Origin of the sequence: Exiguobacterium sp. s183 (genome assembly GCF_018617655.1) — a bacterium.
Classification (GTDB): domain Bacteria; phylum Bacillota; class Bacilli; order Exiguobacteriales; family Exiguobacteriaceae; genus Exiguobacterium; species Exiguobacterium aestuarii_A.
The window spans coordinates 1-56,966 of record NZ_JACSKN010000001.1 but is presented as its reverse complement, the minus strand read 5'-3'; the positions used below and the strand labels follow the sequence as shown (position 1 = coordinate 56,966).

Annotated in this window: 56 protein-coding genes, 2 pseudogenes and 2 riboswitches (1 of these 60 running past the window's edge); of the genes and pseudogenes, 17 read left to right on the top strand and 41 right to left on the bottom strand. The window is 47.9% G+C overall.

Features of this window, described 5'->3' with window-relative positions:
• Together mnmL and mnmM are read left to right on the top strand one after the other, a co-directional pair.
• A protein-coding gene (gene mnmL, locus KNP62_RS00285) for a tRNA modification radical SAM protein MnmL/YtqA (protein ID WP_214782106.1) crosses the window boundary here: on the top strand, positions 1–730 show its 3' portion. Its footprint begins 245 nt before the window's first position; 730 of the gene's 975 nt are visible here — the last part of the coding sequence; the start codon falls outside the window, past its left edge; its stop codon occupies positions 728–730.
• On the top strand, positions 684–1,256 hold the full coding sequence (mnmM, locus tag KNP62_RS00280; protein WP_214782104.1) for a tRNA 5-(aminomethyl)-2-thiouridylate-methyltransferase MnmM: 573 nt from the start codon (positions 684–686) through the stop codon (positions 1,254–1,256). The genes mnmL and mnmM overlap by 47 nt, the downstream gene beginning before the upstream one ends.
• 31 nt (positions 1,257–1,287) lie before the next feature.
• Here mnmM and KNP62_RS00275 read toward each other — a convergent pair whose 3' ends face one another.
• Together KNP62_RS00275 and KNP62_RS00270 are read right to left on the bottom strand one after the other, a co-directional pair.
• Entirely contained in the window at positions 1,288–2,001 is a 714-nt protein-coding gene (locus KNP62_RS00275; protein ID WP_074033486.1) for an alpha/beta hydrolase, read from the bottom strand.
• An 88-nt stretch (positions 2,002–2,089) separates the two neighbouring features.
• On the bottom strand, positions 2,090–2,560 hold the full coding sequence (locus KNP62_RS00270) for a GNAT family N-acetyltransferase (protein WP_214782102.1): 471 nt from the start codon (positions 2,558–2,560) through the stop codon (positions 2,090–2,092).
• 164 nt (positions 2,561–2,724) lie between these two features.
• Between KNP62_RS00270 and KNP62_RS00265 the strand changes: the two genes are divergently transcribed.
• Complete coding sequence (locus KNP62_RS00265; protein ID WP_214782100.1) at positions 2,725–3,246, top strand: hypothetical protein; 522 nt, start codon at positions 2,725–2,727, stop codon at positions 3,244–3,246.
• A 42-nt stretch (positions 3,247–3,288) separates the two neighbouring features.
• Here the strand turns inward: KNP62_RS00265 and metK are convergent, their stop codons facing one another.
• On the bottom strand, positions 3,289–4,497 hold the full coding sequence (gene metK / locus KNP62_RS00260; RefSeq protein ID WP_214782098.1) for a methionine adenosyltransferase: 1,209 nt from the start codon (positions 4,495–4,497) through the stop codon (positions 3,289–3,291).
• A 132-nt stretch (positions 4,498–4,629) separates the two neighbouring features.
• Positions 4,630–4,749, bottom strand: a riboswitch (SAM riboswitch).
• A 322-nt stretch (positions 4,750–5,071) separates the two neighbouring features.
• Between metK and pckA the strand changes: the two genes are divergently transcribed.
• Entirely contained in the window at positions 5,072–6,643 is a 1,572-nt protein-coding gene (gene pckA, locus KNP62_RS00255) for a phosphoenolpyruvate carboxykinase (ATP) (protein WP_214782095.1), read from the top strand.
• A gap of 16 nt (positions 6,644–6,659) precedes the next feature.
• Here the strand turns inward: pckA and KNP62_RS00250 are convergent, their stop codons facing one another.
• The 12 genes from KNP62_RS00250 to KNP62_RS00195 all read right to left on the bottom strand — a co-directional run bounded on the left by KNP62_RS00250 (position 6,660) and on the right by KNP62_RS00195 (position 16,629).
• The gene (locus KNP62_RS00250) at positions 6,660–7,424 is read right to left on the bottom strand and encodes an alpha/beta hydrolase family protein (RefSeq protein ID WP_214782093.1); all 765 of its coding nucleotides are present in this window, start codon (positions 7,422–7,424) and stop codon (positions 6,660–6,662) included.
• Positions 7,405–7,878 (bottom strand): RNA deprotection pyrophosphohydrolase, encoded by a 474-nt coding sequence (ytkD, locus tag KNP62_RS00245; RefSeq protein WP_214782090.1) that lies wholly within the window; start codon positions 7,876–7,878, stop codon positions 7,405–7,407. Before ytkD ends, KNP62_RS00250 begins: the two co-directional genes overlap by 20 nt.
• Before the next feature lie 99 nt (positions 7,879–7,977).
• Positions 7,978–9,330, bottom strand: a complete 1,353-nt coding sequence (locus KNP62_RS00240) for a glucose-6-phosphate isomerase (RefSeq protein WP_214782088.1) — start codon at positions 9,328–9,330, stop codon at positions 7,978–7,980.
• A 106-nt stretch (positions 9,331–9,436) separates the two neighbouring features.
• Complete coding sequence (locus tag KNP62_RS00235) at positions 9,437–10,600, bottom strand: iron-containing alcohol dehydrogenase (protein ID WP_214782085.1); 1,164 nt, start codon at positions 10,598–10,600, stop codon at positions 9,437–9,439.
• A 74-nt stretch (positions 10,601–10,674) separates the two neighbouring features.
• Positions 10,675–11,667 carry a Gfo/Idh/MocA family protein gene (locus KNP62_RS00230; RefSeq protein WP_214782083.1) on the bottom strand — a complete coding sequence of 331 codons (993 nt, stop codon included), beginning with the start codon at positions 11,665–11,667 and terminating at the stop codon, positions 10,675–10,677.
• 101 nt (positions 11,668–11,768) lie between these two features.
• Entirely contained in the window at positions 11,769–12,161 is a 393-nt protein-coding gene (yugI, locus tag KNP62_RS00225) for a S1 domain-containing post-transcriptional regulator GSP13 (RefSeq protein ID WP_074033496.1), read from the bottom strand.
• A gap of 197 nt (positions 12,162–12,358) precedes the next feature.
• Positions 12,359–13,603: a lysine N(6)-hydroxylase/L-ornithine N(5)-oxygenase family protein gene (locus KNP62_RS00220; protein WP_214782080.1), complete on the bottom strand. Its 1,245-nt coding sequence runs from the start codon at positions 13,601–13,603 to the stop codon at positions 12,359–12,361.
• 58 nt (positions 13,604–13,661) lie between these two features.
• On the bottom strand, positions 13,662–14,846 hold the full coding sequence (locus tag KNP62_RS00215; RefSeq protein WP_214782077.1) for an aminotransferase: 1,185 nt from the start codon (positions 14,844–14,846) through the stop codon (positions 13,662–13,664).
• A complete protein-coding gene (locus KNP62_RS00210) occupies positions 14,843–15,337 on the bottom strand; it encodes an Lrp/AsnC family transcriptional regulator (RefSeq protein ID WP_074033499.1) in 495 nt (164 codons plus the stop codon). The genes KNP62_RS00215 and KNP62_RS00210 overlap by 4 nt, the downstream gene beginning before the upstream one ends.
• A gap of 2 nt (positions 15,338–15,339) precedes the next feature.
• The gene (locus KNP62_RS00205) at positions 15,340–16,140 is read right to left on the bottom strand and encodes a glycosyltransferase family 2 protein (RefSeq protein ID WP_214782074.1); all 801 of its coding nucleotides are present in this window, start codon (positions 16,138–16,140) and stop codon (positions 15,340–15,342) included.
• Positions 16,137–16,385 (bottom strand): NifU N-terminal domain-containing protein, encoded by a 249-nt coding sequence (locus KNP62_RS00200; protein ID WP_012726804.1) that lies wholly within the window; start codon positions 16,383–16,385, stop codon positions 16,137–16,139. The genes KNP62_RS00205 and KNP62_RS00200 overlap by 4 nt, the downstream gene beginning before the upstream one ends.
• A 13-nt stretch (positions 16,386–16,398) precedes the next feature.
• Positions 16,399–16,629: a DUF1871 family protein gene (locus KNP62_RS00195; RefSeq protein ID WP_214782071.1), complete on the bottom strand. Its 231-nt coding sequence runs from the start codon at positions 16,627–16,629 to the stop codon at positions 16,399–16,401.
• A 545-nt stretch (positions 16,630–17,174) separates the two neighbouring features.
• Between KNP62_RS00195 and KNP62_RS00190 the strand changes: the two genes are divergently transcribed.
• The 3 genes from KNP62_RS00190 to KNP62_RS00180 are packed head-to-tail and all read left to right on the top strand — an operon-like array spanning position 17,175 to position 20,967.
• Positions 17,175–19,415 (top strand): ribonucleoside-diphosphate reductase subunit alpha, encoded by a 2,241-nt coding sequence (locus KNP62_RS00190; RefSeq protein ID WP_214783991.1) that lies wholly within the window; start codon positions 17,175–17,177, stop codon positions 19,413–19,415.
• A 48-nt stretch (positions 19,416–19,463) separates the two neighbouring features.
• Complete coding sequence (locus tag KNP62_RS00185) at positions 19,464–19,970, top strand: flavodoxin domain-containing protein (protein ID WP_214693399.1); 507 nt, start codon at positions 19,464–19,466, stop codon at positions 19,968–19,970.
• Entirely contained in the window at positions 19,927–20,967 is a 1,041-nt protein-coding gene (locus KNP62_RS00180; RefSeq protein ID WP_074033504.1) for a ribonucleotide-diphosphate reductase subunit beta, read from the top strand. The genes KNP62_RS00185 and KNP62_RS00180 overlap by 44 nt, the downstream gene beginning before the upstream one ends.
• Positions 20,968–21,054: 87 nt before the next feature.
• Here KNP62_RS00180 and KNP62_RS00175 read toward each other — a convergent pair whose 3' ends face one another.
• Complete coding sequence (locus tag KNP62_RS00175) at positions 21,055–22,968, bottom strand: N-acetylmuramoyl-L-alanine amidase family protein (protein ID WP_214782068.1); 1,914 nt, start codon at positions 22,966–22,968, stop codon at positions 21,055–21,057.
• Positions 22,969–23,094: 126 nt separating this feature from the next.
• Positions 23,095–23,877, bottom strand: a complete 783-nt coding sequence (locus KNP62_RS00170) for a MazG nucleotide pyrophosphohydrolase domain-containing protein (protein ID WP_251125538.1) — start codon at positions 23,875–23,877, stop codon at positions 23,095–23,097.
• 85 nt (positions 23,878–23,962) lie between these two features.
• Here KNP62_RS00170 and ytvI point away from each other — a divergent pair, with 85 nt between their 5' ends.
• The gene (ytvI, locus tag KNP62_RS00165) at positions 23,963–25,096 is read left to right on the top strand and encodes a sporulation integral membrane protein YtvI (protein WP_214693404.1); all 1,134 of its coding nucleotides are present in this window, start codon (positions 23,963–23,965) and stop codon (positions 25,094–25,096) included.
• Between the two features lie 10 nt (positions 25,097–25,106).
• Here the strand turns inward: ytvI and KNP62_RS00160 are convergent, their stop codons facing one another.
• Entirely contained in the window at positions 25,107–25,766 is a 660-nt protein-coding gene (locus tag KNP62_RS00160) for a DUF429 domain-containing protein (protein WP_214782062.1), read from the bottom strand.
• A gap of 132 nt (positions 25,767–25,898) precedes the next feature.
• The gene (locus tag KNP62_RS00155; protein ID WP_214782059.1) at positions 25,899–27,341 is read right to left on the bottom strand and encodes a leucyl aminopeptidase; all 1,443 of its coding nucleotides are present in this window, start codon (positions 27,339–27,341) and stop codon (positions 25,899–25,901) included.
• Positions 27,342–27,666: 325 nt separating this feature from the next.
• Here KNP62_RS00155 and ptsP point away from each other — a divergent pair, with 325 nt between their 5' ends.
• Positions 27,667–29,385: a phosphoenolpyruvate--protein phosphotransferase gene (gene ptsP, locus KNP62_RS00150; protein ID WP_214746293.1), complete on the top strand. Its 1,719-nt coding sequence runs from the start codon at positions 27,667–27,669 to the stop codon at positions 29,383–29,385.
• 50 nt (positions 29,386–29,435) lie between these two features.
• On the opposite strand, the gene KNP62_RS00145 is transcribed toward ptsP, so the two are convergent.
• From KNP62_RS00145 to KNP62_RS00120, 6 genes and pseudogenes are all read right to left on the bottom strand, one after another.
• On the bottom strand, positions 29,436–30,269 hold the full coding sequence (locus tag KNP62_RS00145) for an aldo/keto reductase (protein WP_214782056.1): 834 nt from the start codon (positions 30,267–30,269) through the stop codon (positions 29,436–29,438).
• 127 nt (positions 30,270–30,396) lie between these two features.
• Positions 30,397–32,436, bottom strand: a complete 2,040-nt coding sequence (gene ptsG / locus KNP62_RS00140) for a glucose-specific PTS transporter subunit IIBC (RefSeq protein WP_214782053.1) — start codon at positions 32,434–32,436, stop codon at positions 30,397–30,399.
• A 136-nt stretch (positions 32,437–32,572) separates the two neighbouring features.
• A pseudogene (ptsG, locus tag KNP62_RS00135) lies at positions 32,573–34,072 on the bottom strand (glucose-specific PTS transporter subunit IIBC); the annotation flags it as partial.
• A gap of 221 nt (positions 34,073–34,293) precedes the next feature.
• Positions 34,294–35,139 (bottom strand): glucose PTS transporter transcription antiterminator GlcT, encoded by an 846-nt coding sequence (glcT, locus tag KNP62_RS00130; RefSeq protein WP_214746281.1) that lies wholly within the window; start codon positions 35,137–35,139, stop codon positions 34,294–34,296.
• A 104-nt stretch (positions 35,140–35,243) separates the two neighbouring features.
• A complete protein-coding gene (locus KNP62_RS00125) occupies positions 35,244–35,561 on the bottom strand; it encodes a YuiB family protein (RefSeq protein WP_012726819.1) in 318 nt (105 codons plus the stop codon).
• A 127-nt stretch (positions 35,562–35,688) separates the two neighbouring features.
• Positions 35,689–36,900 (bottom strand): NAD(P)/FAD-dependent oxidoreductase, encoded by a 1,212-nt coding sequence (locus KNP62_RS00120; protein WP_214746276.1) that lies wholly within the window; start codon positions 36,898–36,900, stop codon positions 35,689–35,691.
• A 263-nt stretch (positions 36,901–37,163) separates the two neighbouring features.
• Between KNP62_RS00120 and KNP62_RS00115 the strand changes: the two genes are divergently transcribed.
• On the top strand, positions 37,164–38,141 hold the full coding sequence (locus KNP62_RS00115; protein ID WP_074033516.1) for an NAD(P)/FAD-dependent oxidoreductase: 978 nt from the start codon (positions 37,164–37,166) through the stop codon (positions 38,139–38,141).
• 39 nt (positions 38,142–38,180) lie between these two features.
• On the opposite strand, the gene KNP62_RS00110 is transcribed toward KNP62_RS00115, so the two are convergent.
• Positions 38,181–39,035, bottom strand: coding sequence for an NAD-dependent epimerase/dehydratase family protein (locus tag KNP62_RS00110; RefSeq protein ID WP_214782046.1), 855 nt, complete (start codon positions 39,033–39,035; stop codon positions 38,181–38,183).
• Positions 39,036–39,147: 112 nt separating this feature from the next.
• Complete coding sequence (locus KNP62_RS00105; RefSeq protein ID WP_074033519.1) at positions 39,148–39,504, bottom strand: HesB/IscA family protein; 357 nt, start codon at positions 39,502–39,504, stop codon at positions 39,148–39,150.
• 98 nt (positions 39,505–39,602) lie between these two features.
• A riboswitch (FMN riboswitch) is annotated at positions 39,603–39,745 on the top strand.
• Between the two features lie 163 nt (positions 39,746–39,908).
• On the opposite strand from KNP62_RS00105, the gene KNP62_RS00100 reads away from it, so the two are divergent.
• Together KNP62_RS00100 and KNP62_RS00095 are read left to right on the top strand one after the other, a co-directional pair.
• Positions 39,909–40,496 carry an ECF transporter S component gene (locus tag KNP62_RS00100; protein WP_214693438.1) on the top strand — a complete coding sequence of 196 codons (588 nt, stop codon included), beginning with the start codon at positions 39,909–39,911 and terminating at the stop codon, positions 40,494–40,496.
• 71 nt (positions 40,497–40,567) lie between these two features.
• The gene (locus tag KNP62_RS00095; RefSeq protein WP_214782043.1) at positions 40,568–41,140 is read left to right on the top strand and encodes a nucleotidyltransferase family protein; all 573 of its coding nucleotides are present in this window, start codon (positions 40,568–40,570) and stop codon (positions 41,138–41,140) included.
• A gap of 40 nt (positions 41,141–41,180) precedes the next feature.
• Here KNP62_RS00095 and KNP62_RS00090 read toward each other — a convergent pair whose 3' ends face one another.
• Both KNP62_RS00090 and KNP62_RS00085 read right to left on the bottom strand, forming a co-directional pair.
• On the bottom strand, positions 41,181–42,392 hold the full coding sequence (locus KNP62_RS00090; RefSeq protein WP_214782040.1) for a NupC/NupG family nucleoside CNT transporter: 1,212 nt from the start codon (positions 42,390–42,392) through the stop codon (positions 41,181–41,183).
• A gap of 202 nt (positions 42,393–42,594) precedes the next feature.
• Positions 42,595–42,831 carry a YuzB family protein gene (locus KNP62_RS00085; protein ID WP_074033523.1) on the bottom strand — a complete coding sequence of 79 codons (237 nt, stop codon included), beginning with the start codon at positions 42,829–42,831 and terminating at the stop codon, positions 42,595–42,597.
• Between the two features lie 98 nt (positions 42,832–42,929).
• Between KNP62_RS00085 and KNP62_RS00080 the strand changes: the two genes are divergently transcribed.
• Both KNP62_RS00080 and KNP62_RS00075 read left to right on the top strand, forming a co-directional pair.
• The gene (locus KNP62_RS00080; RefSeq protein WP_214746262.1) at positions 42,930–43,985 is read left to right on the top strand and encodes an NAD(P)/FAD-dependent oxidoreductase; all 1,056 of its coding nucleotides are present in this window, start codon (positions 42,930–42,932) and stop codon (positions 43,983–43,985) included.
• A 242-nt stretch (positions 43,986–44,227) separates the two neighbouring features.
• Positions 44,228–45,658 carry a S8 family serine peptidase gene (locus KNP62_RS00075; protein ID WP_214782037.1) on the top strand — a complete coding sequence of 477 codons (1,431 nt, stop codon included), beginning with the start codon at positions 44,228–44,230 and terminating at the stop codon, positions 45,656–45,658.
• A 226-nt stretch (positions 45,659–45,884) separates the two neighbouring features.
• Here the strand turns inward: KNP62_RS00075 and KNP62_RS00070 are convergent, their stop codons facing one another.
• Positions 45,885–46,172, bottom strand: coding sequence for a YuzD family protein (locus KNP62_RS00070; RefSeq protein WP_224861643.1), 288 nt, complete (start codon positions 46,170–46,172; stop codon positions 45,885–45,887).
• A 128-nt stretch (positions 46,173–46,300) separates the two neighbouring features.
• Between KNP62_RS00070 and KNP62_RS00065 the strand changes: the two genes are divergently transcribed.
• Positions 46,301–46,528, top strand: coding sequence for a NifU family protein (locus KNP62_RS00065; protein WP_012726833.1), 228 nt, complete (start codon positions 46,301–46,303; stop codon positions 46,526–46,528).
• A 19-nt stretch (positions 46,529–46,547) separates the two neighbouring features.
• On the opposite strand, the gene KNP62_RS00060 is transcribed toward KNP62_RS00065, so the two are convergent.
• Positions 46,548–47,327 carry a TIGR01457 family HAD-type hydrolase gene (locus KNP62_RS00060; protein WP_214693457.1) on the bottom strand — a complete coding sequence of 260 codons (780 nt, stop codon included), beginning with the start codon at positions 47,325–47,327 and terminating at the stop codon, positions 46,548–46,550.
• Between the two features lie 4 nt (positions 47,328–47,331).
• Entirely contained in the window at positions 47,332–47,775 is a 444-nt protein-coding gene (locus KNP62_RS00055) for a DUF86 domain-containing protein (protein ID WP_074033528.1), read from the bottom strand.
• A gap of 158 nt (positions 47,776–47,933) precedes the next feature.
• Here KNP62_RS00055 and glpX point away from each other — a divergent pair, with 158 nt between their 5' ends.
• Positions 47,934–48,914, top strand: a complete 981-nt coding sequence (gene glpX / locus KNP62_RS00050; RefSeq protein WP_047795127.1) for a class II fructose-bisphosphatase — start codon at positions 47,934–47,936, stop codon at positions 48,912–48,914.
• Positions 48,915–48,957: 43 nt separating this feature from the next.
• On the opposite strand, the gene KNP62_RS00045 is transcribed toward glpX, so the two are convergent.
• The 8 genes from KNP62_RS00045 to KNP62_RS00010 all read right to left on the bottom strand — a co-directional run bounded on the left by KNP62_RS00045 (position 48,958) and on the right by KNP62_RS00010 (position 55,914).
• Positions 48,958–49,629: a DUF975 family protein gene (locus KNP62_RS00045; RefSeq protein ID WP_074033529.1), complete on the bottom strand. Its 672-nt coding sequence runs from the start codon at positions 49,627–49,629 to the stop codon at positions 48,958–48,960.
• A gap of 102 nt (positions 49,630–49,731) precedes the next feature.
• Entirely contained in the window at positions 49,732–50,037 is a 306-nt protein-coding gene (locus KNP62_RS00040; RefSeq protein WP_074033530.1) for a hypothetical protein, read from the bottom strand.
• Positions 50,038–50,200: 163 nt separating this feature from the next.
• Positions 50,201–50,569 (bottom strand): YutD family protein, encoded by a 369-nt coding sequence (locus tag KNP62_RS00035; RefSeq protein ID WP_074033531.1) that lies wholly within the window; start codon positions 50,567–50,569, stop codon positions 50,201–50,203.
• Positions 50,570–50,617: 48 nt separating this feature from the next.
• Positions 50,618–51,964 carry a bifunctional metallophosphatase/5'-nucleotidase gene (locus tag KNP62_RS00030; protein ID WP_214782032.1) on the bottom strand — a complete coding sequence of 449 codons (1,347 nt, stop codon included), beginning with the start codon at positions 51,962–51,964 and terminating at the stop codon, positions 50,618–50,620.
• Positions 51,965–51,973: 9 nt separating this feature from the next.
• Positions 51,974–52,819: a DUF72 domain-containing protein gene (locus KNP62_RS00025; protein WP_214782029.1), complete on the bottom strand. Its 846-nt coding sequence runs from the start codon at positions 52,817–52,819 to the stop codon at positions 51,974–51,976.
• 11 nt (positions 52,820–52,830) lie between these two features.
• Positions 52,831–54,012 carry an MFS transporter gene (locus KNP62_RS00020; protein ID WP_214782026.1) on the bottom strand — a complete coding sequence of 394 codons (1,182 nt, stop codon included), beginning with the start codon at positions 54,010–54,012 and terminating at the stop codon, positions 52,831–52,833.
• 105 nt (positions 54,013–54,117) lie between these two features.
• Positions 54,118–55,437, bottom strand: coding sequence for a branched-chain amino acid transport system II carrier protein (gene brnQ, locus KNP62_RS00015; RefSeq protein WP_214782023.1), 1,320 nt, complete (start codon positions 55,435–55,437; stop codon positions 54,118–54,120).
• A gap of 204 nt (positions 55,438–55,641) precedes the next feature.
• On the bottom strand, positions 55,642–55,914 hold the full coding sequence (locus KNP62_RS00010) for an acylphosphatase (RefSeq protein WP_214782020.1): 273 nt from the start codon (positions 55,912–55,914) through the stop codon (positions 55,642–55,644).
• Positions 55,915–56,005: 91 nt separating this feature from the next.
• Here KNP62_RS00010 and KNP62_RS15765 point away from each other — a divergent pair.
• Positions 56,006–56,143 (top strand): annotated as a pseudogene (locus tag KNP62_RS15765) (sodium:alanine symporter family protein); the annotation flags it as partial.
• Between the two features lie 121 nt (positions 56,144–56,264).
• On the opposite strand, the gene KNP62_RS00005 reads toward KNP62_RS15765, so the two are convergent.
• The coding region (locus tag KNP62_RS00005) for an RNA-guided endonuclease TnpB family protein (protein ID WP_214782017.1) at positions 56,265–56,966 on the bottom strand (702 nt) is incomplete at its 5' end.

The following is a 56,966-nucleotide window of genomic DNA, read 5'->3' as shown; positions in this document are numbered from 1 at the left end:
GAACGCCAACTACATCGCTTATTTCCAAGCATTCAGTAACACGTACGCGCCGGTCGAACGGTTACGTGAGTTGTACGAACCTGCACTTCAAGAAGAAGGCGTCGTCGGTCTCTCAATTGCGACACGTCCGGACTGCTTGCCAGACGATGTCGTCGCCTATTTATCAGAATTGAATGAACGGACGTCGCTTTGGGTGGAGCTCGGCCTTCAGACCATCCATGACACGACTGCGAAAAAAATCAATCGTGGACATGACTACGAGACATTTTTGAGCGGTCTTGCAAAACTTCGACGCCACAACATCCGTGTCTGTGTTCATATCATTAACGGTTTACCCGGTGAGACACTTGAGATGATGCTCGACACAGCCCGAGAAGTTGCTAAAATGGACATACAAGGAATCAAGATCCATTTACTTCACGTCTTGAAGCATACACCGCTCGCCCGTCAATACGAAAAAGGCCTACTCGACTTGATGGAGGAAGATGACTATGTCTCCCTCGTCTGCGATCAGCTCGAATGTATACCTCCCGAGGTCATCGTCCATCGTTTGACAGGAGACGGCCCACCTGACTTATTGATTGGTCCGTTTTGGAGCCGTCACAAGATGCAGGTGTTAAACAAGATCCGTGCAGAATTGGAACGACGAGATTCTTTCCAAGGAAAAAAGAAGGATGAGATGTATGGGATTAATGAGAGTACTACCGTTTGCAAAACAATTACTACATGACCACCTTGAAGAAGGACATGTCGCCATCGACATGACCGCCGGAAACGGACACGATACGCTGTTTTTGGCGAATGCAGTGGGCGAAACGGGTCATGTGTATGCATTTGATATCCAGTCAGAAGCGGTCGCGTCCACACGCGCACGTATACAGGAATCCGGTCTCGATGAACGGGTATCCGTCATTCATGACAGTCACGACACGGTTCAAGCGGTCGTCGCGAACGAGACGCGCCCCATCTCCGCTGCCGTCTTCAATTTAGGTTATTTACCAGGAAGCGATAAATCAATCACGACTCACGGGAATACGACGATTGCCGCGTTATCTCAATTATTAGAGGTCATGACCGTCGGTGGCGTCATCGTCATCGTCATTTATCACGGACATGAGAGCGGAAAAGTCGAACGGGATGAAGTGCTTCAATACGTGGAGTCGCTTGACCAAAAACAGGCTGGCGTCCTCCGCTACGGTTTCATCAACCAAATCAATCATCCCCCATTCATCGTGGCGATTGAAAAACGCGCATAAGCAAAAGGCGGCTCATTCGAGTCGCCTTCTGTCATTCTTGAATCAATTCATAAAACGTCATCAATGTCTCCGCAAACTTGGTATTCAAACGTTCATATCCAAAATGCGGGAAACCTTCCAACCGACGGATGTACACTTGATCCCCACCAATCTTCCGGCAGACGTTTAACGTCAACTTCACGTCCGCAAATTGATCGTCTGGTGCATAGAAACAAGCAAGTGGAAGTCGTGGTAAGTGCTTCTTCTCTTCTTGATGTTCCACGATCTCTTCTTCAATCTCACGATATTGCGCATACGTAATCTCACCGAAGCGTGACGATTCCTCGCCTCCACCAGTGAATGTCATCATCCCGAGCGGCAAGTCTGGGCGGAAACGATCGACAGCACTCGCGACGACTTGTTTCAATCCGCCGATTTGACGAGTGGCATGCCAATCAAATAAAGGAGAGATATACGTCAAACTCCCAAGCGGCACATCATACTCTTGCAAGAGTCGGTTCGTGAAAAGTGCCCCAAGACTGAATGCCACGACATGGATCGGTAGTTTGTATTCCCCTGCCTCACGTAACGCTCGCTTAATAAGCTGTTTATGGTCATCTGCCGTCAATCCGACCGATTGGTCACGGACGACAATTACCTCGTACTCGTCTTGGAGTCGGCGAATAAAGTTCTCACTAATCCGAGACGTGAACTGTAGCGGGTACACGATGACGATGACCCCTTTTCGTGCTTCTTCATATGTCATGCTGCCGTCACCTCATTTATGGACTATGTATATTGTATCAAAAAAACATCAGCCGCAACTGATGTTTGAAGAAAATCCGTCTGGAGGCTTAGCTCGGATGATATCGTAAATGAATGAGTTCCATCGGTTGGTCGTATACCTCTTCTTGGATCCGATTCACTTCTTTAAACGATTGATGCAAAAGGAAGGCAATCGCTTGGTCATTTGAATTTTCAACGTACACTTCCATCGGTTGTGTTTTTTTCGATTGGAGATAGTTTAAAAAGGCTGCCCCATATCCGTTCCGGTGAAAATCAGGATGAAGATAAAGTCGAAGCATCTCCCACATGTCACCGCGATCGATGGCATGACAAAATCCGATGACATCTTCTTCGAACTCGCCGACGATAAAATATTGCTCTCGTGCTTCTTCACTCGAATTGATCGCTCGAACAATCTCTTCTTGTCGATAAGCGCGCTCCATTGCTTTCAAACGATTCAAATCATCCTCTGAAATCGTCGCAAGTGCGATCGTTCGAATTAATGCTGCATCTTCTGGAACTGCTTCCCTCATGTTCATGACAGCTTCCCCCTTTTGGCCAATCTATTTGTATCATTCCCTATCGTCACGTTTTTATCCTGCCATTCGTTTCTTTTTCATGACGATTCATAAGAAAACGTTATGTCCGCAATCGACTAGGGTATAACACTAGCAATGCCAATCACATGAAGGAGTGGAACAACATGACACCAAAATTAGAGCATGACCCGAAAGTCGAACAAACAGAGAATCCGAACCGTCAATTTGACCAAATGGATGCAGGAGGTCCAAAAATCAGCGTTGTGACCGGGATGTTACTCGGTGCCCTCGTCGGTGGTCTCCTCGCCTTACTTAGCTCTTCGAATCGGGAGCAGACGAAACAATCGCTTACGAATGCAAAATCTTCGGTCGGAGGCATCGTGAATGAGGTCAAACAAGATCCAGCCGGTAAGGCATCTCAAGTCATTGAACAAGTGAAGACCGCTTCTGGCAAGATTCAGGAAGTGACTACAGACGTTCAAAACGTATATGAAAAAGTCGTCGGTGAAGTCGATACGGTCAAAGAAGACGTCAATAAAATCGTCGAGACGGCCCAAGAAGCCAAATCAGATTTACAAGACATCGGTGAAAAAGTCGTCGAAGCGAAGGATACCGCGCTTGGACAAGAAAACACTTCAACTGATTCGTCATCGAATGATCATAAACAGACACCTCCAACGACTTGAACCTAAAAAACGACCTTTCCGCGGAAAGGTCGTTTTTGTTGATTACGCGAAACGCTTCGCGCCTTCTTCAAGAACTGCTGCTTTATCTGTTTGCTCCCATGGGAGTTCGATATCTGTACGACCGAAGTGACCGTAAGCTGCTGTTTGTTTGTAGATTGGACGGCGAAGGTCAAGCATCTTGATGATGCCTGCTGGACGGAGGTCGAAGTTCTCACGAACGAGTTCAACGAGCTCTGTTTCGCTCAATTTACCAGTGCCGAACGTATCGACAGCGATTGATACTGGATGTGCTACCCCAATCGCGTAAGCGAGTTGAACTTCTGCTTTATCCGCAAGTCCTGCTGCAACGATGTTTTTCGCTACATAACGAGCTGCGTATGCTGCTGAACGGTCAACTTTTGTAGGATCTTTACCAGAGAATGCGCCACCGCCGTGACGTGCGTATCCACCGTACGTATCGACGATGATTTTACGTCCTGTAAGACCTGCATCTCCTTGTGGTCCACCGATTACGAAGCGACCAGTCGGGTTGATGAAGTATTTTGTTTCAGCATCGATGAGTTCAGCCGGGATGACTGCTTCGATGACATACTTTTTCAAGTCTTCTTGAATTTGCTCGAGCGTGATCTCTTCTGCGTGTTGTGTCGAGATGACGATTGTATCGATGCGAACAGGGTTGTTGTCCTCATCGTACTCAACCGTTACTTGCGTCTTACCATCCGGACGGAGGTATTCAAGCGTACCGTTCTTACGAACTTCAGCAAGACGACGTGATAATTTGTGCGCCAATGAGATCGGGAGCGGCATGAGTTCAGGTGTCTCGTTTGTCGCGTATCCGAACATGAGACCTTGGTCCCCAGCACCGATTGCATCGAGTTCCTCTTCAGTCATCTGACCTTCACGTGCTTCGAGAGCTTGGTCAACACCTTGCGCGATGTCTACTGATTGCTCGTCAATCGACGTCAAGACTGCACATGTTTCTGCATCGAAACCATATTTCGCACGTGTGTATCCGATTTCACGGATTGTTTCACGGACAACTTTCGGGATATCCACGTAAGTTGACGTTGTGATTTCACCAGCTACGAGTACAAGACCCGTTGTGACAGACGTTTCTGCCGCAACACGGGCATTCGGGTCTTCCGCTAAAATGGCATCCAAAATCGAGTCAGAGATCTGATCACAAATTTTATCTGGATGTCCTTCAGTAACCGACTCTGAAGTAAAAAGTCGACGGTTCAATTTTGACATTCAAAAAACCTCCTATAATAAGGGTGATATGTGGACGGTACTCGTTCCCCTTACGCGTTGCTTTGGGACGGTAATGAAAAAAACCTCCCCCGATGACATACATGGGGAAAGGTTGAATCGTTCTTCCTTACCCTCTTATCGTTCGAAGCTAATGGCTTCGCTTCAGGATAGCACCTTTTCCGCACAAGACTTCATGTCGGACGGTTGCTGGGCTTCGTAGGGCCTTGTTCCCTCCACCGCTCAGAATAAGAGTATCCGTTACGAAAACCATCATATAAATGACGCTCGATTATGTCAAGGGAATCGAACGAATTCGTTAAAGTTTTCACTGACTTGCAAAACATTTCTGTTTGTGAATCGTCAAACATTTTTTTAATTCGTTTCTGTTTTTAAACACCTTGTGATAAGAGAATGTGATAAACTGTCTTTGTAAGAAAGCGCTTACTCAGAGAGAAGAAACGCTTGTGTTTAATTAGTGTGTCACATATAATTAAAAATGTCATACTGATTAATCGTAATCGCGGAAGTATGCGGATTTCATCCACATCTATTTAGGGGAAAGGTGGGATTCAGGATGGCGACAACGCTCCTGAAAATCGAAGAATTAATTAATGGTGCCGACATGAAACGGAACTTGACGGTTCCAGAACTGGTGGAAGAAGCCATCCAAAATGGGGAAGGTGTACTGACAAAAGACGGGGCTTTATCTGTCAGCACCGGTGCTTTTACCGGACGGTCACCGAAAGACAAATTCGTCGTCCAAGATGAAGTCAGCAACAACCTTGTCGATTGGGGAAAAGTGAACCAACCGATCGCGGAAGAGAAGTTTTCAGCACTTCTCGACAAAGTACTGAACCATTTAGAAAAGAAAGACAAACTTTATTACCTCGAAGCGTCTGCTGGTGCCGATGAGCACTATACGTTACCGGTCCGTGCCATTACGGAATATGCATGGCATAGTCTATTCGCAAAACAACTGTTTTTACGCGAATGGCCAACGAAAGGTGCGTTCGACCCGTTCACTGTAATTTATGCACCGAGTTATAAAGCCGACCCTGCAGTGGATGGCACGAACTCAGAGACGTTCATTCTCGTTTCATTCGCTAAGCGCACCATTCTGATCGGGGGAACAGAGTACGGTGGCGAAATTAAAAAATCAATCTTCTCCGTCATGAATTTCTTGTTACCTGAACAAAACGTCTTATCGATGCACTGTTCGGCAAACGTCAACGATGCAAATGAAACGGCACTCTTCTTCGGATTGTCGGGAACTGGGAAGACGACACTTTCAGCTGATCCACAGCGCCACTTAATCGGAGACGATGAGCATGGATGGTCACCGGATGGGGTCTTCAACATTGAAGGCGGTTGCTACGCGAAGACGATTAACCTTTCGCGTGAGAACGAACCACAAATCTATGATGCAATCCGTTTCGGTTCATTGATTGAAAACGTCGTATTGAATGAAGATCGTACGCCGGACTACAAGAACATCTCCTTGACTGAAAATACGCGTGCGGCATATCCGATCGAATTCATCGACAACGCGATGCTCCCATCACGTGCCGGTCATCCAAATACGATCGTCTTCTTGACGGCCGATGCGTATGGTGTCTTGCCACCGATCAGCAAACTGACGAAAGAACAGGCGATGTATCACTTCTTGTCTGGTTATACGTCTAAGCTTGCTGGTACAGAGCGTGGTGTCACAGAACCACAAGCAACGTTCTCGACTTGCTTCGGTTCACCGTTCCTTCCGCTCGCTCCAGAGCGTTATGCGGATATGCTCGGTAAATTGATTGAAGAGCACGATGTAGATGTCTACCTCGTCAATACGGGCTGGACAGGTGGAGCATACGGCGAAGGTTCACGTATGAAACTCGCCTATACGCGTGCGATGGTCAATGCCGCCGTCAACGGCCAGCTCCGTGATGTGGAGACGATGAAACATGACATTTTCAATGTCGAGATTCCTGTAGCCATCGATGGTGTACCGAGCGACGTGCTCAATCCGCGAGATACGTGGAGCGACCCAGCTCGTTACGATGTCGAAGCAAAAGCACTCGCCATGAAATTTAAAGAAAACTTCACTCGCTTCACGAAAGCAAGTGAGTCCGTCATCGCAGCCGGACCACTCGTCATCTAACACAAAAAGCACTGACTCATCGAGTCAGTGCTTTTTCTTGTCGCAACATCCAATCCATCGCCTGTTCAGTTGTCTCCCATTTATCCCAAAACGGGAGCTGGTGACCGAACGGGAGAACCCAAAACTCTGCCTGCTTTCCTAATTTCTCGGCGACGGCCGTTGCATGACGTAAGCGAACTTGTTCATCGTCCGTGCCGTGAATGAGGAGTGTCGGGGCGACCCATTCCTTGTAAAGCGGCGAACGGTCGACATACGCAGATTCTGCAGATTCGGGGTCTCCACCCGTCATCCGACGTAACATTTTCCGCATCGAACGCTGTTCCTCATACGTCCACTCGAGGTTTGTCACGCCAGCCCATGATGTAACCGTCGTGACCGGTCGTTCGGAAGCGAGCGAGAGGGCCATCATGCCCCCTCTTGAAAAGCCGAGAACGTGGACCGGTCGTCCGCTCATGTGGACACGGTCGAATAGCGAGAGCACATCCTCTAAGTCTTCTCCACCGAAGTCCTCTTTTCCAGTCCCGCCGTGATTGCCACGATAGACCGGGGCGACGACGTGAAAGCCCCGCGATGCAAATTGCATGAGACGTGGTAAACGGACATCCCCGATTCGAGCCGTTCCTCCTCGTAAGTACATCAACACTTGGCCGTTTGAACGTTTCGGCTCAATCGAATACGCCACGACCTCTTCCCCATCTGTCGTCGTATACCATCCTCGCGTTACCCGGTAACCCGCATAAGGTGGCAACACATCGATTCGGTCAAACCAGTTTTTGATCATAGAGAACCCTCATCGTTTCTGGTAGGACACGGTCTTTCATCATGAAGCTGTAGCGTGGATTGCGCAATAAGTTATCCGGCAAGGCATCGACCAGGACAGCCCCATCTGTCTCGTCAATGGCAGGATGATCCTCGAATCGCTCTATCTCCGCATAATAAATGTTTTTGATGACCGTATCGCCTCTACCTAGCACACGGTACTGTCCCAAATAGCGCAACGTTTTGACGACGCCACCGGTCTCTTCATACACTTCCCGGATGGCGGCATCATCCTCGTGTTCTCCTGGCTCGACTTTCCCACCTGGAAACTCGAGTCCGCGCTGTTTATGCTTCGTCAATACCCACTTGTCTTCATATCGGGCGACGACCCAGACGTGGAGCGGCGTGTCTGAGAACGGATAATGGGTGAAGCTTAACTCGACTTGATTATGATAGTAATCCTTGAATGTCTTCATAGTCCATCCCTTTCTTTCCCCTGTCTACTCTCACTTTACCTTGTCTTCACCCAGTTTCAAACAAAAAAATCGGTCCAACACGCGGACCGATTCGTTTTCTTATTGATTCAAACGTTTTTCGAGCTCTGCTTTTTGTTCTTCATAACCCGGTTTACCGAGTAACGCGAACATGTTCGCTTTGTAAGCTTCGACGCCTGGCTGGTTGAACGGGTTCACCCCAAGGATGTATCCGCTCATCGCACATGCTTTTTCGAAGAAGTAGAACAAGTAACCGAGGTGATACGGTGTCATCTCTGGCAATTCGACGACCAAGTTCGGTACATTGCCGTCAGTGTGTGCGAGAAGTGTTCCTTCTGTCGCCTTGTCGTTCACAAATTGAATCGTTTCGCCTGCGAGGAAGTTCAAACCGTCCAAATCTTGAGCGTCTTCTGGGACGTTCATCGAGTGACGGACTTCTTTCACACGAATTACCGTCTCGAACAAGTCACGACGACCTTCTTGGATGTATTGCCCCATCGAGTGGAGATCCGTCGAGAAGTCGACAGCCGCCGGGAAAATCCCTTTGTTGTCTTTTCCTTCTGATTCACCGTAAAGCTGTTTCCACCATTCTGACACGTAGTGAAGAGCTGGCTCATAGTTGACGAGCATCTCGATCGATTTGCCTTTCGCGTAAAGGGCGTTACGTACGACTGCATACTGATACGCTTCGTTTTCAGCCAATTCTGGTGAGCTGTAAGCGTTTTGTGCGTCGCGTGCACCTTCCATCAATGCATCGATATCAATTCCTGCAGCGGCAATCGGAAGAAGTCCGACTGGTGTGAGGACAGAGAAACGTCCACCGACATCATCTGGAATCACGAACGTCTCGTATCCTTCTGCGTCCGCAAGTGTCTTGAGTGCACCACGGGCACGGTCTGTCGTTGCATAGATCCGCTCACGCGCTCCATCTTGACCGTACTTGTCTTCCATGAACTGCTTGAGGACACGGAATGCAATCGCAGGTTCTGTCGTCGTTCCTGATTTCGAGATGACGTTGATTGAGACCTCTTTGCCTTCAAGTACTTGAAGCAACTCTCTCATATACGTTGAAGAGATATTGTGGCCCGCATAGAATACTTGTGGTGCCTTGCGCTCTTCTTTTGACAATACGTTGAAGAACGAATGTTGAAGCATTTCGATCGCTGCACGGGCACCGAGGTAAGATCCTCCGATTCCGACGACGACGAGAACGTCTGAATTCTCGCGAATTCGTTCCGCCGCAGCTTTGATTCGTGCGAACTCATCTTGATCGTATTCGGTCGGAAGATCGACCCACCCAAGAAAATCACTTCCGGCACCGCTCCGCTCGTGAATCACCGAGTGAAGGGTTTTTACCGTTTCTTGCATTTGGTCGATTTCGTGCTTCCCTACGAATGAGAGCGCGTTTGAATAATCGAAACGTACAGTTGACATGTCATTTCCTCCTTTAAATCGCTCGTAAAAGAGCCATACATGACCCATCATAAACGGAAACGCTAGATTCGTTCAATCATTATTGCAAAATAGGCAATAAATTGCCTTATTTGCTGAGTTCGAGGATATGCGCGACATCTTCACGTTCGAGTGTACGGAAACGACCGAATGCGCCACGTTTCATCGCAGAATCGAGAATCGCATCGAATGTCGACTCATCGATATCGTAGTCACGGAGTGAGTTTGGTGCACCGAGCTGGTCGAAGAATGCACGAATCGCTTCGATTGTACGTTTCCCAGTCTCCAAGTCGTTTTCACCTGGTTCCACATCGAATACTTCCGTACCGAGTCGGGCGAAACGTGCCGCGTTGTCTTCATCCAATACGTGCTCCATCCAACGTGGGAAGAGAATCGCGAGACCACCAGCGTGCGGGATATCGTGGACAGCCGATACAGCGTGCTCGATGTTGTGCGATGCCCAGTCACCAGAAGCACCCATTTGAAGGACGCCGTTCAACGCCATCGTACCTGAGAACAAGATGATGGCACGTAAATCGACGTTTTCTAAGTCGTTCACGAGTTTCGGTGCCGATTCAACGACTGCTTTCAAGACACCTTCTGTCATGCGTTCCTGTACTGGCGCATGGTTCGGGTGGAAGTATTGTTCGAAACAGTGGCTCATCATGTCGACAATACCGTAAATCGTCTGGTCTTTTGGAACCGAGACTGTATAACGTGGGTCAAGGATTGAGAATGTTGGGAAGACGAGTGGGTGACCCCAACCGAACTTCTCTTGTGTCTCCCAGTTCGTGATGACCGATCCTGAGTTCATTTCTGATCCTGTTGCCGCGAGTGTGAGGACCGTTCCAAATGGTACCGCCTCTGTCGGGATATGTTCGCGGAGCACGATGTCCCATGCATCCCCTTCATAAGGAATCGCTGCTGAAATGAGTTTCGTACAGTCGATGACGGAACCTCCGCCGACTGCGAGCAACGCATCGATGTTTTCTTCACGTGCAAATTTGACCGCACGACGTACTGTCTCAATACGCGGGTTCGGTTCGACGCCAGAGAAGTCTACGTATGAGATGCCTGCCTTTTCAAGCTCAGCCACGACTTCATCGTACGTTCCGTTCTTTTTGATGCTTCCGCCACCATAGACGAGCATCACTTTCTTCGCGTCGAGCGCGCCAAGTTCTTTCGATAATGTTTCGACTTGATGTGTACCGAAGATCAATTTCGTCGGGTTTTTGTATTCAAAGTTGTGCATGATTCATCCTCCTCGTAGAAATATGTAACACCTACACTATATACCCTGTTTTCAAAGAATGAAAAGTATCGTGCTTATGCGTAAATGCGATCGATGATGCGATGGAGTATGACGGCTTCCTCTGCTTGCCGATAGTTCGGTTCCTTTCGGCACGCTTCGAGAAACAGCTGAATTTGACGTTCATACGGATCATGCTCCGTCAAATAGGCAGGTCGTTCGTCAAACAACGCCCCATGTTTTTCAGTATGGAGCGTGAGCGGGAATAGACTTGCCCCAGCGTTCGTTCCCCGGCACTCGACACGCATCGCATCTTCTGCTTCGACATTGGCCATGTAACTGACGTCGAGCAACAAAGAAGCTCCTGTGTCGAAGGTGATCATCGCTCTCGCCGTGTCTTCGACAGACAGAGATTCATGGTCCCATTTGCCCATCAAGCCCACACCCGGACGATTCCCTAAATATTGCCCGACATGACCGACAATCTCTTTTGGTTCCGGATAACCCATCAAGTGAAGCGCGAGATCTAACATATGGACGCCGATATCGAGTAGTGCCCCTCCACCCTGAAGCTCTTTGTCCGTGAACACGCCCCATCCAGGAATGCCTCGTCGGCGAAGGGCAAGTGCCGTTGCCGCATAGATGTCCCCCATCTCTCCTGCGTCAATCATCCGTTTCAAGAGAACCGTGTCGGCACGATGCCGATAATGAAATCCATAATGGAGCGTCTTTCCCGCTCGTTTCGCTGCTTCTAACATCTCCACCGCTTCATCTTCCGATATGCCCGGAGGCTTTTCACAGAGCACATGGCATCCTGCTTCTAGTGCAAGAAGCACTTGCTCTTTATGTAAGGCGTTCGGCGTACAGATGCTGACCGCATCGAGCTGTTCGTGCGTGAGCATCTCTTCGACCGTTTCATAGACGTTCGAAATGTTAAACTGTCGTGCGACACGTTCACCGTTCGCCCGTGTCCGATTCATGACCGCTACCACATCCACCCCTGCTTTTACATAATTCGGAATGTGAGCACTCGTCGCAATCCCGCCCGTTCCAATGATGCCAATCTTCATCTAATCTCCCCCTATTCGAATTACAGTTTCGTCATAAGCCCCATCGATTCCTGTAAAACACAAAAAAGGTGACCCGTTTAGAACGGGTCACCTTGGAACACTTACTTCTTGAAGTTTGTGTTTTTGATCCAGTCTTCAAGTTTGTCTTTGAGTACTGTGAATCCTGGAGCTTCTTCTTGCTTGAAGTTTGAAGATGCTTCGTTGCGGCGTGGCGCACGACGAGCTGGCTTCGCAGACTTCTCGCGTTTTGGAGCTTCTTGAGTTGCTTTCATTGAAAGCTTGATCTTTTTAGAAGCTTCGTCCACTTCAAGGATTTTCACTTCAACTTCTTGACCAACTTGAACGTAATCGTTTACGTCTTTTACGTAGTCGTGTGAGATTTCTGAAATGTGTACAAGACCTTGAGTCTCGTCATCGAGTGCTACGAAAGCACCGAAAGGTTGAATTCCTGTTACTTTACCTGTTAATACTTGATCTTTTTCGTATTTTGCCATTACAAACAACTCCTATGCTAAATTCATCAACTTACTATAACATACTTTTTTCGATAAAGTGTACAAATTAGTAAAAAAGATTATTTTTGACGTGTTGTTATGTTTTAAAGTCGAAGCGCGGGGTAAATACAAATCAAGCAAGACTTCAAGTATTCCCCCCTGATTCCGCTAGGCGACTCGCCTAGCCCTTTTTTTGTTCAAAACGTCGTGAACGGCTTTTGATGGCGAATCGGATAGATCGTTTCTCCAGCCATTTCGTTCAACATCACCGCATTTCGATAGACGGCCATCCCTAGATTCGTTGCTGCGGGGCCATGGGAATGCTCCAAATTCGTGTGCGTGAACAGTTTCCCTTTCAATGATTCGCTCATGACCACTTCGTACGTATCATGAACAGCCCACTCACTCTCTGCTTCCCAGACAATCGGGAGCTTCTCGACCCAAGATGGGATTACCGGGCGATACCCTGTCGCCACAACGACGAGGTCGTACTCTTTCTCAATCACTTCTCCTGTATAGCGCTGCGTCCCCTTCAAACGATGCGTCAACCAGTCATAGGAAATGGATTCCACCTCGACTTGCGTCAGCATCTCTGCTCGCTTCGGCTCACCTTCTGCAGTCCGGTGATAGAGCGCCTCATAAATCGCCGTCATCGTCTCAGGGTTGACGCCATGGCGGAAACGTTCAAATGACTGAAGCAATTTCTGACGTGCTTCGTAAGGTAAGCCGTGAAAATATTCGATGTAGTCCACACTAAAAATCTCGTCCCCAATCTTTCCTGCTTCAAGTGACTCGAAATGATCAGAACGTGTGATCCAGTCGACACGTTGTTCATCCGTCGCTTCACGAAACAGATCAAGAAACACTTCTGCCGCACTCTGTCCACTGCCGACGACCGCGACGCGATAACGATTTCGAAGGACGTCCCGATAGGTCAAATACTCGCTCGTATGGATCACTTGTTCAAAACCTTCCGGCACAAACGGTTCTGCCCCAGTTCCAAGAACAACATGTGTAGCTTGAACTTGAGTCGTTTCACCGTTTGATTCGACCGTCACAAGAAAACCATTTTCCTCGACCAACACATCCGTCACCTCATGATTGAAGTGGATGGTCGACAGCTGTTCGGCGACCCAACGCAAATATCGATTGTATTCCGTCCGAGGAATTTTATCTTGTTCTTGCGTGATGAACGTCTGGAGACGCCCCGTCTCACTCAAGTAGTTCAAGAAACTCGATGCGTTGGTCGGATCCGCGAGCGTGACGAGATCTTGTAAGTAATGTGTTTGCATCGTCATCCCTTCAATGAGCATCCCTTCATGCCACATCATTTCCTTCCGCTTTTCAAAGCAAATCCCGCGTAGTGATGTCTTTTCCGCGAGAGCCATTAATCCAAGATTATAAGGACCACATCCGATTGCAACAAAGTCAACTTGTTTCATTTTCTTCACCTCGCCCATCTTTTCCCTCTCATTATATCGCTAAAACAGCAAAAGACCCTCACGAATGAGAGTCCTTGACCGCTGTGACTTCGAATTGCTGCATGAATCGATGGATGCGTCGAATCGCTTCTTGTAACTGTTCGAGCGACGTCGCATAGCTCGCCCGAACGAACCCTTCCCCACTCTCACCGAAGGCGTTCCCTGGGACGACAGCGACCCGTTCTTCAAGTAAAAGACGTTCCGCAAATTCTTCACTCGTCAACCCCGTGTGTCGAATCGACGGGAAGGCATAGAAAGCTCCACCCGGCACGTGTGTCGGGAGACCTGCCTCATTCAGCGCCTGAATGAAATAGTTCCGACGTTGACGATAGCTCTTCACCATGTTCGGTACGTGTTGATGACGTGAACGAAGTGCCTCGAGTCCGCCGAATTGAACGAGCGTCGGGGCGCACATCATGCCATATTGATGCACCTTCAACATTTCCCGCGTCACGACTTCAGGGGCACAAGTGAAACCGAGGCGCCATCCGGTCATCGCGAACGCTTTTGAGAAACCATTGATGACGATTGTCCGATCCCGCATATCGTGAAGTGTCGCGAAACTCGTGAACGGCTCGTCATAGCAAAGTTCCGCATAAATCTCGTCACTGACAACCCAAAGGTCATACTTGGTCGCGAGTTCTGCGATTTGCGCGAGCTCATCGGCGTTCATCGTTGCTCCCGTCGGGTTGGACGGGAAGCAGAGGAGAATCGCTTTCGTCCGCTCGGTGATGACGCGCTCGACATCATCGCGGTCGAGGCGAAAACCCTTTTCCGGACGACAGGCGACAGGAACAACTTTCCCACCCGCCATCTCGATGAGCGGTCCGTAAGATACGAAAGCAGGTTCGACGACGATGACTTCATCACCTGGGTTCAGGAGAGCACGGAATGCGATATCGAGCGCCTGAGAGGCACCTGTCGTCACAATCAATTCAGATGCCGGATCGTATTTGACTGAAAATCGTTCTTTCATATAAGTAGCAATCTCTTCACGTAATTCGATGAGTCCTGCATTGGCACTATACGCCGTATATCCTTGTTCGAGTGCGACATAGCTCGCTTCTCGTACGTTCCAAGGCGTGATGAAATCCGGTTCTCCCACCCCGAGAGAGACCACGTTTTCCATCGTTTGCGCCAAATCAAAGAAGCGGCGGATGCCTGATGGCTTCATGGAGACAACTTGATTGGATAATGACTTCATGGCGTGATGTTCAACCGCTTGTCTTCAGTTTGTGGGGTGAACAAAATCCCGTCGTGTTTGTACGTCTTCAATTTGAAGTGTGTCGTCGTCGATAAGACCGAGTCAAGTGGTGACAACTTGTCAGAGACGAACGAAGCCACGTCTTGGAGCGAGCTCGCTTGAATGACGACTTGGAGATCGTAAGCACCTGACATCAGATAAAGGGCCGTCACTTCCGGGAAGCGATAAATACGCTCGGCCACATCATCAAATCCACGTCCTCGTTTCGGCGCAACTTTGACATCGATAAACGCCGTGACATCATGCCGGTTGATTTTTTGCCAATTGACCATCGCCCGAAAACCAAGCAAAATGCCGTCTTGTTTGAACTTCTCGAGCATCGACTCAATCGTTTCTTCATCAAGCGCCAACAAATCAGCCAACATCTTCGTCTCCAAATAGCCCTTTTCTTCTAACAACTCTAATAGTTCAAGTTCTTTTGATGAATACATACTTATTCTCCTTCCGTCCGACCAGGTAACACGCCTGTGAACGTTCTCTCTGTCTGCCTCACATATGGACGTCGTTCCTCTTGGACCATATGGAAATTCTTCATCCCCATGTCTGTCAGCCCATGCTTCTGACAAAAGCGGTCAAAGTAACGACGTCTCGTTTCGTCTTGTTTCGCTGATAAGTTGTCCGTCCCATTGAATGCGTAGAGAACCGTCGCTCGAGCGGGATGGGACACGGTGAACGTCTCCATGACCCTCAAGAAAAAATCCCAGTCCCAATAATTATAGACATCTTCATCGAAGAGACCGATTGTGTCATGGATTGATTTGCGATACATCGTACCGGACGGGATGAACGTCGAGTCCTTTCGCATCCGCTCACGGTCGAAGTCATATGCGAACGGTTCCCAGTCCATCACTACTCGACGACCGCCTTCCCATGTAAAACGGAATAGCTCGGCATCCGTATAGACGAAGTCCGCTTCTTGTAAATCGCGTAGTCCATCTTCGATGTGAGTCGGCATGAGCAAATCATCATCGTCTAACAGTAAGATGACGTTCCCTTTCGCTTCGAGTACGCCACGATTCCGCGCACGGACGTGATGATTCTCCCCGACTTCAATGACACGCACATCCAATTGATTCAAAAAAGGCGCCAAAATATGCTGTTTTGGCGGCCCTTCATTATTCATGACCAAGACTTCGAACTGCTGAAACGTTTGGACCGTTAAGCTTTCAAGCAGCTCCGTCAATTCCATCTCGCGCTTATAGGCTGGAATGACAATCGAGACAACCGGGTTCATCCGCGATATGCCGTCTCAACGTGTGGAAGGATTGCTTCCCAACTCACGCCATTCTCTTTTGAAACGGTTACAAAGTCGCCGTATGCGAATACACTCTCGACACCTTCAATCTCGACAAGTTTCGCAAGGAGCGGCTGATCTGTCGCTTCTCCTGCTTTCACACTTTGGCTTTTTGCGCCGAATACGTTCTCTGGAAGTGTGACTTTCATTGCATTCGGGTTTGGTGTTGGATCAATTCGTAACATTAATTCTTCCTCCTTATAGTTGGCAAGATGACGACGCGAATAGTTGCTGCGCCATCTTCATGATTTCTTGTTCAGGGGGACACTCATCGAACGCCTCAAGAAGCGTGCGGCGAATCACATCGGTCAATTGTTCTGAAGATTCGACATAGGTTAATGCCATCATCACCTCATCGAACTCCGGGCCGTATGAACCTGTTCCATAACCGAGCGGGTCCCATGTTAATAATAAGTCTTCTGTACGCACTTGTTAAACCCTTCTTTTCGTTGAAATCCATGTCCTACCTCATCAATCTACCTTACTTTTTGTTCGGATACCAGCCTTGACAAATTGATTCGCCTTTCACGATTTTCTGGAACACTATATCTAGTATTGATCGATTCATGCAGGTATTCTGTTAATCGACGTCAAATATAATACATTCGTGCCTACATAGAGGTCCAAACAACCCTTCTTCGAAGATGAAATCGAATTCATTCTTTGTGAAGAACTACGCAATTAGAATTCATAAAAATTTTTCATCTCATTTCGCTGTCTCAAATCGGCTCATGAAGCCCTTTTTGAACAAAAGCAAAACACCGCCCCGCACATTCAAGAAAGTCAAGGATTGAAAAACTAAATATAGGTGTTTTATGATTAAAAAGATAAAAATGTGTCAATATATAGTTAACAGCTATTTTGGACGTTGGCATATTATTGTGACAGGTTAGGAAGTTCTTATTATACTTTCATAACGTCTACATCTATTAAAGGAGTGATCGATTTTGACATCCCCTATCCACCACGAGACGATGCTACCAGCGGCACCGACGCTTGCTGATGTTTCTTCTCTTATTCAATCTATCCAAACACGTTATCCTCATTTAAGTGTACAGCGTTACGAGGAACGCGCGATTCGGGCGCTCGATACGAAGACGCTGACACAAGATGTAGTATATGACTTATTGACGATGCATGCGCTCGATATGTTGAAAGCCGAAGAACCGGACTGGACGTTCGTGGCGACTGAAATGTATTTGAACCGTCTCTATCTCGAGGCGGCACGCAATCGCGGCTATGATGCGTCGATGCGCTACGGCAACTTCTATCACTTGATCGAAACGTTGACGTCAAAACGCATCTTCACTTCAGCACTAATTGATACGTATTCAAAAGAAGATATGGACCACCTCGAGACCTTGATTGACCCGTCTCGCGACCGTCTCTTCACTTACATCGGACTTCGCACGTTATCGGACCGTTACCTCGGCCGCGACCATGTGAAGAACTTATACGAGCTTCCACAAGAGCGCTTCATGGTCATCGCGATGACCCTCATGCAAAAAGAGGATGAAAAAACACGCCTCAAACTCGTCGAAGAGGCGTACTGGGCACTTTCAAACCTTTATATGACCGTCGCGACACCGACGTTATCGAACGCTGGTAAGTCATACGGTCAGCTTAGCTCTTGCTTCATCGATACAGTCGACGACTCACTTCGCGGCATTTACGACTCTAACACCGACGTGGCGACCCTTTCAAAAGGCGGTGGCGGAATCGGTGTCTATCTCGGTAAAATCCGCTCACGCGGAAGTGACATCAAAGGATTCAAAGGCGTCTCGAGCGGTGCCCTTCCTTGGATGAAACAATTGAACAATACGGCCGTCTCTGTCGACCAACTCGGCATGCGCCAAGGTTCAATCGCCGTATATCTAGACATCTGGCATAAAGATATCTTCGAATTCTTAGATGCGAAGTTGAACAACGGGGATGAGCGTCTACGGACGCACGACTTGTTCACGGGAGTCTGTTTACCGGACCTCTTCATGCGTACGGTCGAGGCGCGCGGTGAATGGCACTTATTCGACCCGCATGAGATTCGCACGGTGATGGGCTACAGCCTCGAAGACTACTTTGACGAGACAGAGAACGGTGGTAGCTTCACTGAGAAATACATGGAGTGCGTCAATACACCTGAGCTATCACGCGTGACTGTACCTGCTATCGACCTCGTGAAGCGTTACATGCGCTCACAGCTTGAGACCGGTACGCCGTACATGTTCTTCCGTGACGCCGTGAACCGGGCAAACCCGAACAAACACGCCGGTATGATCTATAGCTCGAACCTTTGTTCAGAGATCGCACAAAACATGTCGGCAACGACGATTGAAGAAGAGTACACACAAGACGGAAAAATCGTCATCACGAAAACACCAGGTGATTTCGTCGTCTGTAACTTAAGCTCAATCGCACTCGCCCGCGCAGTCAAAGCAGACGTGCTCGAACGCCTCATCCCGGTTCAAATGCGCATGCTCGACAACGTCATCGACTTGAACACCATTGAAGTGCCACAAGCGATGATCACGAACCAGAAGTATCGTGCGGTCGGTCTCGGCACATTCGGATGGCATCATTTGCTCGCCCTCGAAGGAATCCGCTGGGAATCGGTCGACGCCGTTCAGTACGCAGAGAAACTTTATGAGAAAATTGCTTACCTCACGATTCAAGCTTCGATGGAACTCGCGAAAGAGAAAGGCGCGTTCGGTGTCTTCGAAGGATCGGAATGGCATACAGGTGAATACTTCAAGCGCCGGAACTATCGCTCGCACGACGATTTGGATTGGGATGGTCTTGCAGAAGCCGTCCATCAAAACGGTGTCCGAAATGCCTATATGATGGCTGTTGCACCGAACTCGTCGACTGCCATCATCGCGGGTAGTACCGCTTCGATTGACCCGGTCTATAAGAAGGTTTACTCAGAAGAGAAGAAGAACTATAAGATTCCGGTCACGGTGCCTGATTTGACACCTGAGACGAACTGGTTCTATAAATCAGCTTTCGAAGTCGATCAACTATGGAGCATCCGTCAGAACGCATCGCGTCAACGCCACATCGACCAAGCAATCAGCTTCAACTTGTACGTGAAGAACGATGTGAAAGCGACAGAGCTTCTCGCAATGCACTTAGAAGCTTGGTCTCTCGGTATGAAATCGATTTATTACACACGTTCAACGACCGTTGAAGTGGATGAATGCGAGTCTTGTGCCTCATAACTTGTTCGATTCATCATTAGTCCGTTTTTATGAAAGGTGGTTAACGACATGAACATTGCAATCATTTGTCATTCGATGAGCGGAAACACGGAAGAAGTGGCGACGCTCATCGAGTCGACCCACCATCATCGTGGTGACCACGTTGTCCGCTACGACGCGGATCGGGTCGGATATCGGGAAGCCCAGTCTCTCGCGTCATGTGACCTCGTCTATTTCGGGTCTTACACATGGGCAGACGGCATCTTGCCGGATGAAATGAAGGACACGTTCCGTCTCGTGCTGAAAGAATTGAATGTACCGATTCGTCAGGCAGCCGTATTCGGAACAGGTGATAAAATGTTTGTTCACTTCTGTCGAGCGGTCGATGAGATGGCGTACCACCTTTCAAAATACGGAATCCCACTCGCCGGTGAACTGCTTAAAATTGAGCAGTCGCCTCGTAACCAACCGTTCAACGTCCAGCACTGGGCTGAACGGATGGCTCAGAATGTAGAAGAAGGAGTCATGCACCATGTCGATTCAGAAAATCAAATTATTGTCGCCCAAACATCCTAACCGGGCAACCGCCATCATCGGTGGCGAAACAAGCTCAATCGTGAACTGGAACGATATCGCATATCCTCAGTTTTATACGATTTATAAGCAATTGCTTTCAAACTTTTGGATCCCAGATGAGATTTCGATGTCGAAAGACATGCAACAATGGCCGCAGTTAACGGAACGTGAACAAGATGCGTTCAAACGGATCATCGGGCTGTTATCGATTCTCGACTCTGTCCAGACACGATATATCCTCGAGTCGTCGATGTTCTCATCAGATTCATCCGTACACGCCGTACTTGCCGTCATCGCGCAACAGGAAGTCGTACACAATCAATCGTATAGTTACGTTTTGTCAAGCCTTGTCCCACTCGCTGAACAAAATCGTATTTTTGATATTGCGAAAGATGACGAGATGGTCATGAAACGTAACCAATTCATCCTGGACTTATATGAAGAGTTCCGCGACACGCCAAACGCAGAGAATTTCGCAAAATCACTTGTGGCCTCGGTCATTTTGGAAGGCATCAACTTCTATTCTGGATTTGCCTACTTCTATAACCTTGCCCGTCACCAAAAGATGGTCGGGACGTCAACGATGATCAGTTATATCCAGCGCGACGAGATGCAACATTCTTACTTCATCAGCCAGTTGCTCCGTGCCGTTTTGACTGAAAATCCAAAGATTGATGCGGATGGACAGTTCAGCCAATTCGTATACGATACGATGGCAGAGGCCGTCGACCTTGAGATTGAGTGGTGTGAATACGTCCTTCGCGACCTCGATGGACTCGACGTCAGTGAGATGCGTGACTACGTCAAATACTTGGCAAACAAACGCTTACGTGTAATCGGTCTGAACGATTTGTACGAAGGATATGACGAAGATGTCATGCCTTGGATCCGTGCATACTCAGACGACTCGCTCAACGCAACAAAATCTGATTTCTTCGAACAAAAATCGCGTTCGTATGCGAAAGTGACAGACGCCAACGGTTTCGACGATTTGTAAGATACGCGATCAACCGAACCTTTACATGGTTCGGTTTTTTTGTTGCATCAAAAAAACCTTAGACACGTTCGTCTAAGGTTTTTCGAATTAATGATAAGTTTGTACGTATTTAGCGATTCCTTCCGCAACACCCTCTGCCATACGTTGGCGGGATGCGTCACTGCGAAGATACGTCAAATCCGTTGGAGAAGAGATGAATCCGAGCTCTACGAGAGCTGATGGCATCGTATTATACGTAATGACGTAATAGTTTGCCGTCTTAACGCCTCGGTTTGACATCCCACTCATCTTTCCGACTAGGTTGCTTTGAATGTTCGAGGCCAATACGCTACTACGTGCACTGTGGGCCGAACGTGTCGAATAGAATGTTTCCAATCCTTTTGCCGCTGACGAACCTGCTGCGTTGACGTGCATACTCACGAATAAGTCACCACGCAACGACTTCGCTGCAGCGACACGTTGATCAAGTGTCAAGTAAACGTCTGTCGAACGTGTCAGACGAACTGTATAGCCGTATTTCGAACGAAGATAGGCTTCCACACGTTGTGATACATCTAATACAATCGTCTTTTCATAAAGGGAACCGTTCAATGCCCCTGGGTCTTTCCCACCATGTCCAGGATCAAGAACGATGACAGCTCCAGAAGATTCACTCGGTTTCGACGACGAGACGAATCCTGAAGAAACGTAAGCATCTTTTCCGTTGTACTTAATCTTGTGGAAACCATTTACCGTTGCATAGTAGGCAACAGCCGTGCCGTGATCGAGTTTCCCTACTACGCTTGAGTTAAGGCTCGCTTGAGAACGAACATTCAACACATCACCTGGCGTGTTAATATATACCGTTCCTTTTGGTGCCGCTTCAGGCGCAGCCGGAGCTTTTCCAGCCGTCAACCATGAACTTGCCGTGTAGTAGACTTTCGACCCGATGTGAACCGTCGACCAGCTTGCATTATACGATTTGTATGATACAGCCGTGTATTTCGGAAGCACAAGTTGAACTGGCGAACTTTGATGCGTTCTTCCGAACAAGTTGACGTTTCGGTTAGCATACCCCTGAGTCAATCCGTCGTTTGGTTCCGTTGTTGTAGGTGGTTGTATTTCCGTTTTAGAAGTTGAGATCCAAGCTGTCGGTGTATAGTATGTCGCATTCCCGATATATACGGTCGACCAACTTGAATTGTACTTACTTGAAACGACTGCAGTATTGATTGGCAATACTTTCGCTACGCTAGAACTTTGGCTTCTCATCACGAAAAGTTTTAACTCTCGGTTTGCGTATCCATTCTCTTTGACAATCTGTGGTTTGAGCGATCCAGGCGTAATCCACGCTGTCGGCGTATAGTATGTCGCGCTTCCGATATACACGGTTGACCAGCTCGAGTTGTACTTGCTCGAAGTGACGACTGTATGTTTCGGTAACACCTTCTGCACAGCCGAACTTTGACTCCGCATCGCAAACAGTTTCATTTCACGGTTTGCGTAACCTTCCGTTCGGCTCACTGTTGCATCTGTCAGTTTTGGTGCAATGTACATCTTCGCAGCATAGTATGTCTTTCCGTTCAAATAGACTTTCGCCCATGAAGAGTTATGAACGGCATACTTTACTTCTGTCCCTTTTTTCAACGTCGTGACAATGCTGGCTGCACGATGTGATGTGACACGGATGTTTAGGTTTTCGGTCGTCACACCGGTTGAAGTTGCTGACTGAGTCGTCAACGAACTCGAAGGAGAAGAAAGTTTGCGGATGTATTGAGCCGATGCATAATATGTACGACTATTGACATACACTTTATGCCAGGACTGATTATACGTCCCGTATTTCACTTTCGTGCCTTTTGGCAATGTCTTGACGACTGTCCCGCTCAAACTTGGTGTTGAACGAATATTTAAATTCACAGTCGTCTCCCCATCGTACGTTGCGGCTTCAACTGAAGGAAGTTGCATTCCAAATAAGAGAACCGTTAAGATGAGTGCGATTTTTACAAGCTTCATTTTCATCCAAAATATTCCTTTCTTCTAGCGGCATTTCCTACTAACAACAACTTCATATTAGCATAATGCTTTTTTAAAAAAAGTAAATATTTGAAAAAAAGATGAATGTTTTTGATAAAAAGGTAAATGTTTTTATTGTTGGGGTTTGATGACTAAGAATTGATGATTTTCGTAAGTTTCTTCTACAATATGAAAGGTTTCAGGAATCCGATATCCATAACCATCTTCATATAAAAGACCATCTTTTGATTGTTGAATCACGAATCCATCAAGCCCCTCAATATGAGCAATTTTCAGAAAGCGTTCTATATGTTTCTCTCTCTCCATATATCGGTCAAACCGCTCAAAAGGTTTAGGGTCAATCCCACCCCAATAGCGTCCAGACTGATACGTGACATAGGTTCTGACGGAAGTTTCCGTAATCGGATCCGGTGTATGATCGAAACGCCCGAAGTCACGTGTCGATTTTTCATCAATCAATGCATACAATGAGTCAAACAATTCGTAGTTGCACTGTTCTCCTAAAGAAATCACGGCACGTTGCAGTTGCTCGATATGCAGCTGTAACGACTCTCCTTGGCGATTCGGCTTCAGCTTTTTATCTCCCTCGTAAGCATTCAATATCCTCGCCACTTCGCCGGCCTCTTCTACAATTTGAAAATATAACTGTTCTTTCGTCACTTCTCTTACATCTGCTTCTTGTTGTTGAAGTGAGATCGCATACTGGTTCGCGAGACACGTAGAAATGACGAGCACATCGAGCAGTTCTTCTTTTAGCTCCTCCGCTGATCCTTTGCGCATCGCTCCCCCCACTTCTCCCACTTCTTCTAATAATCGCGCCAGCCCTGATAACGGTCTCCAATAGCCTCCCAAATGAAGAATCATCGTATCAATTTTTTGTTGAATCTCTCTCATGTTCATTCACCTATCTTTCTGCTTTATTTACCGTCTACATGATATACTATGCTCAATCTAACTGTCTGGAAAGGGTGGGTTTTTCATGTCTTCGGTAAGACTTTGGCAACTGCTTCGGTTCGTACTTGTCGTAATCGGCTTATTTTTGATTACATGGGTACTGAACATCCTCTTCGAATATACGTATCCTTTCGTGTTTGCCCTACTCTTATCTCTCTTGACCGTTCCACTCGTCAATTTTTTCGAACGAAAAACCAACATGCCGCGTGCACTCGGGACACTGATCTCGTTGTTGATCGTCCTCAGCATCGTCGTCGGCATCATCACCATCGTCATCATCCAATTGATTCATTATGCGACAATCGCAGCGGAGCGACTTCCTGAACAAATCCAAACGTTCACTGAATATGTCCAGCGCTTGTTCAACGAAAAGATTGCACCACTCGTCAACGATGCGTACGAGAGCTATCAACAATTGAATCCTGGACAGACGACTTCATTAGAAGGTGGCATTACAGAGCTCGGTGTCCAACTCGCGGCCGCAATCGGTGTCTTATCCCGTGGTGTGGCAAGTGTCCTACAAGGCATGTTGGCCGCACTCCCACTCGTCCTGTTACTCGTCGTCGTCATTGTGCTCGCCTGGTTCTTTATCACAAAAGACTGGCCGTCTTACGTGACCTCTCTAAATCGCCTGAATAAACGTAAAGGATTTAAAGAATTCGAGGAAGTGATGATCAACCTGAAGTCCGCACTATTCGGTTACGTTCGGGCACAACTTACGCTCATTTCCATCACATTCGGAATCGTACTGGTCGGTATGTTCATTCTTCGAGTCGACAATCCGCTCTCATTCGCTTTACTCGCAGGGTTCTTCGACCTTTTACCTTATTTAGGTGTCGGTACACTACTCATTCCGTGGGCTGCCTATGCCGCAGTATCGGGCGATTGGTTCGTCGCCATCGGATTGATTGTGCTATATATCATCGTCATCGTTCAACGAAACCTGGCCGAACCGAAGATTGTCGGTTCCCACATTGGGTTGAATCCGCTTGCCGCACTCATCTCGATTTTCGTCGGTCTAAAACTATTCGGTGTATTCGGCTTCATCTTAGGTCCCGTACTCGCCGTTCTATTGAAGGCTTTATACAACGCCAAAGTCTTTCATTATATGTGGCGGTTCGTCGTCGGTCCGACCGCCACGACAGCAAAAGAGCGATGAAATCAACATTTCATCGCTCTTCTTTCATTTGAGGTACAGCTACTTTCGGCTCATTTGCTTCAGCCGGGTGTAACGAAAGACCACTCGTCCCCGCTTCATAGGCGGCTACTGCCAAGATGCAAGCATCGATAATGTCATCGATTTGGACGTTTGACATTTTCCATTTCCACGGAGTGCTTTTCGAGTATTTTCGAAGTAACTCGATTCGCTCATCCTGCCCTTCGACTGTCTTTTTCGAATGACTTGCCTCATGCCCCATCATGACCGAGAAGCATACTTCTGGGTGAGATTCATAAACGTCTTCCGCTAACACCTGCTGGAACTCACGGATACGCGGAACCAAATGCCAAGCCTGTTTGCTAATCCCTTTATCGATCAACAATCGACTTCGTTTGTTCGCTTCCTCGTATGTCTCTTCATGAAGCACTTCTTGAATCGGCGGGGTGAAGACGGACGATTTCCGCTCGACGAGTTGGCTCCGCATCCACGCGTCACATGCTCGACTCGAATGGTCGACCGTCCCTAAATCTTTCGGCATATCCACGAAATGCATCGCACCGTCAATGAGCAACTCCTCTAGCGTTTCTGAAATCGTCAAACATAAGGAAATGCTATCGTATGTGATGCGCACCCAGCCTCCGCGTGCGCCGTCAATTCCTACTCCTACCATGTCGTACCTCCTGTAACATCATCAACACGCCGAACACGGCGAAAAATACTGTACATCCTAACCAGATCCGGTTCGGCCAAACCGTGTACGCAAAGCCACACAGAATCGCCAAACCGATCAAGAGGAGCGCTCTTAGCGCTCCCACGTTTCAATCATCCGTGCAAGCGTTCGGACCATGACACCAGTCGGGCCTTTCGGGCCAAGGTCGTTCGCTGCAGCACGTTCGCTCGTTCCTGCGATATCGAGGTGAAGCCACGGTGTATCGCCGACAAACTCGCCGACAAACGCTCCACCGAAAATCATGTGACCGAAGCGACCAGGTGAGTTGTTCAAGTCGGCTACTTCTGATTTTCTCACTTTGTCGATGAACACATCAAAGTATGGCATTTGCCAAACGAGCTCATTCGTCTCGCGACTCGCTTCTTCGAGTGAGCGATAGAGGGTATCATCGTTCGTCAGACAGCCCGTCACGTCTGTACCGAGTGCGACGAGTACACCGCCTGTTAGCGTAGCTACGTCGATGATTGCTTTTGGCTCATACGTTTTCGCGAACGTGACAGCATCCGCTAGAACGAGGCGCCCTTCCGCATCTGTGTTGAGTACTTCGATCGTCTTACCGTTCATCGCCGTGATGACATCATCCGGCTTGAAGGCATCGCCTGAAATCATGTTGTCTGTCGCACCGATGATTCCGATGACGTTTTTATTCGGACGTGTGCGTCCGAGTGTCTCGAATAGTCCAAGGACAGTAGCCGCACCACCCATATCACCTTTCATTCCGACGATGCCATCTTTCGGCTTGATTGAATAGCCACCTGTATCGAACGTGACGCCTTTTCCGACAACCGCAATCGGAGCTTCTTCCTCTGCACCACGATATTCCAACACAATCAATTTCGGCGGGATTGTCGAGCCTTGGTTTACGGCGAGGAGTGCACCCATTCCGAGCCCTTCCATTTCTTCCTTTTCTAACACTCGGTATTTGAAATCATGGCGTTTCGCTAATTCTACCGCATAATCCGCCAACGTCTCTGCTGTCAAAATATTAGCCGGCATCATCGTCAACGTTCGGGCGACATTGACCCCTTTTCCATAAGCGACACCTGCATCGATGTCTTCTTGTGACACATCCCCAAGAAGTGTGATGTTTGGCTCTTCGACCGTTTGTTTCGGCTCTGACTTGTATGTAGGATGAGCATACGTCGCCATTTCAAATGCTTCTGCGAAAATGCGAGCCGCGTCGTTTGTGAACGTGTCGATTGCGACTGCAACGTCCTTTAATCCACGCGCGTGGACGAGCTTCGCCACTTTCCCGAACCAGTTCCGTACATTCTCTGTCGTGATGTCGTTTCGTTGTCCAAGTCCGACAAACAAGACGCGTGCCGTTTCCCCGGCGAACGTCGGCAATAACGTCACTTCTCCTGTTTTCGTCGAAAGGTCTCCTGATTGAATGAGTGCTTTCACTCGTCCACCGAACAATGCGTCGAGCCCTTCGTCGATCGAATCGGCCGCACCGATTCCAACGATCATCGTGTCATATGAATCTGTCCAATTTAATTGAGCAATTTGATACATCTTGCCACTTCCCTTCTTTATATATGGTAAGCATAGCGAACTTCTCCAAAATAATGAAATAGTATGCGTAAGAGTCAAGAAATCTTCGAATTCGTGGGCTATCTCCTCGTTGTGACGTTGTTTTATTTTATGATAGGATAAGAAAGTACGCAATCGGGCTTCTCTTCATCGTGAAGTGAGGCCAATTTGACTGGTCGAGGCTTCCCCTAGTCGTAGACCGTTGCTACTTTAACTTTCTTCGTTCTCGTTAATTCTTTTTTCTTTTCGGGTATGAAGTAACGAGGCAGGAAAGTACACTATTTCTTTGAAAAGAGGGACTACGCTTATGTCACACATTAAAGGTATTGGTGCATCTGCAGGGATTGCAGTTGCAAAAGCATTCGTCATGGAGACACCTTCATTCGATATCCCAACACACAAGATTGAAGATGTCGCTGCAGAAAAGGCACGTTTCCAAGATGCAATCGCACAATCTAAAACGGAGCTTGAAGAAATCCGCGAGCACACGCTTCGTGAACTTGGTCCAGACAAAGCCGAGATTTTCTCAGCTCACCTTTTAATCGTTGAGGATCCAGAAATCGTTTCGCAAGTGAACGATAAAATTGAAAGCGAAAACATGAACGCGGCGAAAGCACTTGACGAAGTCGCACAGACGATGATCATGATTTTCGAATCGATGGACAACGAGTACATGCGCGAACGTGCAGCTGACGTTCGTGACGTGACAAAACGTGTTTTGGCACACATTCTTGGGGTGACATTCGTGACACCTGCATCGATCTCAGAAGAAGTGATCATCATCGCTGAAGACTTGACGCCTTCAGACACGGCACAACTCAACCGTAAATACGTCAAAGGGTTCGCAACAAACATCGGTGGACGTACGTCTCACTCTGCCATCATGTCACGTTCACTCGAAATTCCAGCGGTCGTTGGTACGAAAGTGGCCCTTGAAGAAATCAAAAACGGTGACCTCGTCATCATCGATGGTACGGAAGGTGACGTGTTCGTCAATCCTTCTGAAGACCTCGTCAAAGAGTACGAAGGCAAACGTGCTGATTTCGAAGCTTACAAAGAAGAGTTGAAGCAACTCGTCAACGAAGAGTCTGTCACTGCTGACGGTCATAAAGTGAAGCTTGCAGCAAACATCGGAACGCCAAACGACTTAGAAGGCGTCTTGAAAAACGGTTCAGATGCAATCGGTCTTTATCGTACAGAGTTCTTGTACATGGACTCTGAAACATTCCCGACAGAAGAAGAGCAGTACACAGCATACAAAACGGTTCTTGAAGGTATGGAAGGCAAGCAAGTTGTCATCCGTACACTCGATATCGGTGGCGACAAAGAATTGTCTTACCTCGACCTCCCGAAAGAAATGAACCCGTTCCTCGGCTATCGTGCGATTCGCCTTTGCCTCGAGGAAACAGATTTGTTCCGCACACAACTTCGTGCCCTTCTCCGCGCGTCAGCTCACGGTAACCTCGCGATCATGTTCCCAATGATTGCGACACTTGAGGAGTTCCGCGCAGCGAAAGCCCTTCTCCTTGAAGAAGAAGCGAAGTTGAAAGAAGAAGGAATCGAAGTCGGTCAATATGAAACAGGGATGATGGTTGAAATTCCATCTACAGCTGTCATGGCGAAACAATTCGCAAAAGAAGTCGACTTCTTCTCAGTCGGTACAAACGACTTGATTCAATACACGATGGCGGCTGACCGCATGAACGAAAAAGTATCTTACTTGTACCAACCGTTCAACCCTGCCATCTTGAACCTTCTCCACAACGTCATCACAGAAGCACACAAAGCTGGCAAATGGGTCGGTATGTGTGGAGAGATGGCTGGAGAAGAGCTTGCGATTCCAATCCTTCTCGGTCTTGGACTCGATGAATTCTCGATGTCAGCTTCAAGCGTCCTTCGTGCACGTAGCCTCGTGAAGCGCTTGACGAAGACAGAAACAGAATCGATCGTCAACGAAGTCCTCAACATGGACACAGCTGAAGAAGTCGTGAACTTCCTTAGCGAAAAATTTGACATTAAAAAGTAACGTCAAAAGTCCTTCTCTCGAGCGAGAGAAGGACTTTTTTTACATACTATTTAAAAATCGAAGTCGTCCGGGTCTGGACCGACACGTTTATGTTGGTCGAGTGCGTCGATCCGTTCCATTTGTTCTTTGCTCAATTCAAAATCATGCAGGCTGAAGTTTTCTTCGATTCGATGCGCTTTGACCGATTTCGGAATAATGACCCATCCTGTCTGAAGATGCCAGCGCAACATCACTTGAGCGACAGAACGCTCCACTTCTTTCGCGATTGTAACTAACGTCGGCTCTTCGAACAATCCACCTTGCATGAGCGGTGCCCAAGCAACCGGTACGATGCCGTGCTCAGTCATATACGATACTAATTCGGTTTGTCGAAGCAACGGATGCCGCTCGACTTGGTTCACGGCTGGAACGAGTTCACTGTTTGCAGCCAATGTCTCAAGGTGATGAATCTGGAAGTTACTCACTCCGACCGCTCCGACACGTCCTTCGCGATATAATTGTTCAAGGGCGCGCCAAGAGTCAACAATTTTGTCTTCCACCGGCCAATGAATCAAATACAAATCCAATTGTTCTAAGCCGAGGCGTTCGAGTGAAGCTTCATACGCAGCGATGGCTGATTCATACCCTTGATCGGCATTCCAAAGTTTTGAGGTGATGAACAAATCATCCCGGGAAATATTCACCATCTCCATTCCTTTTCGAATTCCGATTCCGACACCTTCCTCGTTCTCATAAACAGCTGCCGTATCGATGTGGCGGTATCCTTGACGAATCGCTTCCACGACAGCATCGATGACCGTATCCCCGTCCTCTACTTTGAAGACGCCAAGTCCGGTGGTAGGAATGGCTTTCTGACCATGATTCAACTCTACAGATTGTTTCATTTGTACCCCTTCTTTCGTGAGAATTCTTCTTCACTATAAAAGGGATTCCTACTTTTCGGAATAAGGCACATTGAAGTAACTATACAAAAAGAGCCGCTCCATTACTGGAGCGGCGTGTGAAACTTGGTTACTCTGGACCTCTGTCATCAGCTCTAAAGTCGAGCGCTTCCCCTGCGACGACCGTCTCACCGAACGGTACGACGACGACTTTTCCGTCTCCGTTCGTCCAAATGATCGGTGTGATGAGTGAAGGTACTTTATCTCGAATCGCATTGAGATCGACTTCGAGAAGTACGTCTCCCGCTTCGACTCGAGCACCTTCTTCTACTTTCGCAGTAAATCCTTCCCCTTTCAAATTGACCGTATCGAGACCAACATGAATCAGTAGTTCACGTCCATCGTCAGCCAAGATGCCGATTGCATGTTTCGTTGGGAAGAATGTCGTGATTTGACCCGTCACCGGCGAAACGACCTGACCTGAGCTTGGTTCAATCGCAAATCCTTCTCCCATCATCCGACCAGAGAAGACTTGATCTGGTACATCATCAAGTGACAACAATACACCTGACATCGGAGCGAGGAAGCGATGATCAGCTTGTTCAGCAGCTTCCGGTGTAATCACCGCTTTTTCAACTTTTTCTTTCGGTTTATACTCGCCACCTTCGATGATGGTCGCGATTTGTGATTTGAGCGTATCCGACTTCGGTCCAAAGATGGCCTGAATGTTATCCCCTACTTCAAGGACACCGGCAGCACCAAGTGTTTTCAGGAGGTCTTTGTCGACTTGTTTGACGTCATTGACCGTAACACGAAGTCGAGTGATACAAGCATCCAAATGTTTAATGTTTTCAGGACCACCGAGTCCAACGAGCACTTCATACGGCAAGTCGTCCCCAATACCGGCTTTGTCCCCTTTCGCGCCGGTCTGAACGTCACGACCAGGGATTTTCAGGTCGAATTTTGTGATGGCGAAACGGAATCCGAAGTAATAGATGACCGCAAAGACGAGTCCGACCGGAATGACGAGCCACCAGGCCGTTCGGTTCGGCAAGACTCCGAAGAGAAGATAGTCAATGAGACCGCCAGAGAATGTCATCCCAATCTTGACGTTCAGTAGATGCATCGTCATAAAGGAAAGACCGGCAAAGACAGCGTGAATTCCAAAGAGAAGTGGTGCAACGAAGACGAATGAGAACTCGACTGGTTCTGTGATACCTGTCAAGAATGACGTGAGGGCAGCTGAGAAATAGAGACCTTCGACGTCTTTCCGACGTTCTTTTGGAACCGTATGGAACATGGCGAGACAGGCAGCAGGTAACCCGAACATCATGAACGGGAATTTCCCGGTCATGTACGTACCAGCTGTGAACTCGACGCCGTCACGTAGTTGCGCGAAGAAGATCCGTTGGTCACCTTGCACGAGATCACCGGCTTGGTTCGTATATTCCCCGAATTGGAACCAGAACGGAGAATACCAAATATGGTGAAGACCGAACGGAATCAAGGAACGTTCTACCAATCCAAAGATGAATGCTGATAAGGCAACGTTTGCCTCGATGACCGTACTTGAGAACGTATTGATCGCATTCCCGATCGGTGGCCATATATACGCGAGCGCAATCCCGATAATCAAACTGAATGCGGCCGTCGCAATCGGGACGAACCGCTTCCCTGCAAAGAATCCTAAGAAATCTGGCAACTTGATGTTGAAATACTTGTTGTACGCATAAGCTGCAACAAGACCTGCGATAATACCCCCGAATACCCCCATTTGGAGCGTCGGGATACCGAGAACGGTTGCATACTGCGGGTCGCCTTGAGCGATTTCCGCGGTAATCCCGTTCCACGTGCTAATAACTTTGTTCATGATCAAATAACCAACAATGGCTGCTAGACCAGCAACCCCATCCCCGTTCGCCAGGCCGATTGCGACCCCGACGGCAAACAGTAACCCTAAGTTCGCGAAGACGATGTCCCCGGCATCTGTCATGACTTGCCAAATCAGGACAAGTGAGTCATTTGCCAGAAACGGGAGCAATTCAACGAGGTCCGGGTTTTGGAATGCGGTACCAAACGCCAAGAGAAGACCGGCTGCCGGTAAGATCGCAACCGGAAGCATGAGTGCTTTCCCGACCCGTTGTAAAACGCCAAACACTTTCTTCCACATCATGGTTCCCTCCTTTGTCAGAATACTTACTTTTTCCCTCTAACGTTTGGATGAAACCGTTTCATATAAAAGAAAAAGACCAACCCCGAAGGATTGGTCTAGATGATGATTAGTTTGCTTTCTTTTCGTTACCTGAAGCGATAACCGCTTGAATTTCTGATTTCAATGCATCCGAACGTGGTCCGAAGATTGCTTGAATGTTGTTACCAACTTCAAGGACACCAGAAGCGCCAAGGCGTTTCAACTCATCTTTGTTGACTTGGTTCTTATCTTTTACTTCGACACGAAGACGTGTGATACATGCATCGAGGTGCTTGATGTTTTGTGAGCCACCAAGACCAACGAGGATATCTTGTGCAAGTTCCGAACCAGTAGCTGTTGATTGTTCAACAACCTCATCTTCACGACCTGGTGTTTTAAGGTTGAACTTACGGATAACGAAGCGGAATCCGAAATAGTAAACAACCGCGAACACGAGACCAACTGGAATGACGAGCCACCAAGCCGTACGACCTGGAAGAACACCGAAGAGTAAGAAGTCGATCAAACCACCTGAGAACGTCATCCCGATCTTAACGTTCAAGAGGTGCATCGTCATGAACGAAAGACCTGCGAACACTGCGTGTACTGCGAAGAGAAGTGGTGCTACGAACAAGAATGAGAACTCGATTGGTTCTGTGATACCAGTCAAGAACGATGTAAGGGCAGCAGAAGCCAAGAGACCACCGACAACCGCTTTACGCTCAGGACGTGCTTCATGGTACATTGCGAGTGCTGCTGCAGGAAGACCGAACATCATGAACGGGAATTTACCAGTCATGAACGTACCTGCTGTCAATTCAGCACCGTCACGAATTTGTGCGAAGAAGATCGCTTGGTCACCACGAACGACGTTACCCGCTGCATCTGTGTATGAACCGAATTCAAACCAGAACGGTGAGTAGAAGATGTGGTGAAGACCGAATGGAATCAATGAACGTTCGATCAAACCGAAGACGAACGCTGCCAAAGTGCGGTTTTCATTCAACATGAAGTTAGAGAATGTGTTCAAACCGCCCTGTACTGGTGGCCAAACGAGAAGCATTACGAAACCAGCAACGACTGCTGCTACTGCTGTTACGATTGGAACGAAACGTTTACCAGCGAAGAAACCAAGGAACTGTGGCAATTCAATATTGAAGTACTTGTTATAGGCCCATGCGGCGATGAGACCCATGATGATCCCTCCGAATACCCCTGTTTGGAGTGTTGGGATACCGAGTACGTTCGCGTATGCTGGGTCACCTTGTGCTAACACTTCAGGTGTGAGTTCGAGCCAAACACCCATCACTTTGTTCATGATCAAGAATCCGACGATTGCCGCAAGTCCGGCAACCCCGTCACCTGCTAAACCGATGGCGACACCGACTGCGAACAAGAGCGCCAAGTTCGAGAAGATGATTCCACCCGCTTGCTCCATCAATTGAGCGAATTTCACGACGCCTTCGTTTGTTAACCAACCAGCGCGTGATGTAAGTTGTGGGTTTTGCATTGCGTTACCGAATGCAAGAAGAAGACCGGCTGCCGGCAAGATCGCAACAGGAAGCATAAGTGCTTTACCGACTTTTTGAAGAACACCAAAGATCTGCTTAAACATCAACATTTCCTCCTTTTTTTAAGTACGTATAAACAATATGATAGCGGCGTAGATGTCAGACAACCGACGTATCTAAACGTTTTCATAAATCACGTTTATAAAAACAGAAAAGGCATGAATAAGGATAGAACGTAGACCTCTCCCAATGGAGAAATCACATAACGTTCCACTCCTTACTCATGCCTGATCGAATCAGTAACACGTAAGACACGTGGTATCATTTATCTACTTGTTAGGCGCTGGAGATGCATCGTCAAATATGTCGCTTCACCTCGTGGGACGGGACGCTTTAACTCGCGTTCCATGATGCCCATCAGCTCCCAAGCAGTACTATAGCATAGCGGATATTCGTCGCGCAACACCTTTTCAATTTTTTGTGGTGCCTCGACCATCTCACCCGTCGCAACCCGCTCAACGGCGTACCTTAAGTGCCGAAGTAAGCGCTTATAATCGAGTGAAGTTCGGTCCAATTTTACGTTCAAACGACTCTCAATCGTCTGGACGATTTGGCCGATGATTTGGTTATGACGATTCACTTCCAGGACATTTTTGAACGTCGTCGCTGAGTGAATATGGAGGGCAATGAATCCAGTCTCCGCATCTGGAAGAAGTACGTTCAATCGTTCATGGAACATATCGACGATTCGTTCCGCGAGCGCAAACTCGTTTGGATAAAGGGATTCCGTCTCAAGTAAAAACGGATTCGTCACTTCCATCCCTTGCTCGATTCGTTTCATCGTGAAGAACAAATGGTCGGTCAAGCCGATATGAATGTGCTCATCGACTTTTTTACCCGTACTCGTCTCGATGAAGCCGACGATTTCTTGCATGAACGCAATAAAATCCTCATCGACATGTTTGACGAGCTCTTGATACTGCGACTGTTCTTCTTTATCTGTCAGTTGATACACTTTCTCCGGGACGCTGGCCGGGTCGACGAGGTCGCCTGGTTTTTTGCCAAAGCCAATTCCCTTCCCGAGTAGAATGACTTCCGGATCCGTATCATGTTGACAAATGACAACGCTATTATTCAACACTTTTTTGATCGTATACATCGGTAATGTCATTCGCATCGCATCCCTTACTAAAAATCGTTTCGCTATCTAGTATATCGGTTCATGCCCTAAAAAAGTAGGGACAAAACAAAAAAGGCGAACATTTCTGTCGCCATTTAAAACATTGAATAACCGCTCTTTCGTAAGAAACGAATCGTCACGCCAGCCAAGATTGCTCCGAGCAACCCGAAACCGAGCATGAACAAATCGAGAAGTTGCAATCCGACGAGTCCTTCATAGATTCCCGTGAGTGCAGTTGACGTCTCGGTCACGTAACTCGAAAGTTTGACATTATCAATCATCATGATGACAAAAATCGGATAAATGAACACGAGTGTCCATGTCTTTTTAAGTAACATATTCAAGATGAAGCCGATACTGAAAAAAATCGTCATATATAAGACGGCCCCAATGACTGCTTGGATAATATGCATGTGATGTCCCCCTTGTCCGCTCTCCATTATACAAAATTCTGACCGACGTGGTCAAAGAACTTCCTATGACAATTTCGAAAGAAAACAGCTCGTTCTGAATCAGAACGAGCCGTACGTTAATCGAAAATTAGAACTTCCCTTTTTTGAGGACAAGTCCGTATTTTTTCAATTCGATGAAGTGTTTGTTGTCGATGACTTTCTTCATGAATGAAGCGTTGCGACCGAAGATTTTTTTACCCATGACGATTCCGATTCCATCGTTATGACCGAGTGAAGCAACTGTTCCTTTGCTCTCGTAAGTGAACTTCGAAGTCGATTTGCCATTGATGAGCGCAGCGATGTTTTTCGCAACGTTGTGCGCTTGTTGTGTTGCGATTTGTGCCGTCGGTGGGTATGGACGGTTCGAAGCAGGGTCCATGACTGCCGAGCAGTCACCGATGATGAAGACGTTGTCGTGACCTGGTGCACGGTTATCCGCTTCCACCATGACACGGTTACGAACCGCTTCAAATCCTGATTTTTCGATGATCGGGCTACCACTTACGCCACCTGTCCAGATGATCGTGTTGGCGTGGATCGTTTCCGTCGTGTCACCTTGAAGTGGACCAAACGTAACGACACCTGGCTCAACACCTTTGATTCCGTTACCGAGTTTCATCTCGACACCGTTACGCTCCAACCATTTCTGTGCGTACGTTGTGAGTTCTGGGTCGAAACCTGGAAGAACCGTTGGCGCTGCTTCAATGTTGACGATACGAACAGCTTCGCGTGGAACGTCATATTGTTTGCAAAGCTCTGGGATTCGGTTGACGATTTCACCGAGGAATTCGATTCCCGTGAATCCAGCACCACCGACAACAATCGTTACGAACGAGCTGTCAGAAGAACCGTTTGTTTTATATTGAGCGAATGAGTACTCGATGTGCTCTTTAATTTTACGAACACTGTTCAATGAGCTAATTGTCATGGCATTTTCTTTCAAGCCTGGGATACCGAATGTTTCCGGTACACCGCCGAGACCGATGACAACGTAGTCGTATTCGACGACGGAACCATCTTCAAGCGTAACTTGTTTCGCAGCAGTATCGACGCGATCGACGATCCCTTTGACAAGTTTCACACGTGATGGGTTCACAATATCGTTAATGTAAATGCGTGCTTGGTCTGGGTTCATCGTTCCAGCAGCTGGTTCGTGAAGCCAAGTCGTTTGGTAGTGATAATCATGCTTGTTGATGAGCGTGATGTTCGCGTCACCTGCAGCGAGTGTCTTTTGAAGGTTGACGGCTGTGATGAGTCCGCCAAAGCCCGCGCCAAGAATAACAATGTTAGGTCGTTTCATGTTCATTTCCACCTTGTTTAAAGTTTTGTTTTTTCGAACAACTATGTTGTGTGTTTCTTCACATAGATGTTCACAATAAAGCCCATTCTTGTTCAACATCTGTTCACAATTGCTTCTGTTTCATTGTACGCTCTTTAAATTGAATTCTCAATGGAAAAGCTTATCTTCTTGAATTTTTTTTGAAAGTGTTGCATGTTTGTACTGAATGGATTTAATTCAATAAACTCTCTATAATAAATGTATACGCTTTGAGGAGGAATTCGATGAAGACGACGAAAGATGTAATCATCATCGGTGGAGGTCCGGTTGGACTGTTCACCGCATTTTATGCAGGCATGCGCCAACTCGATACGACGTTGATTGAAAGTTTACCGCAACTCGGCGGTCAATTGTCAACGCTCTATCCTGAAAAATATATTTATGACATCGCTGGCTTCCCGAAAGTGAAAGCACAGGATCTGATCGATCAATTAAAAGCACAGGCTGATCAATTCGAGCAAGACTACCGCCTTGGCGAAACGGTCGAAACGGTGGAACGTCTCGAGGACGGCACGTTCGTTTTGACGACGAATAAAGAAGAGTACCATACGAAAGCGGTCATTATCACTGCCGGAAACGGTGCCTTCTCGGCTCGTCCACTCGGTCTTGACGGTTGCGAAGATTACGCAAACCTTCATTACTTTGTCGACAACATGGAGAAATTCCGTGATCGCCGCGTCATGATTGCCGGTGGTGGCGACTCTGCTGTCGACTGGGCACTCATGCTCGAAGGGATCGCGAAAGAAGTACACATCGTCCACCGCCGTGACCGTTTCCGTGCTCACGAACATACGGTCGAACAAATGAAGGCATCGACGATTAATGTCCTTACGCCGTACAACATCGAGTCACTCTCAGGTGAGACACACATCGAATCTGTTGAATTGACGGATAAGGACGGCGAGTCGAAAATCGTTGAGATCGATGATTTGATTTGTAACTACGGATTCGTGTCATCTCTTGGCCCAATCAAGAACTGGGGAATGGAATTTGAGAAGAACACGATCCGTGTCGACTCACGCATGGAAACGACAGTTGCCGGGATCTTCGCTTGTGGTGATATCGCCACATACGAAGGAAAAGTGAAGCTGATTGCGACAGGTTTTGGTGAAGCACCAATTGCCATCAATCAAGTGAAGCAACTTGTGGACCCGACTGCACGTCATCCGCAACACTCGACATCTGTATTTGCCGGGAAATAATGATCAATCCTCTGTGGACCGTGTCCACAGAGGATTTTTTCATTTCCGCATCGTCTGAATGATGACCCGGTCAATCCAGTCATCGAGTTGCGTGAACACGAAGCCCGCCTTTTTCGCTTCAGCGATCGACATGTAATAGTCGACGTCCGAATCATATGGGGACGACTCCCCATCTTTTATGATATGGACCGGTTTTCCGACATGTTGTCCGATTCGCTCCATTAAAGCACCCATGGAGATGAGACCGTCACTCGCTGCGTTGAAAGGACCAGTCACGTTCGCACGTCCCACCCATTCTAAAAATGCTGCTGCTTCCGCACTCGAGATGAAGCCCATCTTCGCTTCTGGATGATGCAGCACAATCGGTTCCTCGTTGCGAATCGCGTCCACATAAAATTTGAGTCGATCTGTATAATCATCTGGTCCGAGGACGATCGGTAAGCGTACGGTCGCAACTGGGAATGAAGCTCGATGGAAGAAGAACGACTCAGCTTCTCGCTTCCCTTGTCCGTAGTCATGCTCAGCCTCTAGATGATATTCATAATGGAGCGGATTAAAGTCACTTTCTTTTAATTCAGGACCCGGCGCGTAAACCGACATTGTAGACGTCAGGACATACTTTCCGACCTTGTCCAAGAACGCATCTGAGGCGATTTTTGCCTGATACGGAGTAAAACAAATGTTGTCATAGACGAGATCGTAACGTTCGCGTGCCAAGTCTTTCATCGTCGCGACCGATTGCCGGTCTCCTTTGATGGACCGAATCCCTTCGGCTTCCGGCACTTGCAACTGCCCCCTCGTCACAATCGTCACATCATCCCCCGCCTCCGCGAGTCGTAAGGCAAGTCGTTTCCCGAAATAGCGCGATCCTCCAAAAATCAATACTTTCCTCATCACCCTAGCCCCCTTCAATACGATTCTCTTCCCTACATTCCCTTTCCCCGACGTTCCGTAACTGGTCGAATCGCACAAAAAAAAGACTATGGCGCTCCATAGTCTAAAATAATTAACATTCTCCTGGTGTACCGGCGTTCGTCGCCGTTCGGAAACTTGAACCGCAGCCACACGTGGCGATGGCATTCGGGTTTTTAATCGTGAAACCCCCACCGAGCATCGACTGTTTGTAGTCAATCTCGAGCCCATCGACGACCCCGTGATCGACTTCTGCGACGATGACGCGGACGCCGTGATGGTCGAATTGAATATCTTTATCCGTCTTCTCCTCATCAAAGCCCATTCCATATGAAAGTCCTGTACATCCGCCACCTTGGACCTTCACTCGCAAGTATTGCGCATCTGGACGTTCGGTCTGTTTCATCATCTCTTGCACTTGAAGTGCTGCTGATTCTGTCAAATGAATCATCTGAACTCCTCCTCATTTTATCTTCATTTCAAGTCAATTGACTTGTAGTTTTGTACATTATCTTGTATAACTAAACTGTAACAAAAAAAATTAAATCGTTCCATCTTCGGGGCAGGGTGAAATTCCCGACCGGCGGTATTGAAGAATTTATTCTTCTCAGCCCGTGAGCGAGCAAGGCGTTGCTTGCTGATTTCGTGAGATTCGAAAGCCGACAGTACAGTCTGGATGGGAGAAGATGGCGGCATCCGACCGATATCCGGATGTTTTCTTTGACGTGGACTTTTCCACCTTGGAAAACATCTATTTCGTATGCGCGTAAACTCTCCCGATTGTCTTCATTGCAATCGGGTTTTTATATGCGACGGGTGCCATTCATCGAGGAGCGACCTAAAGGAGAGATTCTGATGAAAACTACGCGCAACAAACGACTGACAACTATGGTGACTTTGGCGATGCTAGGGACGATCTCGTTCGTACTCATGCTATTCAACTTCCCGCTCCCATTTTTACCACCATTCCTCAAAGTGGATTTCAGTGACATTCCTGCACTCATTGCCGGAATCGTCTTTTCCCCACTCGCAGGTGTCGTGGTCGTCGGATTGAAAAACGTCTTGTACTATGTCTTTAACGGTGGCGGTGTCCCGGTCGGAGAAGTCGCAAACTTCTTCGCAGGTGTCGCATTCATGTACCCGGTCGCATGGTTCTACCACAAACGGAAGACGAACAAAGCACTCGCTTCCGGACTACTCGCCGGTACAATCACGATGGCACTCAGCCTCGCCATTTTAAACTATCTCGTCATCTTGCCAGCCTATGCTTTCTTCTTCGGAATGGCAGATATGGCCGACCCGGCCGTGAAGACGGACCTCGTCCTTTACGGGATCTTACCGTTCAACTTGATTAAAGCAATCTTGATCAGCGCACTCTTCGTTCCACTCTTCTTGAAATTGAAGCCGTGGATCGAACGTCAGCGCGTACAACTTCAAGCATAATCGATATACGAGCACTTAGGCGTTGCCTAGGTGCTTTTTTTCAATCCGATGGATCAGGAGGAGTTTGATTGATGAAACATGAAGAGGATTTGATTGATTTTTTACAACAAGATGCAGAACTTATGAATCACCTTCGCACCGTTGCTACCCTTCGTCTGCCAGACTGGTGGATTTGCGCGGGCTATATTCGCGCAAAAATATGGGACCATCTTCATGGATACGATGCACCGACCCAAACGGACGACGTCGATGTGATTTATTTCGACCTTACCCAGTCGGAAGAATCCATCGAAAAAGAATTAGAACAGGTGTTGAATCAACTCGACCCGAGCGTACCTTGGTCTGTAAAAAACCAAGCGAGGATGCATCATGTGAACCATTTGCCACCATATACGTCATCGGTCGATGCGCTAGCGCACTTCCCCGAGACGGTGACCGCAATCGGGGTACGTCTCAATGTAGACGGTGAGCTCATTCTCTCAGCACCCTATGGCGTTCAAGACCTTCTCACACTACAAGCTAGACCTACACCGTATTTTGAAACAAGCACCCCAAAACATCCAATCTACTTGAAACGAATGGCTCAAAAAAATTGGACAGCTCAATGGCCGAACGTCAAATTGTATATATCATCCCTACACTAAAAAACGCGACCACCGAAGTGATCGCGTTTTCTTATACTAATTAGAGAAGAAGTCCAGCCAATGTAGCTGACATCAAGTTTGCAAGCGTACCTGCGAGAATTGCGAGGACACCCATACGTGCGATGTCACCACGACGGTTTGGCGCCATACCACCAAGACCACCGAGAAGGATCGCGAGTGATGAAATGTTTGCGAAACCACAAAGTGCGAATGCGATCATTGCTTCTGTACGAGCTGACAAATCACCAGTACCGATGATTGGTGCAAACTCAGAGAAGGCAACGAATTCGTTCAAGACTAATTTTTGACCGAGGAAGCTACCAAATTGTACTGCATCTGCCCATGGTACACCGATGACGAATGCAAGTGGCGCGAACACGTAACCAAGGATCAATTCGAGTGACAAGCTATCAAATCCGAAGAGTCCGCCGACTGAACCGAGGATCAAGTTGACGAGCGCAATCAATGAAACGAACGCGAGAAGCATTGCACCGACGTTCAAAGCAAGGAAGAGACCGTCAGAAGCACCACGTGCCGCTGCATCGACGAAGTTCGCCGCTCTGTCTTCTTCTTCCTCTGCAATCTCGATGTCATCATCGTATTCTTCTGTTTCTGGAACGATGATTTTCGCGAACAAGAGACCAGCTGGAGCTGCCATGAAGCTCGCTGCGAGCAAGTACTCGAGCGGTACACCGAGTGCTGCGTATCCAGCAAGTACAGAACCGGCAACCGATGCAAGACCACCGACCATAACTGCGAAGAGCTCAGACTGTGTCATCGTAGGAAGGTAAGGCTTGATGACAAGCGGTGCTTCCGTTTGACCGACGAAAATGTTTGCTGTTGCTGAAAGTGACTCTTTACGTGACGTTCCTAAGGCTTTCGCGAGTGCCGTACCGAGGATACGGATGACCCACTGCATGACGCCAAGGTAGTAGAGTAACGCGATTAATGATGACATGAAAACGATAATCGGAAGGACTTGGAATGCGAAGACGAAGTTGTCACCGCCGACCGCTGTTCCGAATACGAACGCGATCCCGTCACCGGCCGTATTCAAGATGGCTTGAACCCCGCTCGAGATCCATTCAAGTGCCGAACGTCCCCAAGACGTGTACAGTACAAGGAAAGCAAACGCGAATTGAACAGCGAACGCTGCCAAGACCGTGCGCCATTTGATGGCTTTACGGTTGGTAGAGAAGATGTAAGCGATTGCAATTAGTGCCAAAATACCAACCACACTCATGATTTTCATTGATGTTGTGCTCCTTTCATATTAAACAAAGCGATTATATGTGTCATACCCGAAAAGAGATGTGCCCTACCGTTTGAAACGCTTTCTTTTTCTCGTTGTTAAACGTCAGACAACCTACATTCGAACCTCTTAGAATATAACATCCATCTTTTTAAAATGCAACGGGTGAAATAAAAAAGTTTGAGGTCATCCCTCAAACTTTTTACCATGCCATCTCTTCTATTTTTTCATACACCTTCGTCACTAACTCATCCGGTGTTTCACCGGTCACGACTTCCCCGTCGACGAGGCAAAAGAGATCAAGGGAACAGACGCCACAGTAGCCTGTACAGCCGTATTCGACCACATCGAGATCAGGATCAGACTCTAATTTCGCTCGGGCCACTTGTGAGCCCATCGCTAAATTCGAGGCGCAAAATTCGATGATTGGATTCATCATATATGTCACCGTCTTTCTTTACGTGAATTATCGGAAAATGGTTCTTCTACGGCAGATTATAACATGATACAGTTGAAGAGTAACAAAGGGGGATTATTATGCGCAAATTAGTCGTCTTAGGGGGCGGTTACGGGGGTATGCGTGTCATCGAAAGAGTTCTTGGACATCAGTTGAAGGACGTATCGGTCACGCTCGTCGATCGCTTACCTTATCATGGATTAAAAACAGAGTATTATGCGCTCGCTGCAGGAACAGTCTCGGACCGCGATATTCGCATCGATTTTCCGGAAGAAATTGACTACATATACGGACAAGTCACGGATATCGATACGGAAGACAAGATGGTTCTTCTCGCGAGTGGAGAAAAAGTACCGTATGATGACCTCGTCATCGGATTAGGCTGTGAAGACAAATATCATAACGTCCAAGGGGCAGCAGAGTTCACGTACAGTATTCAAACACTTGAAGAATCACGAAAAACACAGCAAGCGATCAACGGGTTACGGCCTGGCTCGGTCGTCTCGGTCGTTGGAGCCGGATTATCCGGCGTCGAACTCGCAAGCGAACTACGCGAGAGTCGTCCTGATTTGACGGTTCGCTTGTTTGACCGTGGACCTTCCGTATTATCATTCTTATCCAATCGTGTCTCCATGTATGTGCAATCTTGGTTCGAAGAGCACGGAGTCGAAGTCATCAACAACGCCAACATTACGCGCGTCGATGCCGATGGATTATGGAACCATGAAGATTTGTTCCCTTCCGACTTGACCGTATGGACAGCCGGTATTCAACCGGTCGCTGTCGTACGCAATCAAGGATGGGAGCTTGATGGAGGCGGACGTGTCAAACTGACGGAGCACCATTTCGTCCCTGGCCTACCAGACGTATTTGTCGTCGGAGACAATGCGAGCTTGCCATACGCACCGTCCGGACAGCTCGCCGAAGCTCAGGCGGAACAAATCGTTCAAGTGCTCCTCTGTAAATGGAAAGGACTTGCCTATCCAGAGTTACCAGACATCAAATTGAAAGGGACGCTCGGTTCCCTCGGTAAGAAAGCAGGCTTCGGGGTGTTCATGGGGAAACAATCACTCACCGGCAAAGTCGCCCGCTTGTTGAAGTCCGGCATTCTTTGGAAACATAAAGTCATCAAGTAAACAATTGCGAATGGACCTGACGGGTCGATTCGCTTTTTTCATGCACCGCATCACCGATTTTCTGTTACCGTTACGTCCTCTTGAGTCAAAAGTCTTGTATCTGAATCCCCTGTATCCTTATCTAAATATTCAGATTTTTAATGCCATCGACATATTCTATCCGTTGGAAATACTTGTTACTCTATGAACACGGCAGTACGACATCCTGTCATCTTGCCTACTACCTTAAAGGAGGAAACAAGTTGAAGAAAATCTGTAGCACCGTCCTTGCATCATTGCTCGTCTTATCAACCGTCCCAGGAGGCGCGGAAGCCGCCCCGAACAAGGAGAAAGAACGCGTCCTCGTCGTCTTCAAAGAATCGGCAAAGAAAATCCCGCTCTCGATTGAAGGCATGGAAGTTAAACAACAGTATTCGAATATTCCTGCAGCAGCACTCGAAGTTCCGAAAGCTGCCTTGAACGGACTGAAGAATAACCCGCATGTCGCACACGTGGAAGTCGATCAAACGGTACATATCGAAAACCAAAACCAGGATTGGGGAATCCCTAAACTTCAAGCTCCTTCCGCTTGGCAAAGTGGATTCACTGGGAAAGGTGTCAAAGTATCCGTCGTTGATACGGGTATTTCCGCTCACCCTGACTTAACGATTGCTGGTGGTGCCTCGTTTAGTACGGTCACGAGTTCTTACGCCGACGATAACGGTCACGGTACGCACGTCGCCGGGATTATCGGAGCCCGTAACAACAGCATCGGTACGGTCGGAATCGCTCACGAGGCAAGCATCTATGCCGTCAAAGCACTTGAGGCGAACGGTAGCGGTAGTCTATCAAGCATCATCGCCGGTATTGATTGGTCGATCACAAATGACATGGACATCATCAACTTGAGTCTTGGGACGACAAGCCCTTCGACGACACTCCAACAAGTCGTAGATCGTGCGAATAACGCAGGCATCCTTGTCGTTGCGGCAGCCGGAAACAACGGACGTACCGATGGGTCGGGCGATCTCGTTAACTACCCAGCGCGTTACAGTTCGGCAATCGCCGTCGCTGCGACGGATATCAACAACAACCGTGCCTCGTTCTCAGCGACAGGTGGCACAGTCGAAGTCGCAGCACCTGGTGTCAGCATCAATTCAACCCTCTCAAATGGCGGCTACGGTCAAATGAGCGGGACATCGATGGCGACGCCTTACGTTGCAGGTAACCTTGCGCTCATGAAGCAAGCCTTCCCAACGTTATCGAGCACGCAACTCCGTACGAAATTATCGCAAGATTCGATTGACCTCGGTACGGCAGGTCGTGACACTTGGTTCGGAAATGGACTCGTCCAAGCCCCTACTTCTGGTGGTACGACACAACCGGTACAAGCACTCACGGCGACAGTATCGACTTCGAAGTCATACTACTACGCGGGTGAAGTCGTCTCGATTTCTTCAACAGTACGTAATTCGAATGGCCAAGCGGTCGCGAACGCCGATGTCCGTGTGACGGTCACACAACCGAACGGCGCGACACTCGTCGGTACAGGCAAGACGAATGCTTCAGGAGCGATCACGTTCACACTCTCTACGAACTCTTGGTCACAACGCGGTACGTATCAAGTGAAGTCTGACGCGACGCTAACTGGTTACACGGCTGGTTCAGCAACGTCTTCGTTCCAACTTCTTTAACCGAAAAAAATCGAGCGCTTCGCTCGACTTCACTGATTGACGAACCAAGTCGCATCATACGACCTGGTTCGTCTTTTTTTGATTCCAATTCATCAGGTAAAGTGTTCAACAAGTACTCTAGTTTTGTAAAACTGATAAAACAAATCCTCATATTTCGTTTTCGAAAGAATAGGTAAACAAAAAACGAACCTTGCCTTCGCATGGTCCGCCTGTCGTCAATACTCATTTATGATTGCTTCGCTTCAATCGCCGCATATACTTTTCTTAACTGAACGACGCCTTCATCAATTACTTCCCCGTCTAACAAGACGAGCGGATAGAACCATTCGTCCTCTTTAAGTGCCTGTGCAAACTCGTCTTCACTCTGTTCGAAGTCGATATATTCGAACGAAAAGGATTGCTCTGGATACTTTCGTCCGAGTGCACTTTGTAACCATTCATACGTCTCGGTCGAACTCGGTGCACCGACACAACTCGCACATTGAACTTCAGCCCCATATACCGTAATTTTCATCTTCATTCCCCCTCAAAACCATTATACAAAATCCTTCCCTTACTCGATGATGAAACGCTCAGCGTAAATGATTGAGAAACACTCTCAAACTTGCTAGAATAAAGTAGAACGAGAAAGGGGTAGATACCATGGAAATGTTTGATCAAGTCCAAGAAGTGCTCGATAAATTGCGTCCGTTCTTGCTTCGTGACGGCGGAGACGTCGAACTCGTAGATGTCGAAGAAGGCATCGTCAAGCTCCGTTTGATGGGTGCTTGCGGCAGCTGCCCGTCTTCAACAATCACGCTAAAAGCTGGTATTGAGCGTGCGCTCATCGAAGAAGTACCAGGCATCGTCGAAGTAGAACAAGTATTCTAAGCAAAAAGGGAGACATTCGTCATCCCTTTTTTTCATGCTTCCATTCATCTAAGCTCTCAACCATATAGGTTGGGAGTTTTTCTTGTTCTTGGATAAATGCCGGTCCATGTACACCTGAATTCACATGGAGTGTACGAATGCCACCGTTGATTCCAAATAAAATATCTGTGTGATAGTTATCCCCTACCATGACGACATCTTCTTTATTCAACCCAATCATATCGAGTGCGATGTCAATCATGACCGGTTCCGGCTTTCCGATGAAGAAAGGATCTTTCTCCGTCGTCACGGTCAACACAGACGTGAGTGATCCGTTCCCCGGTAAAAATCCACGTTCGGTCGGAATGGCGATATCCCCATTCGTCGAGATGAATCGAGCCCCTGAACGGATGGCGATTGCGCCTCGCGCCAACTTCTCATACGTGATGTGTCGGTCGAGTCCGATGACCACGTAGTCCGCCTTCGGTTCGTCCGTGACATGAAAACCACGAGACTCTAACGCGAGACGGAGTCCGTCTTCCCCAATCATATAGACGGTTGCTCCTGGCGACATCTTCTCAATATAAAAAGCTGTCGCCATCGCGCTCGTCAAGACGTTTTCTGCCTTCACATTTGCGCCCATCGCAATCAATTTATCCGCGATCTGTTGTTGTGTCATCGATGCGTTGTTCGTGACGAACAAATACGGGACGCCCGTCGCTTCTAGTTCGTTGACGAAATCAACCGCTGCCTGAACGGGTTCTGTACCGGCATACATCGTGCCGTCTAAATCAAACAAATATCCTTTAATCGGTTCCATCCAATCACTCGCTTTCTGGTAAGAATGCGGACACTGGTCCAAGCTCGACTTCTAAGTAGTGACGAACTTGTGCGGAGAATGCCGTGAAGTCTTGTTTTGACGTTTTCACCCACTCATCAAATTTTGATGCGTCGGCGTGCACAAACTCACGAACGTAATAGGCACGTAATCCGACGAGCGCTTTCGTCGCGTTCGCCGTCGTTTCATCAAGTACACGCTCATCCAGTAAGATGTCGACAATGTCTTCATAACTGCCCGGATCTCGCATAATGAACCCGTCAATCATCGAGTTCCCAACATCGATGACACCTTCCATAAGAAGGACGGCCATTCGCTGTTTCGCAAGCTCCACCGTGAACGCATCCCCCGTCAATTGATCGGTGTGCGCTAACATCGTCTCCATTTGTTCCAGTGTCTGATTAATCTTCTCTCTATTCACAAAATACATGATGATCCCCCCTGCTGTTAATACTAATGCTTTTTCGGTCAGGAGAAAAGAATCTGTCCTATTTACATCATTTATAAAATTGTGATACACTAATCAACGGATTTAAACCGTAAAAAGTATAACACATTGAATAGAGATAACGTGGAGGGTACAACATTATGGAACGTGAATTAGCATTAGAAATCGTACGGGCAACAGAAGCAGCAGCACTCGCATCATCGAAATGGATTGGACGCGGTCAAAAGAACGAGGCCGATGATGCAGCAACGTCAGCGATGCGAGAAGTTCTCGGAACGGTCAACATGGATGCGACAGTTGTCATCGGAGAAGGTGAACTCGATGAGGCCCCAATGCTCTACATCGGGGAAAAACTCGGAACGACATTCGGTCCGAAAGTTGACATCGCTGTCGACCCACTCGAAGGAACATCCATTGTCGCAAAAGGCCTTGGAGATGCGATGGTCGTCATCGCCGTTGCTGATGAAGGTGCCCTCCTCCACGCACCCGATATGTACATGGACAAGCTTGTCGTCGGTCCAAACTTAAAAGGGAAAGTCTCCCTCGACGAACCGCTCGAGTCAATCATTGAAAAAGCTGCGAAATATAATAATAAGCGCATCGAAGAAGTAACGGTCATCATGCAAGACCGTGACCGCCACGAACACCTTCGTCAAGCCGTCATGAATGTCGGCGCACGTGTCAAGCTCTTCGAGGATGGCGATGTCTCTGCCGGAATCGCTGCTGCCGTCAAATCGAACCCAATCGATATTTTCATCAGTACAGGCGGAGCTCCTGAAGGAGTCATCACAGCCGCTGCTGTCAAAGCGCTTGGTGGAGACATGCAGGCCCGTTTACATCCGATGAACGAAGAGGAATCAGCTCGCGTCATCTCAATGGGAATTGAAGACCCACTTCAACTCCTTACGCTCGACGACCTCGTCAAGAGCGACGACTGCATCTTTGCTGCGACGGGTGTCACGTCAGGTGAGTTGCTCGATGGCGTCAAGTTCTTGACGGATGATATCGTCGAGACGACGTCACTCGTCATGCGCTCGAAGACACGCACGATTCGTAAAGTCGTGGCTGAACATCACTTGTCATTGAAACCATACTTACAAAAAACTGAAGTCAACGCCTAAAAAAAACGCCTTGCTCAATAAAATGAGCGAGGCGTTTTTTTGATTAGAATCCTTGTTCCGTTCCGTGTACCGGCTCGTCCGAACCAACTTGATTGTCGCGAATCGAGTCATAGAACGTCGCATACGTTGTCGAGAAGTAAGGCCCGATGAAGAAGAACCCAATCCCTAGTGTCAAAATACCGACGAGGAACCATCCGAAGAACGACAAGAAGAGCATGAATGCTTCCATCTTGTGCCCGTCCATGAGACGACGCGATTCTGTGATCGATTCAAGTGCTGAAAGCTCAGGCTGATCGCGTAAGATATACGGCGTAAGCGAGTACGAGAATCCTTTGATAATTCCAGGTACGATGAGCAATAATGTCCACAATACGAGGAACACACCCATCACGAAAGACGTGATGACATGTTTCACATAACGTTTTTGGAACGGCTTGAACAATGTCGAGAGTGATGCGCCATTTCCGCGTGATACGTTAAGCGCGAGCCATGACCAACCGATGGCAAGTGGTGCAATCAAGATTTGAAGAACGTTCGACACGAAACTTAACGTGACGTCTGTCGATGTGAGCGGCTCTGTAGAATTCGGGTCCACAGGTGGAGCAAATCCTTGTGGAATCCCGTTGATGATCATGAACAAGAGTGCCAATCCAGCCATGAGCCACCATTTTCCTTTCAGTGCTTGTCGTGCATGTTGTTTCCATTCAGATCTCATTGTAACCCATCCTTTTTTATAGTCTTCTCTACAGTGTACGTGAAAAGGTTGAAGGACGTTTCAAAAAAACATAAAAAAGGGAAAGGATTTTTCCCTTTCCGTTTAACGAATCATTACGTTACCTAAAAAGAACTGAGACATGGATAAGATCAACAAGAGCACTCCGAGCGAAAATGCAAGGTGAGACGTAACTTTGAAGACGCGACTCCGTAAAAAAGAGTGGCTGTATTCAAAGCGACGGACGATCAACACATGAATGAGTTCAAAAAGAATGACTGCCGCCGTAAAATAGAAGGTCATCATGATGTGAAAGCCAAAAAAGAACATGGCCAGTATCCCTAGTCCGAGATTATGAATTCGATTATGGACGTCATCCCGATCCCCGACGGTCGTTTGTACATGTTGCATCCAATCACCTCACTCTAAAAACCAAAACTACGTAGCTATCCTTAATGACAATTTATCACATTTTTCCAACCCTTAAACTCGAAGTCATGACTTTTTACCTAAACGAAATATTTGGAAATTAACTGTAATATAGAAATATAAAAAGTGCTGATTGCTCAGCACTTTACGCATTCGTCTCTTCAGTCTTGTTAAACTTCCGCTTCAACTTCAGTTTCTGCTTCGTTCCACCAAAGACAGGACCACTCTCTTCTTCGTTAATGTCCGTCTCTTTCTTCAGAACGAAATAAGGACATCCGAAATTACAATACTCGTATACATAGTCCATCACGTGATCAATCCGGTTCTCATACGTCGCTAACTTTGATTGCGGTTCATAGAACCCCTTCAAACGTAGCTGTCCGTGTCCCCAGTCACCGACAATATAGTCGTATTTATCAAGCACGTCACTATACCGTGCGATAAACGCTTCTTCATCAAATCCGTCGCGCTTCTCTTCTAAAACGGTATATCCGTGGCGATTCACTCGAATCATCGTTCCCACCTCCACTCTACTATCATAGCATGTCCCGCTATGACGGCTCTATCCTTTTCGAATGACCTCATGACGAGCGACAATTGTCTCTCGCAACACATCTCGTAGTAATTCCGGCATGAAATATCGCTTCGGCTGGTCTGCTAAGTATGGAAGGAGCGGGCCAAACGTCAACATATCGACTGTCGCGACGCGATATGTCCGATTCAAATCTAGCTTTTCTCCCATAACGTAGTACTGACCGTCCTGCTGTTCGATTTGATACAGACTCGGCTCACCGAGTACGGTGCCTCTGAATCCTAGACCTCTGACGTGCATATTCGTGAACGTTTCCTCATTCACGTCATGTAAAAATCGTTCGAGCGTCTTACCATCAAGTGTCAGGACACATGGGTTGATTGGATGTGGACAGATCCGATGCAACATGTTCAGCGTGACTTTTCCTGGAGCGAGACCGTCTAGGACGACTCCGGACGGAATGATTCCGACATCGGCTGCACACCATTCGACCATCCCTTCTACAAGCAACTCACTAAGCGGAGAATACCCGAACCAATCAGATGCATATCCTTCTGTTTCTGCAATTGTGATATCAAGGAGGCGTTCGGCATCTGCCCCTTCTGTATCTAACAACGCCAACGTATCTGGACTATCTGATTGTTGTGACAGTTCGTGGAGGCGAGCTTCTTTCGAAACGACTCCTGACTCATCGAGCGTCAGCGTCACTTCCCCGACATACTTCCCATATTTCCCGGCTTGTGCAATGAGCACTCCGTTCGTCGTCACGCCTTCATCTAAAACGTGATGCGTATGGGCCCCGAGGATGACGTCAATGTCAGGATACATGTCTGCTAATCGTTCATCCCCGAAGAAACCGAGATGACTGAGTGCGATGATGACATCACAATGTGCCAACCGCTCTAGCGCTCGCTTTGTCGCTTCGTAAGGCGATTCGATTTGCCAACCAAGTTCGGGATACAACTCTTCATAAGGGGCTGTGACACCAAATAAGCCAATTTTCAACCCATCACGCTCAAGAACAAGCGTTTCTTCGACCCAATCTGGTCGCGACCCGTCTGCTTCATACACATTCCCAAGCAAAATCGGGAACGTAGCCTCTTCATATAGATCGGCTAACCAATCGTGTGGAAACGTGATGCCTTCATTGTTTCCAATCGTGACGGCCGTCGGTTGAAGTCGCTCGAGTAAGCGAACGTTCAACTTTCCGCGCGTCACCTCAGTCGCCGGATGTGTGCGATCGGCATGATCTCCTAAATCAAAATAGAGTGTATCGTCCGTACGCCGTTCTTCTAGAAATGAAACAAGTTTCGGCCATTGGTCGAACTTTGAGTGAAGATCATTATAGTGAAAAATAGTAAGTTTCGTCACGGCCATCCCTTCCTTCTAAAACAGACTAATTTGTCTAGGTGCAAGCTCGTATTCGAGCCCGAGAATTTCAATCAAACGCTTGGCGTTCGGAGCCGCGTCCCCGGCCGAGTTGTTGTTAAAGTATACATACACGTCTTTCGCTTCACGGTCAATCTCGCGGAGCGAGGTAGCGAGTTCCTGAAGCTCTTCCTCGCTATAGCGATATAGACAACGGACGTGCCGCCATTCCTGACTCGTCATCCCCGGCTTTTTAAGCCAACCTGACGTATTGCGTCCATGCAATCGTACGACGGCTACCTCAGGATGTGTCACGACCGGCACGAACGGAATACTGCTCTCTTTCGTCTGTGGCTCATCACAAATCGTATTGATGAATCGCTGTTCCTTTAAAAATTGAAGCGTACGATCCCGGAACGCCTCAGAGAACCAAGTTGGATTACGAAACTCGATGGCAATCTCATAATCAGAGAGTTCGGCACGGAGTGTTCGCAAATAGTCGAGATGTGGTTTCGATACGTCGAACCAAGGCGGAAGCTGGACGAGCACGGCCCGTAACTTCCCTGCCTGTTTTAATGGATCGACCGAAACACGATAACGCTCAAACAACTCAATAAGTGGCGTTTTGGGTTCACGGTCATGCCCGCTCATTTCCCGGGAAACTTTGACGACGAATTGGAAGTGGTCCGGTGTCTCAGTATCCCACTTCTCGAAATTTTTCACGGGTTGTATCGCATAAAATGTCGAATCGACTTCAACGGTCGGGAAGTGACCCGCGTATGTCGATAGTTTATGTTTTCGTTCCTCTGGGGTCGTGTATAACAAATCGTGGTCACCCCATCCAGTCACACCAACGTAAATCATAGCGTCCTCCTTTATGACTCCGAAATGACGGTCGCTTTCCGTTTCGACCAGTTCCATGTGCCTGTATACGTAATGAGCAACAAGACCAGCCCCATGATGAACGGATAGCGCATATCAATATCAAACGCAATACCCGCGAGTGTCGGTCCTAAAATATTTCCGATGCTCATATAGGCGTTGTTCATCCCCATCGCAAGTCCCTGCTCGTTTCCGGCAAGTTTTGAGACGAGCGTGTTCAATACCGGGCGCAAGATCGACGTCGACAAGAAAATGACGAGTGTCACTGCAAAGAACAACATATACGTTCCCGCGAAGAGCGATAATAAGAAACCAAACGCCGCGAGCGCGATGAAGGCGAGAACGACTTTGACCTCTCCCATCAACTCGACTAAACGGTCTACCGCGAACAGTTGGACGATGACGCTGACAACGCCCGTTCCCGTCACCATGATGGCAATCTCTTGAGGCGTCGCGCTGAACATCTCGCTGACGTATAATCCAAGCACTGATTCATACGCCATGAGTCCGAACGCCATGACCAAGTTGATCAATAACACGAAGAAGTATGGTTTACGTGTCGACATGACCAATTGTGTCGGTAACGATTCCTTTATTTTCGGTGCTACGTAAGGGGCACGGTCCGGTTCTTTTAAAAGAAGGACGGATGAAATGACAGCAATGAACGAAACGATTGCTGAGACGAGTAATGGCGTCTTTAGCCCGAACTCGGCAAAAAATCCACCAATCCCTGGTCCGACGACAATCCCTAGTGACATTGCCGCGGAAATATAACTGTTCCCTCGCGCTCGCTGTTCGAGCGTCGTGATATCCGCGACATAGGCAAAGATGGCAGGAATCAATAACGCTGCCCCGACTCCCCCAATGGCACGCGATACGAGCAAGATTGTTAAATTATCCGATAGGTAGAAGACGCCCATCGAGATAGTGAATCCAATCAGACCGAGAATGATCATGAGTCGGCGCCCGTAGACGTCCGCCCATTTCCCCGCAATCGGTGACATGACGAGTTGAGCACCCGCGAATACGGAAATCATCAACCCGGCGGCGGTTCCCCCTTCGCCAATCATCTTTAAGTAATCCGGAATAATCGGGATGATGATCCCGAAGCCGGCGACGGCGATAAACATATTTAACATGAGGATCGCCAATTGATTTTTTTGTTTTGTTGTCAACGCATGTCACTCCCTTTTCATCTTTCCATTTTACTGTTTGAGCTCACATCCAGGCAAACAATAAGACAGAAAAAAGCCCATCCTTGACCAAAGGATGGGCTAGACTTATGAGATGCGTGACTGAGCAAGTGATTCTTGTGACGTTCCCTTCGGAAGAAGGAGTGTGATCGCATAGACAATCATCGTTGGAACCGCCCAAGCAAGACCGATTTCCGCCATTGGTAAGTTTCCGATCCAAGAAGTGACCGCAGACGGCTGGATGCCGTTCCACGTTTCAAAGAACGAGAGCACGAGCGCCGTATAAATCGTCGCTTTCATCGCCACACCAGGGTTTCGCTGAAGTCGTTCTGTCACCGATACGAGCACGAGCGCGATCATGACCGGATAGAGAAGCGTGAGAAGTGGGACCGCGATTTGGATCAACGTGCCCAATCCGACGAGTGAGATCAAATAGCCGAACAATGTAGTCGCGATGACGACATGGTGGTATTTGAGTGAATCAAACTGGTTGCTGATGAAGCGTGAGAACTCTGAGATGAGTCCGACCGCTGTCGTCAAACAAGCGAGGAAGACCGCTAACCCGAGAGCGAGCATTCCGACTTGGCCATATGACGTACCAGCGAACGCTTGGAGAAGGCTTGCACCACTCGTTGTTCCTTCTGCGACCGTCATATTCGCACCGATTGATCCGAGCGAGATGTAGACGAGCATCAAACAGGTAACCGCGAGCATCCCTGCAGAGCGAAGGAGTGAAGACGCTTCTTTTTGGTCACTCAATCCATTGGCTTTCAAGGTGACGAGGACGATTGCCCCAAAGACGAGGGCCCCGAATACATCCATCGTCAAATAACCTTGTTGGAAACCTTGGCCGAGTGCGCCAACCCATGTCTCAAATCCTTCTGCTGGAGCTCCTGGCTCTCCGAGTGGAGCGACAAGGTTCGTGATTCCAATCGCTGCGAGCAAGAACAAGAGGATTGGTGTGATGATTCGTCCGATGACTTCAATCAACTTTTGAGCACGAAGCGTCAAGAAGAACGTCAACCCGAAAAAGACGGTCGAACTCATCGCGAGTGTCAAAGTTGAAGGTGCATCGAGAAACGGAACGAGTCCCATTTCATACGTGACAGCAGCCGTACGTGGGATTCCGAAGAATGGCCCGATGGCTACGTACATCAATCCCGTCAAGACGAGCGCGAGACGTTTTGGAATATAACGAGCAATTTGGTCTGTTCCGCCGCCGACCCGAGCGACTGCGAACAAAGCAAGAAGCGGTAAACCGACACCCGTAATGACGAACCCGATCATCGCCGGTACGAGGTTTTCCCCCGCCAAGGCGCCGAGCTCTGGTGGGAACAGCAAGTTCCCGGCCCCAAAGAATAAAGCAAAAATCGTAAACGCTAACGGGAACAATGTCGATTTTTTCATACAACTACCTCCATACACTTGATATTCCGAACGACTTAACAAAAAAATAATAACTAAATTTTCTGACAATATATCGCTTGGTCTATTTCATTATACACACTTCCTATCGTTTGACCACCCCATCTCCAAAATTCGAGGTTTAATTTTTTGAAATGTAGATTTCATAAAAAAATCCCCCTTCGACATGAAGGAGAATGTAAGCGTTTAATAACGAATGTCAAACTTCCGGAATCCTTGATCGTCTGTTTTCGCTTCATCAATTCGCTCGACGCCGACGAAACGATTTCCGTCTTGTAAAGCTTTTTGAAATGACTCGATGTCTTCACTCGTGCCTTCTACATGAAGTTCGACCGTTCCGTCATTCAAGTTTCGAACCCATCCTTTGATTCCGTATTGGCGAGCTGTCTCTTGTGAAAAGTTTCGAAACCCGACGCCTTGGACACGTCCAGATACGACCAAATGTTTGGCGACTCTCATTCTATATTCCTCCTTTATTTTGACAAAAATGTTTAGAGTCCTTACTTTAGGAAACGGTATTTAAGTAAAATAATGGAATTTAAGTGGTTATATATATGCAGTTATCGATATTGTCACGAATTTTTTAAATTGGCTTTGGGGAGTGCCAATCATCTCGTTACTCGTCTTGTCCGGTGTATTTCTCACCATCAAACTTGGTTTCTTTCAGTTTCGCTATCCGATCTACATATGTGAACTACTCGCACTTATTCGCTTCGCAAATTGAAGTGGGAGCTTCTTGGGAAGACCGTGCTCTTACTAGCCACGGTTGTTTACCAAGCTCGTCGGGCAGTCCCTGCCCTGAAGGATTGTCAGTCGGCCAACATCAATAGGTTGATGCTCGCGTTGATGTCACGGTCATGATGCGCGCCACAGGCACACGTCCATTCACGGACATCCATCGCCTTCTTCTCGCCTTTTACGCCGCAAGTGGAACAGATTTGAGTGGATGCGAACCATTGATCCGCCTTGATGAGCGTCCGTCCGTAGAAGTTTGATTTGTACTCGAGTTGCCGGACGAACTCGTACCAGCTGACATCCCCGATGGACTTCGCCACCTTGTGATCCTTCATCATGTCCTTCGACTTCAATGTCTCCACGACGATGACTTGGTTCTCGTCAACGATCCGTCTCGACAGTTTGTGAAGGAAGTCCTTGCGTTGGTTGGCAATCTTTTCGTGTTTCTTGGCCAAAAGTAATTTGGCCTTTTCACGATTCTTGCTCCCGATCTTCTTTCGCGACAGCGCCCGTTGCGCCTTCTTGACCTTCGCTTCGGATTGTCGAAGGAAACGTGGGTTTTCGATTTTCTCCGATACCATCGCGTCGTTCGTCATGACGGCGAGGTGTTCCAGACCGAGATCGATCCCGACCTTGTTCTCGGCTGGGATCCATGGTTCATCGTCCTGTTTGACGAGGATGGAGACAAAGAACTTGCCCGTCTTGGTCATCGAGACCGTCGCCGACCGGATGACGCCCTCGAACGGGCGATGTTGTGTGAACCGCACGAACCCGAC

What these genes read in the sequence shown, in the direction of transcription:
- mnmM (WP_214782104.1), top strand. Translation starts at nt 684, where the DNA reads ATGGGATTAATGAGAGTACTACCGTTTGCAAAACAATTACTACATGAC.
- KNP62_RS00275 (WP_074033486.1), bottom strand. Translation starts at nt 2,001, where the DNA reads ATGACATATGAAGAAGCACGAAAAGGGGTCATCGTCATCGTGTACCCG.
- KNP62_RS00270 (WP_214782102.1), bottom strand. Translation starts at nt 2,560, where the DNA reads ATGAACATGAGGGAAGCAGTTCCAGAAGATGCAGCATTAATTCGAACG.
- KNP62_RS00265 (WP_214782100.1), top strand. Translation starts at nt 2,725, where the DNA reads ATGACACCAAAATTAGAGCATGACCCGAAAGTCGAACAAACAGAGAAT.
- metK (WP_214782098.1), bottom strand. Translation starts at nt 4,497, where the DNA reads ATGTCAAAATTGAACCGTCGACTTTTTACTTCAGAGTCGGTTACTGAA.
- pckA (WP_214782095.1), top strand. Translation starts at nt 5,072, where the DNA reads ATGGCGACAACGCTCCTGAAAATCGAAGAATTAATTAATGGTGCCGAC.
- KNP62_RS00250 (WP_214782093.1), bottom strand. Translation starts at nt 7,424, where the DNA reads ATGATCAAAAACTGGTTTGACCGAATCGATGTGTTGCCACCTTATGCG.
- ytkD (WP_214782090.1), bottom strand. Translation starts at nt 7,878, where the DNA reads ATGAAGACATTCAAGGATTACTATCATAATCAAGTCGAGTTAAGCTTC.
- KNP62_RS00240 (WP_214782088.1), bottom strand. Translation starts at nt 9,330, where the DNA reads ATGTCAACTGTACGTTTCGATTATTCAAACGCGCTCTCATTCGTAGGG.
- KNP62_RS00235 (WP_214782085.1), bottom strand. Translation starts at nt 10,600, where the DNA reads ATGCACAACTTTGAATACAAAAACCCGACGAAATTGATCTTCGGTACA.
- KNP62_RS00230 (WP_214782083.1), bottom strand. Translation starts at nt 11,667, where the DNA reads ATGAAGATTGGCATCATTGGAACGGGCGGGATTGCGACGAGTGCTCAC.
- yugI (WP_074033496.1), bottom strand. Translation starts at nt 12,161, where the DNA reads ATGGCAAAATACGAAAAAGATCAAGTATTAACAGGTAAAGTAACAGGA.
- KNP62_RS00220 (WP_214782080.1), bottom strand. Translation starts at nt 13,603, where the DNA reads ATGAAACAAGTTGACTTTGTTGCAATCGGATGTGGTCCTTATAATCTT.
- KNP62_RS00215 (WP_214782077.1), bottom strand. Translation starts at nt 14,846, where the DNA reads ATGAAGTCATTATCCAATCAAGTTGTCTCCATGAAGCCATCAGGCATC.
- KNP62_RS00210 (WP_074033499.1), bottom strand. Translation starts at nt 15,337, where the DNA reads ATGTATTCATCAAAAGAACTTGAACTATTAGAGTTGTTAGAAGAAAAG.
- KNP62_RS00205 (WP_214782074.1), bottom strand. Translation starts at nt 16,140, where the DNA reads ATGAACCCGGTTGTCTCGATTGTCATTCCAGCCTATAAGCGCGAGATG.
- KNP62_RS00200 (WP_012726804.1), bottom strand. Translation starts at nt 16,385, where the DNA reads ATGTTACGAATTGATCCAACACCAAACCCGAATGCAATGAAAGTCACA.
- KNP62_RS00190 (WP_214783991.1), top strand. Translation starts at nt 17,175, where the DNA reads ATGCTACCAGCGGCACCGACGCTTGCTGATGTTTCTTCTCTTATTCAA.
- KNP62_RS00185 (WP_214693399.1), top strand. Translation starts at nt 19,464, where the DNA reads ATGAACATTGCAATCATTTGTCATTCGATGAGCGGAAACACGGAAGAA.
- KNP62_RS00180 (WP_074033504.1), top strand. Translation starts at nt 19,927, where the DNA reads ATGTCGATTCAGAAAATCAAATTATTGTCGCCCAAACATCCTAACCGG.
- KNP62_RS00175 (WP_214782068.1), bottom strand. Translation starts at nt 22,968, where the DNA reads ATGAAAATGAAGCTTGTAAAAATCGCACTCATCTTAACGGTTCTCTTA.
- KNP62_RS00170 (WP_251125538.1), bottom strand. Translation starts at nt 23,877, where the DNA reads ATGAGAGAGATTCAACAAAAAATTGATACGATGATTCTTCATTTGGGA.
- ytvI (WP_214693404.1), top strand. Translation starts at nt 23,963, where the DNA reads ATGTCTTCGGTAAGACTTTGGCAACTGCTTCGGTTCGTACTTGTCGTA.
- KNP62_RS00160 (WP_214782062.1), bottom strand. Translation starts at nt 25,766, where the DNA reads ATGGTAGGAGTAGGAATTGACGGCGCACGCGGAGGCTGGGTGCGCATC.
- KNP62_RS00155 (WP_214782059.1), bottom strand. Translation starts at nt 27,341, where the DNA reads ATGTATCAAATTGCTCAATTAAATTGGACAGATTCATATGACACGATG.
- ptsP (WP_214746293.1), top strand. Translation starts at nt 27,667, where the DNA reads ATGTCACACATTAAAGGTATTGGTGCATCTGCAGGGATTGCAGTTGCA.
- KNP62_RS00145 (WP_214782056.1), bottom strand. Translation starts at nt 30,269, where the DNA reads ATGAAACAATCTGTAGAGTTGAATCATGGTCAGAAAGCCATTCCTACC.
- ptsG (WP_214782053.1), bottom strand. Translation starts at nt 32,436, where the DNA reads ATGTGGAAGAAAGTGTTTGGCGTTTTACAACGGGTCGGGAAAGCACTC.
- glcT (WP_214746281.1), bottom strand. Translation starts at nt 35,139, where the DNA reads ATGACATTACCGATGTATACGATCAAAAAAGTGTTGAATAATAGCGTT.
- KNP62_RS00125 (WP_012726819.1), bottom strand. Translation starts at nt 35,561, where the DNA reads ATGCATATTATCCAAGCAGTCATTGGGGCCGTCTTATATATGACGATT.
- KNP62_RS00120 (WP_214746276.1), bottom strand. Translation starts at nt 36,900, where the DNA reads ATGAAACGACCTAACATTGTTATTCTTGGCGCGGGCTTTGGCGGACTC.
- KNP62_RS00115 (WP_074033516.1), top strand. Translation starts at nt 37,164, where the DNA reads ATGAAGACGACGAAAGATGTAATCATCATCGGTGGAGGTCCGGTTGGA.
- KNP62_RS00110 (WP_214782046.1), bottom strand. Translation starts at nt 39,035, where the DNA reads ATGAGGAAAGTATTGATTTTTGGAGGATCGCGCTATTTCGGGAAACGA.
- KNP62_RS00105 (WP_074033519.1), bottom strand. Translation starts at nt 39,504, where the DNA reads ATGATTCATTTGACAGAATCAGCAGCACTTCAAGTGCAAGAGATGATG.
- KNP62_RS00100 (WP_214693438.1), top strand. Translation starts at nt 39,909, where the DNA reads ATGAAAACTACGCGCAACAAACGACTGACAACTATGGTGACTTTGGCG.
- KNP62_RS00095 (WP_214782043.1), top strand. Translation starts at nt 40,568, where the DNA reads ATGAAACATGAAGAGGATTTGATTGATTTTTTACAACAAGATGCAGAA.
- KNP62_RS00090 (WP_214782040.1), bottom strand. Translation starts at nt 42,392, where the DNA reads ATGAAAATCATGAGTGTGGTTGGTATTTTGGCACTAATTGCAATCGCT.
- KNP62_RS00085 (WP_074033523.1), bottom strand. Translation starts at nt 42,831, where the DNA reads ATGATGAATCCAATCATCGAATTTTGCGCCTCGAATTTAGCGATGGGC.
- KNP62_RS00080 (WP_214746262.1), top strand. Translation starts at nt 42,930, where the DNA reads ATGCGCAAATTAGTCGTCTTAGGGGGCGGTTACGGGGGTATGCGTGTC.
- KNP62_RS00070 (WP_224861643.1), bottom strand. Translation starts at nt 46,172, where the DNA reads ATGAAAATTACGGTATATGGGGCTGAAGTTCAATGTGCGAGTTGTGTC.
- KNP62_RS00065 (WP_012726833.1), top strand. Translation starts at nt 46,301, where the DNA reads ATGGAAATGTTTGATCAAGTCCAAGAAGTGCTCGATAAATTGCGTCCG.
- KNP62_RS00060 (WP_214693457.1), bottom strand. Translation starts at nt 47,327, where the DNA reads ATGGAACCGATTAAAGGATATTTGTTTGATTTAGACGGCACGATGTAT.
- KNP62_RS00055 (WP_074033528.1), bottom strand. Translation starts at nt 47,775, where the DNA reads ATGTATTTTGTGAATAGAGAGAAGATTAATCAGACACTGGAACAAATG.
- glpX (WP_047795127.1), top strand. Translation starts at nt 47,934, where the DNA reads ATGGAACGTGAATTAGCATTAGAAATCGTACGGGCAACAGAAGCAGCA.
- KNP62_RS00045 (WP_074033529.1), bottom strand. Translation starts at nt 49,629, where the DNA reads ATGAGATCTGAATGGAAACAACATGCACGACAAGCACTGAAAGGAAAA.
- KNP62_RS00040 (WP_074033530.1), bottom strand. Translation starts at nt 50,037, where the DNA reads ATGCAACATGTACAAACGACCGTCGGGGATCGGGATGACGTCCATAAT.
- KNP62_RS00035 (WP_074033531.1), bottom strand. Translation starts at nt 50,569, where the DNA reads ATGATTCGAGTGAATCGCCACGGATATACCGTTTTAGAAGAGAAGCGC.
- KNP62_RS00030 (WP_214782032.1), bottom strand. Translation starts at nt 51,964, where the DNA reads ATGGCCGTGACGAAACTTACTATTTTTCACTATAATGATCTTCACTCA.
- KNP62_RS00025 (WP_214782029.1), bottom strand. Translation starts at nt 52,819, where the DNA reads ATGATTTACGTTGGTGTGACTGGATGGGGTGACCACGATTTGTTATAC.
- brnQ (WP_214782023.1), bottom strand. Translation starts at nt 55,437, where the DNA reads ATGAAAAAATCGACATTGTTCCCGTTAGCGTTTACGATTTTTGCTTTA.
- KNP62_RS00010 (WP_214782020.1), bottom strand. Translation starts at nt 55,914, where the DNA reads ATGAGAGTCGCCAAACATTTGGTCGTATCTGGACGTGTCCAAGGCGTC.